Below are 54,817 nucleotides of genomic sequence, written 5' to 3' on the forward strand. Positions count from 1 at the left end.
ACCTTCCCGCGGCTGGAAATCGAAGCTCTCGGCTACCACGTGGAAACGCATGGGCAAAAGGGCTTCAATGGCGTGGCACTTCTATCGAAAAGCAAGCCGGACGAGGTGACGCGCGGTCTTCCCGGCGGTGAGAACCCTGACGGAACGAAGGATGAGCAGTCACGCTATATCGAAGGCGTGTTTTCCGTTCCCGGTGGTGCAATCCGCGTGGCCTCGATCTACCTGCCTAACGGCAACCCATCAGATGATCCGGTGAAGTATCCTTACAAGCTTGCCTGGATGGAGCGGCTTCGCCGCCATGCGGAGGCCTGCCTCTTGCTGGAGGAGCCGTTGATCCTGGCTGGCGACTACAACGTCATCCCCGAGCCTCATGATTGCGTCGATCCAACCGTCTGGACGACGGATGCGCTGTTCCTACCGCAGACGCGGGCCGCATTTCGCAGCCTCGAAAACCTTGGGTTGGTCGATGCCGTGCGCGCCACGACCGATGCGGCCAAGCTCTATACCTTCTGGGACTATCAAGCCGGCGCCTGGCAGAAGAACAACGGTATCCGCATCGATCACCTGATGCTTTCGCCGGAAGCCTCCGACAGGCTCACCTCCGTCAGCATCGAGAAACATGTGCGGGCATGGGAAAAACCATCGGACCACGTCCCCGTGGTCGGGATCTTCAATTTTAGCTGAACCTGAGCTTCAGTCGCCGCCTCTGGCAAACTCGCGGGACAGAGCAATCGCGCCGCGGCGATCTTCTTCGCCAGCCACCGAGAAGGCCTGTTCCTGAAGCTGCTGCATCCAGATGCAATCCTTGGCCGCGCATTTGTCCAGCGCCGCCGTCAGGAAGGCAAGCCCGCGCACTGTCTGCCCTTCATCGAATAGAACATTGCCGAACACGGCCATGGCGCCCGGGTGGCCGCTCTTGCGGGCCTGGTTGAGCCACTTCTTCGCCTGCTGCATATTGGGCGCACCACCCTCGCCCGCCATGATCATCTTGGCCAGTTGGAACTGCGCTTCCGCCACGCCGAAGGTCGATGCGACTTGGAAGTACAACTGGCGAGCCTGAGCGAGGTCCGGCTTAATCGGGCTGTCCGGAATGCCGCGCCGGTAATAGGCGGCAAGCGACAGAAGTGCATTCACGAAGAAGCCAGTGTCTTCCGAGCCGGGCTCCACACCCTGTGACGCGATCTCGTTATAGATCTTGAAGGCTTCGAAATCGTTCTTGGCGACACCGTCGCCGTCGGCATACATATTGGCAAGCGCCCAGCGCGAACCGGTGTGGCCCTTTTCTGCCGCGTAGCGATAGGCCTCGACTGCATCTTCCTTCTGGCCGTTCTTGTAAGCCTTGAAGCCGAACTTGAAGAGGTCAAAGGGGCCGGACTCTTTTGTTACCCCAGATTTGATATCGAAAGCGGATGCCGGGGCCGCTGCGAAGGAGGCCAACGACAATCCAAGAAGCACTACCCGAATGGAGACATTGTCAAACTTCGACATGGCTCAGTTTCTCTCAATCGGCATCGGAGACCTGCGGTTGTCCGCAGTCCGAGCCTTGGAACCGGACAAACTTCCACGCCGATGACCGTAGAGAAAATCCGCCCCGTTCGTGAAACTGTAGAGCCCGTTTTCGGCAAGACTTAGACTTGCCGAAAAGCCTCGCTCATAGATCGACACGGGTCCCCGAACCCGTTCGTCAGCGTGCCCAAAGCCGCGCTTTTCCTTGAATAACCCGCCCATGATACTCCGATATACGCGCCCCGCCCCCGCGGTCCGCGCCCGTTCTTGGCTCTATCGCTGCTCCCCCTTTGTGGCGGGAAATGGACAGAATGCAGCGCCTGATCGCTCGGCTCGACTGTCTCAGACAAGTGTTGCGATTCCGTCACAAAAACAGCGCATGCGGATGCAGGGAATTGGCCATGAAAAAAGCCCGGACAAGCCGGGCTTTTCTTCACGTCCGCACAAATTGCTTAGAACTTGACCTTCAGCGATGTGTTGAGCGCCGTGACGACGTCGCTGCCGTAGCTATAGGACGCTTCATCGCCGACCGGTACGCCGCCAACGCTCATGGCGCTGGAATTGCCGCTGGTCAGGATGCCGACGACACCTGCGAGCCGGATCTCCACGTTCTTGTTGGGAGAATAGGCGACACCGGCGGTCAATGCCCAGGTATCCGACTGGGAACCATATTCCTGAGATGTACCCCGATCCCAGGTCACGCTCATCGCACCGCTCCACTGTTCGTTGAATTTGTGGCCAACACCTGCGGTTACCGTCCAGCCGTCACGATAAGCGAGATCAAGCGCCGTCACCTCAACGCCGCTGGCTGTGTAGAAGGGAATGCGCTGCAACTGGCTCCAATCCGTCCACTTGACCGATCCGAAAGCCAACCAGTCCGGAGCGATGCCTGATTGAAGCTTCAGTTCGAGAGCATCGGGCATGGCGGTCGAGCCGGAGACGGGGATGATGGTGCCGGCGCCCGGAACAAGACCCAGCGCACCAAGAGCTCCGGGAAGGTGTGTCAGGTCCACATTGCCGGTGACGTTGTCGAGTTTGACCTGGCTGTAATAGACCAGGCTTGCCCGCATCGCGTATTCCGGGATTTCATAGGCCAAGCCGGCGCGCCAGCCCCAGCCATCGCCTTCGAGATCAAGGCGGCCTACGCCGCTGCCAGAAAGTCCAAAGCCGCCTAACGCCCGAGGTGCCGCCAAGATTTCCGGCGCCAAGACCAGCCGCTCTTTAAATCCATCCATCTGCAGATAGCTGCCGCCACCGATAACCCGCAACTGGCCCGGACCTGCATCGAACCTGTAGGAGCAAGTCGCCGCATAGTTGTCGCTGTTGATCTTGGTTTCGACGTTCTGGGCAGCGCCCGCCCAACGAGCACCTGGATCGCTATGAGCGCCATAAGGCTGCGAATAATCGATCATGCAGTCGAAATCTTGGTAGCCGAGCTTTGCTCCGATTCGTGGCGACCAATAGTTTTCGGAGTCATCTGCGGTCGACGAATAACCGAGCAGATTGAGGTTGCCGTCCCTGGGATCCGTATCGGTGACGTTCTTCAGCTTGCGCTTTGGCATGACGAAGGTCGCGGTCGATTCCACGGCCGCGGGTGAAGGATCGAAAAGAAGATCGATATTATACCCACCACGTTCGATGCCACCCGCCATCACCGGCGATTGAAGGCTCAAACCTGCTGCGACAGCTAGAATCCCCTTAGCAATATACTTTCTTCTCATTTTGTCCCTCACTCCCGGTATTCACTGGAATCACTCTAGTTAGTTCGGCCCAAATAACAACTTTCCGCTATCGCCAGCCTTGCGCTGCGCAAATATGCAAAATTTACGTAATTTTTTGAGCAGACCGGCCGCCTATGACATCTAAGGGTATAAAATGTCACAAACGCGTGACTTGGAGGACCCAACAGGAAAATTATCCCGCGACCGCTACCGATTGTGGCGACAGTGCAACATCAGGGCTTTCTCGCAGTGTGCACCTGCACAATACGGGAATTCTCAGTACCCAGTCAGACAAAAGCCGCGGACCGTGCCGCGGCTTTTGTCTATTACATAGTCCTTTAGGCTTAACCTGCTTCCGATACCCGCTGAAGAGCCGTCTTCAGACTTGCTAGCTGTACTTCGAGTTCCGCAAAGCGCTCTCTGTCGGCAGCGACGACTTCAGGATCGGCATTGGCGACAAACTTCTCGTTCGAAAGCTTCTTGCCGAGCCGATCCATCTCCTGCTCTGTCTTGAGGATCGCTTTTTCGAGGCGAGCCTTTTCTGCGGCAAGATCGATAAGGTTGCCGAGCGGCAGGCAGGCTGTCGCTTCACCGACGACGATCTGGGCCGCCCCTCTGGGGGCGATATCGGCAGGCTCGATGCTTTCGACGCGCGCAAGCCGACGAATGGCCGCATCGTGGCGGCGCATGCGGAAGGCTGTGACCTCGTTCGCCCCGACGACGACGAGCGGCGCAACTGCTGACGGCGGAACGTTCATCTCCGAACGCGCAGAGCGCAAGCCGGATACGAGATCGACCAGCCAGTTGATTTCGTCGGCAGCCTCCTGATCGGCAAAATCCGCCATCGGCCAATCGGCATGGCAAAGCAGGTCGTCCCGCGAGGACGTGTGGGCCCAAAGCTCCTCCGTCATAAAAGGCATGAACGGGTGCAGAAGCTTGTAGGTCTCATCCAGGACATAAGCCACGCAGGCCTGTGCTTCCGACTTGGCCTGCTCGTCCTCGCCGCCGAAAATGGGCTTGAGAAGCTCCAGATACCAATCGCAAACCTGGTTCCATACGAAGCGGTAGAGAGAACCGGTAGCTTCGTTAAAGCGTTGCGTCTCGATCGCCTCGGTTACATCTCGGACGGTCGAAGAGAGTTCGGTCAGGATCCAGCGGTTGACTGTGAGCTTTGCGGAGCCAGGCGTAAACTCAGGGTCCAGTTTCACGCCGTTCATCTCGGCGAAACGCGTGGCATTCCAGAGCTTGGTGCCGAAATTGCGGTAGCCGGCAATGCGGGCGGGATCGAGCTTCACGTCCCTGCCCTGCGCCGCCATGATGGCGAGCGTGAAGCGCAACGCGTCGGCGCCATATTCATCGATCAGGCTCAATGGGTCGATGACGTTGCCCTTGGACTTCGACATCTTCTGACCGTTCTTGTCGCGCACCAGGGCATGGACGTAGACCGTGTGGAAGGGTTCGACGGCATTGCCGCGCTCATCCTTCATGAAGTGCAGGCCCATCATCATCATGCGGGCGACCCAGAAGAAGATGATGTCAAAACCGGTAACCAGAACACTGGTTGGATAATAGCGGTCGAGTTCCGGCGTCTTGTCCGGCCAGCCCAACGTCGAGAAAGGCCAGAGCGCCGAAGAGAACCAGGTATCGAGCACATCTTCGTCGCGGGTCAGGATCTCGCCCGGCTGGAAGTTCTCCAGCTTCTCCTGAACCCAGGCCTTCCACGGACCTTCATGCGAAAGGTAATGCTGGATTGCAGCTTCCAGCGCTTCTTCTTCGCTTTTCTCGACGAAGACCTGGCCATCCGGTCCGTACCAGGCTGGGATCTGATGACCCCACCACAGCTGACGCGAGATGCACCAGGGCTGGATGTTCTCCATCCACTCGAAATAGGTCTTTTCCCAGTTCTTAGGCGTGAACTTGGTGCGCCCCTCGCGGACCGATGCGATCGCCGGCTGCGCCAGCGTGTGGGCATCGACGAACCATTGATCGGTCAGCATCGGCTCGATGACGACGTTCGACCGGTCGCCGAAAGGCTGCATGATCTTCTTGTTCTCGACATAAGGAACGTCATTGCCTTCGGCGTCCTTGACGGTGACCGCCAGACCGTCAGCATTGATGGCATCGACGATCCGTTTGCGCGCGGCCGACCGGTCCAGACCGCGATACTCGTCCGGGACGAGGTTGATGTCGTCGACTTCCGATTCCGTCGGCAGTTCTCCGCCACGGGCTATGGCCATAGCCTGTTCGGCGCACAGGGCGTATGGCTCGCCGTCACTACGCAGGCAGGCCTGCGTATCCATAAGACGATAGAGCGGAATGTCGTTGCGCTTGGCGACCTGATAGTCGTTGAAATCATGGGCGCCGGTAATCTTGACGGCCCCGGAGCCGAAGGTCGGATCAGGATACTCGTCCGTGATGATCGGAATCAGCCGCCGAAGTGCCTTCGGCCCGACGGGGATTTCGCAGAGCTTGCCGACAATCGGCGCATAACGTTCGTCCTGCGGATGAACGGCCACCGCGCCATCGCCAAGCATGGTTTCCGGCCGGGTGGTCGCGATGGAAATGTAGTTGCGCTCTTCCTGGAAGACGACATTGCCGTCGGAATCCTTCTCGACATAGGTATAGGTCTCGCCACCGGCCAGCGGGTACTTGAAGTGCCACATGTGGCCATCGACTTCGCGGTTCTCGACCTCGATGTCGGAAATCGCAGTCTCGAATTGGGGATCCCAGTTGACCAGCCGCTTGCCGCGATAGATCAGGCTCTGCTTGTAGAGGCTGACGAAGACTTCCAGCACGGCCTTGGACAGGCCCTCGTCCATGGTGAAACGCTCGCGGGACCAGTCGCAAGAGGCACCAAGGCGCTTCAACTGGTTGAAGATGACGCCGCCCGATTCCGCCTTCCATTCCCAGACGCGGTCGATAAAGGCATCGCGGCCCATCTCACGCCTGCCCGGAAGCTGGCGCTCCATCAACTGGCGCTCGACGACCATCTGCGTTGCGATACCGGCATGGTCCATGCCCGGCTGCCACAGCACATCCTTGCCGCGCATGCGCTCGAAGCGGACCATGATGTCCTGCAGCGTATTATTGAGCGCATGGCCCATGTGCAGCGAGCCGGTCACGTTCGGCGGCGGGATCACGATCGTGAAACTCTCGGCGCCCGGCTTGGCATTGGCACCGGCGCGGAAGGCGTCAGCGTCGTCCCAAGCCTTGGCGATTTTCGGTTCTACAGCGGCGGAATCGTATGTCTTTTCGAGCATTTGCTGATCCGGCTTATCTCTTGGAGGATATGGGCGCTGTAAATAGGATGGGGTCTCTTTAGTCAACAAAAAAGCCGCCCTGTCTCCAGAGCGGCTTTAGACCCCTTCAGGTCATTGAATCAGCGGCGCGGGCCACGAGCGACGCGCTCGATCTCCTCACGTACAAGGCGTTCGACCAAGGTCGGAAGATTGTCGTCCAGCCATTCGTGGAGCATGGGGCGCAACATTTCCTGTGCCATTTCCTCAACCGAGCGATGCTCCAGTCCGTTGAAAACAGCTGCCAGTTCGTTGAAGGATTTGGCCACCTGGGCGCCCGCTTCGGCGGAAAGCAGGTTTGCCGCTTCTTCGATCTTTGCAGGCAGGCTCTGTACCTCCTCCGTCGGCGCGCGCTCGAATTCCTGTGCCATCACTGGCTGCTCGACCCGCGAACGCTCTTGCATAGCGGTGAAGCGTGGCTGTTCTTCACGAACAGGTTCCGGCTGAGCAACCGGTTCGATAGCAGGCCGCAGCGAGGTTGCAGCCGAAATCGGCTGAACCTGTTTGGGTGCCGCTGCTTGCGGCTCGGGCTGACGGTCGATGGACGCAGGCTTTGAGGACAAGTTGACTGCGCGGACAGCCACGTTTTCCTGCTGTCGCACAGAAGCGGCACGCACTCGCGCAGCCACGTCAGCCAGCGAAAGAGCACGATCTCCAATTTGAGCAGATTCAGTTGCCGAGTAGTTGGATACGGCAAGGCTAGGAGCGTAAGCGGATGAAGCCTGCGAGGCAAGCGGGCGACCCGGATCGTTGGCGGCAAGTTCCGGTGCAAAGCCCAGATCCTCTGCATCTTCGATCTCTTCCTCGACATATGTCATCGAGGCGGACATGGCGTTGTCGGCAATCGGCTCGTTGCTCTCGATGATCCGTCGGATCGAGGCCAGAATTTCTTCCATTGAGGGTTCACGCGCTACATTTGGCTGAGCCATTTCCATCCCCGCTTGTGCCGGCAGTCACAACCCCAACCAGGGGCCGAATCACTCTCAGTGTAGGTATATGGAGGCTCGAAACAACCGCGAGCAGGACGTCCGTCTGCTCGGTGCACAGCTTTGTTTTCAAAGTGAATCGCAGATGTCACACCAGTGAGAACAAAAAGGAGGCCGGACCGGCCTCCTTTTACAGGTCATTCATGACGACAGTGTTCTAGAATACGAATTCTTTGGCGTGTCGGAAGCCCGGCAATGGCTTCACCGAGGCGTTGAAGTGGGCGCTCTGCGACACCAGACCCTGTTCGCGGACCATGAGGGTCGCCTGCGCGGCATTGCCGTAGCCGATGACCGCAATTAGCCTGCCACCATCGTTGAGTTGGTCCACCAGCGCTGCCGGAACCTGCTCGACGGAGCCGTTGAAGAAGATGACGTTGTATGGAGAGCGTTGGGCAAAGCCCGCCTCCATATCGCCCTTGATGACGGAGACATTGGCATATCCGAGGGTAGCAAGCTTGTCCGTCGCCTGCGCCGCGAGCGCCTCATCCGACTCCACCGAAACGACCGAGCCGGCAAGATTGGCAAGAAGCGCGGCCACATAGCCACTGCCTGCACCGACTTCCAGCACCGTATCGCTCTTTGAGATCGCAGCGAGCTGCAGCAGCTTTGCGAGAGTGGAAGCGTCCATCAGGTAGCGGCCCACCGCAATCTGGATATCGGCATCGACATAGGCGAGCGTCTTCGTCTTCTCCGGCACGAAATACTCGCGAGGAACGGTCAGGAAGGCCTGCAGTACCGAATGCGCCGTAACGTCCCTCGTGCGGATCTGATTCTCCACCATCTTCCTACGAGCTGCTTCGAAATCAATCATATCACGCCTCAAATCGCTGGCTGTCGAGCCGGTCCTGTAGAGCCGTGTTACTGCGCCCGGAGCACGCTTTCAAGACACGCTTAAGCAAGCGCGCAAAGAAAGCCGTTATGACCTTTTGGAATTCAGGCGAAGCTGGCGACGAATGGTTCGACCTTGCGTGCCGATAGATGATCGCGACCGTAGGATTCACGAAGGCTGTTCTGCCGGTCGAAGGCAAGCTGATCTGCCGAAGTCAGCGGGAACGCCCCATCCGCAAAGGTGCCTGTCGCCTCCTGATCCACAGCCGTGTGCCGTAGTGCGGTGATAATCCTGCTGATCATTTCTCTATCCTCCGTTGAGCTCTTAAAGCGGTAAGCTCTGCCATTAGTTCCGCAGGCTAAAGTGGAAGAGGTTAAAATATTAACCATAATGATCCGGTCATGACGGGACAGTCTGCGCGTTGCAGCAGCAGGCGATAGAGAAAAATCGAGGATTGCCGCTCTAGCCGCTTGCACCCATCATAGATTCGTTCTAATGCGCTGCCACCACTCGCTTATACACTATCGGACGGCCTCGTGGCGGAGTGGTTACGCAGAGGACTGCAAATCCTTGCACCCCGGTTCGATTCCGGGCGAGGCCTCCATTTTCACCTCATATTCCCGCGGGATTGGCCAATGCGCAATGCAAGATGCGCTACCGAGCGGGACGTGAGTTTTCGATCCCTTCAATCTCATGAGCCGACCACGAGGGGATTAATTGCGAGGTGGCAAAATCACACCCTGCGAGAGAACGGAAAATTAACGGTCTTCGTGAGGCCTTTGGTAATTCCTCGCTTCTACAACGATAAGCAACGGCGATGTTGTCGTTATCTTCTTATCAGAGGATCGCCATGACGGCGATAAGCAGCATGAAGCTCAATGTTTCCGACGCCATTTTTGCGTTCGCGACGGCCGCGTCGCTCATCAGCATATTCTACGTGGGGCACCTGTTCATGGCCCTGTTCTAACCGCCAGCAGCTCATCGAGAGCCGGCCAGTAGAAATCTGCCTGAAAGTCCTGCGGGATCCGCCTCAAGCTTGCTATCGCTTGTGCCGCGAAGATCACCTGCATGGCGAGATATTTGATTTCCCGCGGCATGGATATTCCTACGACGGCTTCCCGGCGCTCCCACATTTGGTAGTTTATCGCCCTCAAGCGGCGTTCCGCCTCGTGCTCCACGTCTTCCCGGGACGGCTGTTCACATGCCGTATCGGCGGGAGCAGCGATGGCCAGCCCACCCTCTATAACCCTGAAAACCATAAGGCCCTCGTCTTCAATCCCCAAGATCATCTTAGTGATTCGCGAAATAAGCGCCAGCACGGCGCTTGTTGGCGTGCAAAAGCTCGCGGAGCGTGATAAATTCGCATCGTTGTCGGATGGAGGAGCATCGGACGATCAACATGCAGTGGGAGGATACCGGCATGCAATATGTATCACTGATCAGTACAATGGATAGATTCGTGCTTTTGAGCCTCGCTCTGGTTCTCGCTTGCGGAGCCTACGACCATTGGCTGGAACCGAAATAGCGGAAGACAGATGGCTGAACCAAGGCTGACTGTGGTAGCGCTAAGGCGTCCGCGTCTTGCTGCCTAGTCGCGCTGGGTTGTCTGTCGCGGACGATGTCCTAGGGTCGGATTAGCTTGGCCGTTTTCGGCGCGCCCACCACAGGGCAAAACGCCTGCGCCATCGACGCACCGCAGCAACATCATGAGACAGGACGAGGAAGCCGAGCGGCACCATCCAGAAGCCCAGAATCGGCAGAAAACCCAGGATGCCGCCGACAACAAGCGCGGAACCGACCCCTATCCGCCCTAGACGAGAGCGAGGCATCGGAACCTGCCGCCCGGCAATAGCAAGGCGCCCCGTTTCGGGATCCAGACCAAATTTCCGCTTCTTCTGTTTTTCCGCCATGCCAGCGCTTCTCCTTGCCGTTAGCCGCTCAAGGACGCTTGCCCTGAAGTCGGTCCGGCCCCGCTCCCGTCGAGGCGAGATGGGAGTTGGCGGGGGATAAAGCAAGGAAGTTGGATTTTTTTGTAAAAACCGCTTGGCAAACCGGAAAAGCATTTGTATTACCCGCCGCACACACCGCGGGCCACGCGGTTGTTCCCTGGTAGCTCAGCGGTAGAGCATTCGACTGTTAATCGACAGGTCGCCGGTTCGAATCCGGCCCGGGGAGCCATTTCTCAAGTACGTGATGATTTGGAAGACAAGCGCCGTTTGTGGCGGCTTTGTCGTACGCCTGCGCCATCGCGACATGCTCAAGTTCAGCTTGATGAGCAAGGCTTGGAAGATGCGATCATCGCAACCTCTGGCGAACCGTTGCGCATTCAGAATATCAGTTGTCCAACGACAGTGACGATGCCGGACAACAAGGCAATGGTAACGAACAAACGAGCGAGCATGACTTCCTCCTGTTTTTCAAGAATACGGCATTAGCAGCGCTCTCATGAATTGACGGTGATGGCTTTGTTCACCTCACGGTCATCTGGAGGAACCGGAGCGGGGATGAGACGTTAAGAGGTGCAATGCAGCATCTCAATGGCTCCCATAGGAGGATCTTATGGCTCGTGATATTCTTGCCGATCTTGACCGTCTCACCGACCAGCTCTCCGAGCTTCGTTTCTCGCTTGTGAAACAGGCGAGCAACGCCGCTAGCGACGTCTCCACATCGCTTACCCCTCATGCCCGGCATCTTGCGCGCCAGTTCCGCAGCGAAGGCCACAACCTGTCTAAAGCAATGCGCCGAAATCCGAGTGCGGCGACCGGCGCAATCGTCGGCGCGTTAGCGCTGGGTGCCGTCCTGACGCTGTTGCTTGGAAGCAGCCGCAGCGACCGCGACTAACGCGAGCCTCTGTTCGTCATAATCCTTCCATAAGGTGGCAGCGGGCCTTTCGGCAAAACAATGCCGTCGGCTCGCTGTTCTCGTATCAGTCAACTGGAGCCGAGGTTCATGAAAACGATATTGATCACGGCCGCTCTGGCCCTCGTGCTGCCTGCTTGCGGCGCTTTCGCGCAATCCGTCATTGACGTGCCATCGCACAAGATACGGACGAGCGAAGCTCGGGAGGCGGCGCCACATCCTGGTCCCGAACAGTCGGAACGCGCCGAGAGGAAGAACGAGTGGCGCATGGAGCGGTCAGCCGAGTCTTCACAGGCCGGACGAGGCGCTCGCTTTCATATCGAGGATGGACAATCCAAGATCGACCTTCGCTGCCCCGATGGCGAGCCGATGCGGGAATGTGCGGACGTGCTTCTGCTCATCATCGATCGCGTTCAGGCCAAAGGTTCTCCCAACGAGACGGAGCAGCGCGACGATGATCGATATCAGCCAAGATCTCAGTAGTGCCGCGCCGGATTAATCGGCCTGCTATCGTACAGGCCCGATGTCCGACGGCATTCAGCGGTTGGCCGGGAAGCGTCGCTTGCTGGCGGCTTCTTTACGTTTGGCAAAATGCCATCTTGAAATTATCTGCGCATAGGAGGAACCTCTTGTTCCAGCCTTCGTTTGTCAGGGTTGGTATTCTCGGGAGGAGATAGAAATGGCACAGCCACATTGGCAGAAACCGGTCCAGATCGCCTTTGGCCCACTTGGCACGGAGGTCATCAAAAGCCCGTCCGAAGCGCTCATCGTGCTAACAGATCGCTGGCCCGACATGCGGGGTCCTCAGTTCGTAAAAGCGCGCAGCATTTGCCGCGCCGCTATTGACGGGCGCCGCTCTCCCGAAGAAGCCCGGCATCAGTTCGAGCAGGCGGTGAGCGAAGCTCAACTACACCTCAACTAACCCTCTTTCGGGTATTTTTCCTGCGTATCGGCAGCCATAACGGCTGATAGCTTTTGCGCGTGATGTTGCGCCAGTTGGCCCCGCGTTCTGAAGCCTCCATCGGGCCTTGCCAAACATACAGCAAGTAATATGAGGCGCATTTTGCGCACTCTGCACGCGTTCGGAAACAGATTTTCTTGCGGTCTGCGGCTTGTCCGCTCAAAACACGCCGATTACATGTTCCTGGAACAAGAAGGCTTGCGCATGACCTCCCAATCCGTGATCGACTTGATCGGCAACACGCCGCTTATCCGGCTGAAGGGTGCTTCAGAAGCGACGGGATGTGAAATTCTCGGAAAAGCCGAGTTCCTCAATCCCGGACAATCGGTCAAGGACCGCGCGGGACTGTTCATCATTCGCGATGCGGAAAAGCGCGGGCTTTTGCGGCCAGGCGGCGTGATCGTCGAGGGCACGGCCGGAAATACCGGCATCGGGCTGACCCTGGTTGCCAAGGCTCTTGGCTATCGAACGGTGATCGTGATCCCCGAGACTCAGAGCCAGGAAAAGAAGGACGCGCTGAGGCTGCTCGGCGCCGAACTGGTTGAGGTCCCCGCTGTCCCTTACAAAAGCCCGAACAATTACGTGAAAGTCTCCGGTCGTCTGGCGGAGGAGCTTGCAAAGACGGAGCCGGCTGGCGCCATCTGGGCGAACCAGTTCGACAACGTGGCCAACCGCGAAGCGCACATCCAGACGACGGCACCGGAGATCTGGGAGCAGACGGGCGGCAAGATCGATGGCTTCATCTGCTCGGTGGGTTCGGGCGGCACATTGGCTGGCACGGCGGCGGGCTTGAAGGCGAAGAACCCCGACATCAAGGTCGGCATTGCCGATCCGGAAGGTGCATCGCTTTATGAATTTTACGCCCATGGCGAGTTCAAGTCAGAGGGCAGTTCCATTACCGAAGGCATAGGCCAGGGACGGATCACCGCCAATCTCGAAGGCTTCACACCGGATTACGCCTACAGGATCTCGGATGCCGAGGCCCTTCCGCATGTGTTCGAACTCGTCGAACACGAAGGCCTCTGCCTCGGCGGCTCCTCCGGCATCAACATTGCCGGCGCGATCCGGCTCGCCCAGGACCTTGGGCCCGGTCATACGATCGTGACCATCCTCTGCGACTACGGCAATCGCTACCAGTCCAAGCTCTTCAATCCGGATTTCCTGAAGTCCAAGGGCTTGCCGTTGCCGGGCTGGTTGACGCACAAACGGCAGATAACCGTTCCCTTTGAGACTGCGTAAACCAGACACAGCAGAGCAAGCCATGGCCGTTGAAGCCCTCTACCGCGACGATTTCTACCTTTCGACAACCGAGGCGGTGGTGACGGCGATCCATGAGGATGGCGGTATCGAGCTCGACCGAACCTGTTTTTATGCCACATCCGGCGGCCAGCCGGGCGATACGGGTTTTCTTGAAAGAACCGACGGCAGCAAGATCGCGCTCGGGCAGACAAAACATGGCGCGGCAAAGGATATAATCGTCCATGTTCCGCTCGAAGATCAGCCACAGCCGCTCGTCGGAGAAATGCTGACGCTGCATGTCGATTGGCCGCGCCGCTACAAGCTGATGCGCATGCACACCGCCTGCCATCTTCTATCCGTGGTCTGCCAATACCCGATCACCGGTGCGGCGGTCGGCGAGGAGGAGTCACGTGTCGATTTCGACATGAGCGAGACGATCGACAAGGACGAGGTGACCGCAAAGCTGATGGAACTGGTCAACCAGAACCACCCCATCTTCTTACAATGGATTACCGACGAAGAGCTTGCCGCCAATCCTGGCATCGTGAAGTCGAAGAACGTGCGCCCGCCCGTCGGGCTCGGGCGTGTCAGCCTCGTCTGCATCGGCGAAAATTCCAGCGTTGACAGCCAGCCCTGTGGCGGCACACATGTTTCCGAAACCCAGGAGGTCGGGGCGATTCACATCGCCAAGATCGAGAAGAAGGGCAAGGAGAACCGCCGTTTCCGCATACGGTTCGGCGAGCCTGCCGCAGAAGCCTGATGCGCCGGGCTCAAGGAGAATATCATGAGTGAGACAAGCCGTTTCGTCGTATCGTCCGAATGGCTCCACAAGGAGCTCGGCAGTGCCGACCTGAAGATCGTGGACGCGTCTTTCTACCTGCCTGCGCAAGGCCGCAACGCCGATGCGGAATATCTGAGCGGCCACATCCCGGGCGCAGTACGATTCGACCATGACAAGATCGCCGACCATTCCACCGGCCTGCCACACATGGTGCCGTCGCCGGAAGTGTTCGCGGATGCTGTCGGCCGAATGGGGATTTCGGAAACTGACAGGATCGTGATCTATGACGGCCCCGGCATTTTCTCCGCACCCCGTGGCTGGTGGTTGTTCCGGATCATGGGTGCCAAGCAAGTTTTCATTCTCGACGGCGGCCTGGACGGCTGGAAGGCGGAAGGTCGACCGCTTGAGACCGAAGCGACCTCGCCTGCCCCTTGCATCTTCGATGCCGATCTTCAGCTCGACAAGGTGATCGACTTCCAGACGATGCTGTCCATCGTCAGCGATGGGCGTAGCCAGATCGCCGATGCCCGTAGCGCCGGCCGCTTCATGGGCACGGAGCCGGAGCCCCGCGCCGGCATGCGGTCCGGGCATATGCCGGGCGCGCGCAGCCTGCCGTCCGGCACATTCTCAGTCAACGGGAAGCTGCGTCCGCTTCACGAGCTGCGCAAGGCGATCGAGGATTCCGGCATCGACTTCGGTCAGCCCATCGTTACCAGCTGCGGCTCGGGGATCACGGCAGCCATCATCACGCTTGCGCTGGAATCGCTCGGGCATGAAGACAATGCGCTTTATGACGGGTCATGGACCGAATGGGGCAGCCGGCCCGATACGCCAGTCGTGACCGGGCCTGCTGCAAGCGATGCGGCCTGAGTCATGGCAAAAAAGCCCGAAGCTCTCACCACCCGCGTAACCCAGCTCGAAATGACGGGGCCGCCGAAGACGAGCCTTGCCGTGCCGGTGAACCTACAGACGGCGATCATTCGCGCGCCCGAAATCCCGCTTCACTATTACCGCTACCTCTATCGGCAGGTCGGCAAGCGCTGGAGCTGGTTCGAGCGCCTGCGGATGGACGATGAGGAACTTGCCGGCATCATCCATAACCCGAAGGTGTCGGTAACGGTGCTTTACGTGAACGGCGCGCCTGCCGGATTTTTCGAGCTGTCGAAGGTGGACGAGGATACGATCGAGCTTTCCTATTTCGGGCTTTTCGAGCATGCAATGGGCCTCGGAATCGGAAAATGGTTCCTGCTTCAGGCGCTCTATGCCGCCTGGCAAGATACGCCCCAGAGGGTGACGGTCACGACAAACACGCTCGATCACCCTCGCGCATTGCAGCTCTACCAGATGATGGGCTTCTCGCCGGTCTCCACCAGCGAGGCAATTGTCCAACCGATGACAGATGTGGAGCTCTTCAAGTCGCTCGACCGGTGAGCACGACCCTTCCTTATTAACTGCGGCAACGGCGGTGCTCATAAAAGATGTTGCAGGAAACGGGTGGCTTCGGCCTGCCTGGGAGCGCAAACCGGGTTCCATTAACAAGGAGCCTGCCCATGTCCGCCGTCCAATTCAGCGCAATGCCCACCGAAGACGCCGTTCACCTGTGGAATGGTGGCCATGACGCCTACGACCGTGTTCCGGAGACGATGATCTCCGGCGGCAACGGCTATCCGTGCAGACATTGCCTCCAGAACATCGATACCGGGGAGCCGCTGCTGGTGCTGGCCTATCGCCCCTTTCCCGAACTGCAGCCCTATGCGGAGACGGGGCCAATCTTTCTCCACAAGCAGCCCTGCCCGCGCTACCAGGCCGATGAAATCCTGCCGCCGATCCTGTCCAGCCTCGACTATATCGTCAGGGGCTATGGCAGCGACGACCGGATCGTTTACGGAAGCGGCGCGGTGACGCCGAGGGAAAGGATCTCTGCGCGGGCAGAAGAACTGCTTGGCTCCGAAGCCATAGCCTATGTTCATGTCCGCTCGGCGCGAAACAACTGTTACCAGTGCCGGATCGACAAGGTCGAGGCACCGGACGCCGCCATCGGCGCGACCGCTTGACGAAAAAGCGCGCCGGTCATGCGACCGGCGCGCTTCGTTCTTCAAGTCTAGAAGTTTAGTTCTGGACGTTACCAACTGGGCCATGGCCACCGTCGACACGATCAGCAAGATCGAGAAGCTGCCGGACGATGTCACCCGCCTTTTTCTCGTCCTGCTCCAGTGTGCGGGCAATCACTTCCCGCAGGTTCAACATGGCGGCGTCCACACTGCGCGGCAGGCCGGGGCCGGCCTCCCCACCACGCCGATGAGCCTTTTCCTGCTTCTCGCGAATCCGTTCGGCCAGATGCGCCAGGCGTTCGAGAATGGTGGTGGCGAAGCTGCGGTTCTCTTCAAGGTGGGTGCGACCTTCCTCGGTGATGGTATAGCGCTTCTTGTTGCCATCGGCTTCCGAAACGATATAGCCGGCTTCTTCGAGATAGGTGAGCGTCGGATAGATGACGCCCGGGCTTGGTGCATAGAAGCCGTAGGTCATGTCCTCGATATGCTTGATGATCTCGTAGCCGTGACGCGGCTCCTTTTCGATCAGCGCGAGGACCACAAGCCTCAGATCGCCCTGCATGAGAAAGCGGCCGATCCGCCCTTCGCCGTCATCACCGAAGCCGGGACCGCCTGGGCCTCCGGGACCACCGCGGCCGCCGAAGCCGCGACCGAAACCGCCGCCAAAGCCGCGCGCGGCGAACATCTCCTCAAAACCCTTACCGCCGCGTTCGCCGCAGCCATGGCGTCCGTCAAATCGATGCTTAAACATATGAAATCTCCTTTAGACTGTTTTCGATATATCTAAAGCTAGTTCTCAATCTGTGTAAGATCAAGATGCCGATATATCTAAATAATATCTGATTGATTTCGAACGGAAAAAAGCGCCGGCTGTTTCAGCCGACGCCTTTGAAGAAACGGTTCTGGCCCGATATATCGCTTAGGCGACGTTCAGCAGGCTTTCCGGTGCAAAGGCTTCGTAGCCCAGAGCTTCGGCAACCGGCTTGTTGGTAACCCTGCCTTTGTGGACATTGAGGCCGTTGCGGAGATGCCTGTCTTCCGCGATCGCCCGGAGTCCACGGTCGGCCAGCGCCAGACCGTGCTGCAGTGTCGCGTTGTTGAGCGCATGCGCGGAAGTGACTGGAACAGCACCCGGCATGTTGGCGACGCAGTAGTGCACGATGCCGTCGATCTCATAGGTTGGATCGGAATGCGTGGTGGCATGAGAGGTTTCGAAACAGCCTCCCTGGTCGATCGCGACATCCACCATGACTGCGCCCTTTTTCATGCCGGACAGCATTTCGCGGCTGACGAGCTTGGGTGCCGCGGCGCCCGGAATGAGTACGGCCCCGATCACCAGGTCAGCCCCGAAGACTTCCTCCTCCAAGGCGTCGATCGTGGAGTAGCGGGTGTGGACCCTGCCTGCGAGAAGATCATCGAGCTGGCGAAGTCGCGGCAGCGACCGATCCAGAATGGACACATCGGCGCCCAGGCCTACGGCCATTCGTGCAGCATGCAGACCCACTACACCGCCGCCGATGACCGCGACCTTCGCCGGAAGAACGCCGGGAACGCCGCCGAGCAGAATGCCGCGGCCACCGGTTGCTTTCTGGAGCGCCGTTGCGCCGGCCTGGATGGCAAGCCGACCAGCCACTTCGGACATGGGAGCCAGAAGCGGCAAGCCGCCGCGTTCGTCCGTCACGGTCTCGTAGGCCACGGCTGTCACGCCCGAGGCAAGCAGGCCCTTGGTCTGCTCCGGATCCGGTGCGAGATGCAGGTAGGTGTAGAGGATCTGGCCGTCGCGCAGTCGCGCCCATTCACCGGGCTGCGGCTCCTTGACCTTCACCACCATGTCGGACTGCTCGAAAATCTCCATAGCACTGCCGACGATCCTGGCGCCCGCGGCGACATAGGCTCCGTCGTCGGCGCCGATGCCAGCTCCGGCTCCGGTTTCGACCAGCACCTGATGACCGTGCGCCACGTATTCACGCACCGCCCCCGGCGTCAGTCCGACACGATATTCATGGTTCTTGATTTCCTTCGGGCATCCGACACGCATACAGCGTTCCTCTCCTTTTGTGGCTTCACGCCAGTGGTTGTTCCGGGTGAAAACAGACCAGAAAAACCGTCGCATGTCCTTGCGAAGAGGAATTGCCTGCGGCCAAAAATTCGGAGAATATTGCGTACCTGGTATTTTTATCGAAGGTCCTACGAATGAGCAGCCTCGACGCCATAGATCTTGCGATCATGCGAACCCTGCAGGACAATGGGCGCATCTCCAATGCGGAGCTGGCGGAGCGGGTGGGCCTGTCTCCGTCGGCCTGCTCGCGGCGACTCGACATCCTCGAGAAGAAGGGGACGATCAGCGGCTATCATGCACGCCTGTCCAACAAGGCGCTCGACTACAAGATGATGGTGATCGTGCACATCTCGCTTTCGGGCCAGTTCGCCAAGACGCTGACGGAGTTCGAGGCTGCCGTGAAGCTCTGCCCCAATATTCTCGTCTGCTATCTCATGTCTGGCGAATACGATTATATCCTGCGCGTGGCGGCCAAGGACTTGGAAGACTATGAGCGCATCCACCGCGACTGGCTGTCCGCCTTGCCGCATGTGGTGAAGATCAATTCCAGCTTCGCTCTGCGGGAAATCATCGACCGCCCCAATGTGGGGCTTTGAGCGGGATCCTCGGCCTTTTAGGTATTGGCCTGGCCCATGGCGAGCTACCTACGAGAGCTTAAAGAACTGCTGGAGCGGGCCGGTTGCCACTATCATCGCCAGGAAGGGCGATCGTGAAATCTGGTAGAGCCCCCATTACGGCTCCCGTTATTAACTGTGGATCATGGGGTAAGGTCACGCCACACCGCTAATGCGACTCTTAACTATCGCATCCTCAATTCCTCAGGCGTGACCTCGAAGTGATCGAGAATAATCTGAAGGTTACGCCGGTGCGATTTGAAAAATAGGTCGAAGAGGTCGCCAGCCAGGGGAATACTGCCGACGACGGAGTCGGCGGCAATATTCCCCAACATCTGCATCAGTTTCGCCGGAGGCACGCCCATCCGTCTAGCCTCGTTCACGGTATACAGTCCGACCAGAGCACCGCCAGCATCACCGACAACCGGGACGAGACCGAATATAGAGTCCGCTCCGAATCGCAGGCGCGTTCCGGGAATACCGATTGCCGTATCCATTATACGGGCAATGCCGCTCAATCGGCGCAACCGCCTCAGTCGCTCGATCCGATCCTCGGCGCCATCGATAAAACGCTCACTGGCCGCGTCCCAAGTCTTGGTTACCATCTGATCCTCCGCATCTTCATGCTCAAATGAGGGGGACGCCGAACGGTTCCAAGAGGAACCTAGGTCAAAGCCGAAGATTTCTCACGTAAACGTGGTCCAGGCCAAGTTCTACACCGCTGTGAAACCAATCCGATCAGCGCTACGTATGAGATAGAGACGGCATTGGTGCCGATAGGAGACCTTGCGATGCCAGCTTATTGCCCACCCCATATTCCCGCATCGGAAATCACGCCGAAGAACCTCTATCTGTCGCGCCGCAGCTTCGTAGGTGGCGCTGCTGCTGCCGGCTTTGCTTTTGCCGGCACTGGTCAGGCCTTTGCCTCACCGCTGGCGGGCAAGCCGAGCGACTACAAGGTCGATGAAAAGCTGACGCCCAAGGAAGCGGTGACGACCTACAACAATTTCTACGAGTTCGGCGTCAACAAGGAGGACCCGTCGCAGAACGCCGGCTCCTTCAAACCGACGCCCTGGTCGATCAAGGTTGATGGCCTCGTGGGTAAGCCGAAGGAGTTCGGCCTCGATGAGTTGATGAAGATGTCGCTCGAGGACCGCACCTACCGGATGCGTTGCGTCGAGGGCTGGTCGATGGTGATCCCCTGGATTGGTTTCCCGCTCTCGGCCATTCTCGATCAGGTCGAACCGCAGGGCAGCGCCAAATATGTTTCTTTCGAAACAGTGGTGCGGCCGGAAGAAATGCCAGGCCAGAAGGGCTTCTTCCAGCCCCTGCCCTGGCCGTATGTCGAGGGATTGCGGCTGGACGAAGCCCGCAATCCGCTGACCATTCTTGCCGTCGGCCTCTACGGCGAAACCCTGCCCAACCAGAACGGCGCTCCGATCCGGCTGGTCGTACCGTGGAAATACGGCTTCAAGAGCATCAAGTCGATCGTCAAGATTTCACTGGTGGAAAAGCAACCGCAGACGACCTGGAAGAACTCCAATGCTCGCGAATACGGCTTCTATTCCAACGTCAACCCGGCGGTCGATCATCCGCGCTGGAGCCAGGCGACCGAGCAGCGGATCGGCGAAGGCGGCCTCTTCGGCTCCAACCGCCACCCCACCCTGCCCTTCAACGGCTATGCCGACCAGGTGGCGAGCCTCTATGCCGGCATGGACCTCAAGGCCAATTATTGAACCATGGCAACTTTCCCAGCCCTGCCCCGCCGCTACCACTCCGCCAGCATCTGGGGGCTCTATATCGTCGGGCTCTGTCCGGCAGCCTGGTATTTCTACCAGGCTTCAACCGGGGGGCTGGGCTTCAACCCGGTCAAGGAATTCGAGCACGTCATCGGCATATGGGCACTGCGCTTCATCATCGCGACCTTGGCGATTACGCCACTGCGGGATCTGGCCACGATCAACTGGGTGCGATATCGCCGAGCGCTCGGCCTGATCGCCTTCTACTATGTGCTGATCCATTTCGCCGTCTATCTGCTGCTTGACCTACAGCTGAACTTCGGCGCTGTCGGCAGCGACATTGTCCGGCGGCCCTATATCACCATCGGATTTGGCTGCCTTTTGATGCTTATCCCGCTTGCCGTGACATCCAACAACTGGTCGATCCGCAAGCTTGGACACGGGTGGATCAAGCTTCACAAACTGATCTATCTGATCGCGGCCGGCGGCGCCCTGCATTATGTGCTCGCCGTCAAATCCGTGACGCTGGTGCCGTTCATCCACGTGGCCCTAATCGCGCTTCTGCTGGCATACAGGTCCGTGCGCAAGCCGATCATGGATCGAAAGCGGGCGCGTAAGAACCTTGGTCAGCCTGCAAGAGCGGCACGCTGAACGCCCCAGCAATGTTCAAATTCTCGGCCGAACTTGCCTGAAGTGATACTGCCGGGTTTAGAACTTGCTTGCCGCCAAGGTATCTCACAAAGGCGTCACAACGCAGAAAGCCGGGCGTTTCCACCCGGCTTTTACTTGTCCGCAATGCGGAATGATCAAGCGGCTTCGGCAGCTTCCGCTTCAGCGGCAACGCGAGCCTTGTCGGCTGCGCCCTTGGCGTTGACATCGCGCTCAACGAACTCAATGACAGCCATCGGAGCGTTGTCCCCCTGGCGGAAGCCGGCCTTCATGATACGCAGGTAGCCGCCATTGCGGGTTGCGTAACGCGAAGCGATCGCGTCGAAAAGCTTGCGGACGGCGTCCTGATCTTGGATCTGCGAGATCGCCTGACGACGAGCGTGCAGGTCGCCCCGCTTGCCGAGGGTGACGAGCTTTTCAACGATCGGACGGATTTCCTTTGCCTTCGGCAGGGTCGTCACGATCTGCTCATGGGTGATCAGCGAAGCTGCCATGTTGGCAAACATGGCCTTGCGGTGGCTTGCAGTTCTATTCAGCTTGCGGCCGGCTACTCCGTGGCGCATGGCTACTCTCCTTTAATGCAGGTTCCCATTCTTGTTCGGGCCTGCCGTTTCCTGGCACATACGGGCACTTCCCTGTTCGGAAAGGCCCGCTGTTTGACGGGGAAAGGCAGTCAAAACCTGCCTTTGCTGTTCTTAGTATTGGTCTTCGTAACGCTTGGCGAGATCTTCGATGTTCTCAGGCGGCCAGGCGGGAACTTCCATACCGAGATGGAGGCCCATGGATGCCAGAACTTCCTTGATTTCGTTCAGCGACTTGCGACCGAAGTTCGGAGTGCGGAGCATTTCTGCTTCCGTCTTCTGGATGAGGTCGCCAATGTAAACGATGTTGTCGTTCTTCAGGCAGTTGGCCGAACGGACCGAAAGCTCCAGTTCGTCGACCTTCTTGAGGAGAGCCGGGTTGAAGGCCAGTTCGGTGACGGCCTCTTCCTCGACATCCTTCTGAGGCTCGTCGAAGTTGACGAACACGGCAAGCTGATCCTGGAGGATACGTGCCGCAAAAGCAACGGCATCTTCACCGGTGACGGAACCATCGGTTTCGATGGTCATGGTCAGCTTGTCGTAGTCGAGAACCTGACCTTCGCGGGTGTTTTCGACCTTGTAGGATACCTTCTTGACCGGGGAATAGAGACTATCGACCGGGATAAGTCCGATCGGAGCATCTTCGGCACGGTTGCGATCGGCCGGAACATAGCCCTTGCCGTTGTTGACCGTGAATTCCATGCGAATCTCGGCACCTTCGTCCAACGTGCAGATCACGTGTTCGGGGTTCAGGATCTCGATGTCACCCACTGTCTGGATGTCGCCGGCCGTGACCGAACCCGGCCCCTGCTTGCGGACAACCATGCGCTTGGCATCGTCGCCATCCATCTTGATGGCGATTTCCTTGATGTTGAGCACGATATCGGTCACGTCCTCGCGAACGCCCGGGATCGAGGAGAATTCATGCAACACGCCGTCGATCTGCACTGCAGTCACGGCAGCGCCGCGAAGCGACGATAGAAGCACGCGACGCAGCGCGTTGCCGAGCGTCAGGCCAAAGCCGCGCTCAAGAGGTTCGGCAACAAGCGTTACCTTGGTACGACCGGACGAGGTGAACTCCACCTTGTTCGGCTTGATCAGTTCCTGCCAGTTCTTCTGGATCATCACTAAAACCTTCCGTTCGTTGCCACCATCCAATCGTGGCAACCGAGCATGGAACACCGAAAATGGGCTTCGGCTATACGGTGAAAGCCGCTTGACCTGCGAGGAGGTGAAGCGGCTATTCCCGAGTTCAATAAAGGACCGCCTTAAGGGCGAACCTAAAGAGGACCATCAGACGCGGCGCTTCTTGCGCGGGCGGCAGCCGTTGTGCGGGATCGGGGTCACGTCGCGGATCGAGGTGATCATGAAGCCGGCAGCCTGCAGAGCGCGCAGAGCCGATTCACGACCTGAGCCCGGGCCACAGACCTCGACTTCCAGCGACTTCATGCCGTGTTCCTGAGCCTTCTTGGCGCAGTCTTCGGCAGCGATCTGAGCGGCAAACGGGGTCGACTTGCGCGAACCCTTGAAGCCCTTCGCACCAGCGGAAGACCAGGCAATAGCATTGCCCTGGGCGTCGGTGATGGTGATCATCGTGTTGTTGAAGGTAGAATTGACGTGGGCAACGCCCGACGTGATATTTTTACGCTCGCGTCTACGGACGCGGGTGGCTTCCTTGGCCATTTTATCCCTTTCGTTGATCTCTGCACCGCCGTAATTCCAGCGGCTCCACCTTGGAGTGAACGGTCATCAGGCCGGCAAGCGCGTAGAGCTGCTCACCGGCGACCATTCGCCCAAAATTACTTCTTCTTACCGGCGATTGCCTTGGCCGGACCCTTGCGGGTGCGGGCATTGGTATGCGTACGCTGGCCACGGACCGGAAGGCCACGGCGATGACGCAGACCGCGATAGCAGCCGAGGTCCATGAGGCGCTTGATGTTCATCGAGTTTTCACGACGAAGATCGCCTTCGACCTGATAGTCACGGTCGATGGTTTCGCGGATCTGAAGAACTTCAGAATCCGTCAATTGATGGACGCGCTTGTCGGCAGGAATGCCAACTTTTTCCATGATTTCTTGCGCAAACTTCGGGCCGATCCCGTGAATATAGGTCAGCGCGATAACAACGCGCTTCGCAGTCGGGATGTTGACGCCAGCGATACGTGCCACGCCTATTCTCCTTCATTCCAGTTGCCATCCGGCAAGTGGTATTTCTTCGATGAGAGCAGCCTTGTCAGGCCGCCAGTTCAAACGTCATACGGGACAGCTAAAAAAGATCAGCCCCGGATGTCCTTGTCGGAAATCCGCGCCGATCGCTTAAACTGGTCGCGAGTTGGCGCGGTGTTTAACGGAATCAGCGCATAAATGCAACCGCACCCGCCTAAGATTCTTTAACGGCAAGCTTTAGCGCTAGAGTGCAGCCAGGATTGCTTCGATGTCGGAGGTAACATTATCCATCTCCGCCATGCCGTCGACGACCTTCAACCGGCCCTTGGCATAGTAGTAGCCGATCAGCGGCGAGGTTTCTTTGTAGTAAACTTCAAGCCGCTTGGTCATGGTCTCGGCATTATCGTCCGGACGGCGCTTGAAATGCGTGGAACCGCACTTGTCGCAGACGCCCTCCTCAGAGGGCTTCTTGTCCGTATCGTGATAGACCGTTCCGCACTGCGCGCAGGAATAGCGGCCAGACACGCGCCGAACCAATTCCTTGTCATCGACCCGCAGCTCGATGACGACCGAAAGATCCATGTCCTTGGACTTTAGCATCGATTCGGTCGCATCCGCCTGCACGAGCGTGCGTGGAAACCCATCGAGGATAAAGCCGGCGGCGCAGTCGGGCTGATCCAAGCGCTCCGATACGATAGCGTTGACGATTTCGTCAGAGACGAGATTGCCCGCATCCATGACGGCCTTGGCAAGCTTGCCAACATCGGTCTCGGCAGCAACTGCAGCCCGCAGCATGTCACCCGTGGAAAGCTGCGGAATGCCGTGCTTCTCCACGATCCGCTGGGCCTGGGTCCCCTTACCCGCGCCCGGCGGCCCTAAAAGTATCAATCTCATCGTCCCCTCTTTCCTCCACGCAGTTTCGACTTTCTGATCAGACCCTCATACTGCTGAGCGATGAGGTGTCCCTGGATCTGCGCCACTGTGTCAAGCGTAACACTGACCACGATCAAAAGCGAAGTGCCGCCAAGGGCCAATGGGACCCCGGTGCGAGCGACGAGGAATTCCGGAAGGATACAGACCACGACCAGATAGATCGCACCGATTACCGTGATTCGGGTCAGCACGTAATCGATATATTCCGCGGTCCGCTCGCCTGGGCGGATGCCAGGGATGAAGCCACCGTGCTTCTTCAGGTTATCGGCCGTGTCCTTCGGATTGAAGACGATGGCCGTATAGAAGAAGGCGAAGAAGGCGATCAGCAGCGCGTAGAACAGCATGAACAACGGCTGCCCGTGACCAAGCGAAGCAATGATGGCGGTGGCCCAGCCAGGCAGTTCCGTCGTGCCCGCAAAGCCCGCAGCCGTTGCCGGCAGGAGCAGGAGCGAAGATGCGAAAATGGCCGGAATAACCCCGGATGTGTTCAGCTTCAGCGGCAGGTGCGACGTATCGCCCTGAAACATGCGGTTTCCGACCTGGCGCTTCGGATATTGGATCAGCAGACGGCGCTGCGCGCGTTCCACGAAGACGATCAGTGCGATGACCGCGATTGCGACGACCAGAACGACCAGAATCAGGCCTGTAGGAAGAGCACCCGTACGGCCAAGCTCAAGCGTGTTCGCCAGAGCCGTCGGAAGACCTGCGGCAATGCCCGAAAAGATGATCAGCGAAATACCGTTACCGATGCCGCGTGCGGTGATCTGCTCGCCCAGCCACATCAGGAACATGGTGCCGCCCAGCAGCGTCACGACGGTGGACAGCTTGAACAGCACGCCCGGGTCGGCCACGATCCCCTGCCCGCTTTCAAGCCCGGCCGCGATGCCGTAAGCCTGCAGCGCGCCCAGAATGACCGTTCCGTAGCGGGTGTACTGGTTGATGATCTTGCGGCCCGCCTCGCCTTCCTTCTTGAGGTTTTCAAGCGAGGGAACGACCGACGTCATCAACTGAACGATGATGGAGGCGGAAATATAAGGCATGATGCCGAGCGCGAAGATCGCCATGCGCTCGACGGCGCCGCCCGAAAACATGTTGAAAAGGCCAAGAATGCCGCCCGCCTGGCCGCGAAACGCTTGTGCATAGGCGTCCGGATTAAGACCCGGAAGCGGAATGTGCGTGCCGAGACGATAAACGAGAAGAGCAGCCAGCGTGAACCACAGCCGCTTCTTGAGATCCTCCGCCTTGGCGAAGGTGGAAAAATTCAAATTGGAGGCTAGTTGTTCTGCTGCAGAAGCCAATGCAATTCTCCGCCCGACCCAGATCCGGGGGCTCGAACGCGCGCTCCGGACGTCAACTCAATTCTGTTCAGAAAGCGGGGCGTGGGAAGACTGCAGTTGCAATCGGATGCCTCACCCTTTTTTCCGTGTGATCCAAGGGGCAAAGGCCACCTCAAGATCGTGAGGCTCACATATGGATGTAAAATCGCCCGGTGTGAAGCTCACACCGGGCGATTTTCAAACGATTTACTCAGCGACCGGCTCGGCAGCTGCAAGCAGCTTGATCGAACCGCCAGCCTTCTCGATCTTCTCGACGGCAGCCTTGGAGGCGCCGGCAACTTCAATCGTGAGCTTGGCCTGCAGCTCGCCGTCCGACAAGACGCGAACGCCGTCCTTCAAGCGACGAATGACGCCAGCAGCCTTGAGGGCGGCGGCATCTACCGTTGCGGATGCGTCGAGCTTTCCGGCATCGATTGCGGTCTGGATACGGCCGATCGACACGGTTGCGTATTCGGATGCGAAGATGTTCTTGAAGCCGCGCTTCGGCAGACGGCGGTAGATTGGCATCTGGCCGCCTTCGAAGCCCTTGATGGCAACGCCGGAGCGAGCCTTCTGACCCTTGACGCCACGGCCGCCGGTCTTGCCCTTGCCGGAACCGATGCCGCGACCTACGCGGATACGGTCCTTCGAGGAGCCTTCGTTGTCCTTGATCTCATTCAGTTTCATGGTCAATTCCTCCGTCTCACTTCTCGTCGACGACGCGAACGAGATGCTGGACTGCACGGATCATGCCACGAACGGAAGGAGTGTCTTCCAGGGTGCTGATCCGGTGCATCTTGTTGAGGCCGAGCCCGATGAGCGTGCTGCGCTGAGATGCCGGCCGGCGGATGGGCGATCCGATCTGTTCGATCGTGACCGTCTTGGATTCATTGGTGGTGGTAGCCTTCGCCATGGTCAGACTCCCTTATTCTTCCGCAGTCACGCCGGAAGAAGCACGGCGAGCCTGGAGCGTTGCATACTTCATGCCACGCTGTGCTGCCACGTCCTTCGGGTGAACCTGGTGCTTGAGAGCGTCGAACGTGGCGCGAACCATGTTGTAGGGGTTCGACGAACCGGTCGACTTGGCAACAACATCGTGCATGCCGAGCGTTTCGAAAACGGCGCGCATCGGGCCACCGGCGATGATGCCGGTACCAGCCTTGGCGGAACGCAGCAGAACCTTGCCGGCGCCGTGACGGCCGTTGACGTCGTGATGGAGCGTACGACCGTCGCGCAGCGGCACGAAGATCAGTTCGCGCTTGGCAGCTTCGGTGGCCTTGCGGATGGCTTCCGGCACTTCACGTGCCTTGCCGTGGCCGAAACCTACGCGGCCCTTCTGGTCGCCGACGACGACGAGAGCAGCGAAGCCGAAACGACGACCGCCCTTGACGACTTTTGCGACGCGGTTGATTGCGACCAGCTTGTCAACAAATTCGCTGTCGCGTTCTTCGCGAGCCTGGCGATCATCACGCCGGCCCCCTCTTTCCTGTGCCATTGTCCTTTTCCTTTTTCTTTTCCGGGTGCAATCGGCAGATTACAGATAGAGATTGGTCAGCCGCCAAAGCGACAAACCGCATTTCGCCCGGGACCTTGTCAGGTACCGGGCGAAAATTCTTAGAAGCTCAGTCCACCCTCGCGGGCGGCATCTGCGAGCGCCTTGATGCGGCCGTGATAGATAAAGGCGCCGCGATCGAACACGACTTCCTTCACACCGGCCTTCGAGGCGCGTTCTGCAACCAGCTTGCCGACAGCGGCAGCTGCTGCAACGTCTGCACCGGTCTTCAATTCGCCACGCAGACCTCCATCGAGCGTGGAGGCGGCAGCAAGTGTGCGGCCGGCCACGTCATCGATGACCTGGGCGTAGATGTTCTTCGACGAGCGATGAACCGACAGGCGCGGACGGCCGTTGGCAACCGCCTTGAGCTGGCGGCGCACGCGGCTCGCGCGCTTTGCAAGTGCTTGTTTCCTGCTAGCCATATCGCGTAATCCTTACTTCTTCTTGCCTTCCTTGCGGACGATCCGTTCACCAGCGTACTTGACGCCTTTGCCCTTGTAGGGCTCCGGACCGCGGTATTCGCGGATTTCCGCTGCAACCTGACCGACCTGCTGCTTATTGATGCCGGTCACGACGATTTCCGTCGGCTTCGGAACGGCAATGGTGATGCCCTGCGGCGGCTCATAAACCACGTCGTGGCTGAAACCGAGCTGCAGCTGCAGGTTTTTCCCCTGCAACGCCGCGCGGTAACCGACGCCGTTGATTTCAAGCTTGCGCTCGTAGCCGTCCTTCACGCCCTTGAAGATGTTTTCGATCATCGTGCGGGACATGCCCCACTTCGAACGAGCATCCTTGCTGTCGCTGACGGGCGTCACCGACACGGCGTTGTCCTTGAATTCGAGCTTGACTTCGTCATTTGCGACGAAGAACAGCTCACCCTTCGGGCCCTTTGCAGTCACTTTCTGGCCATCAACCGAGGCCGTGATCCCTGCAGGAACCTGAACGGGCTTTTTACCGATACGAGACATGTTTCAATCCTGTCTGTTCGCTATGGAGTTCCCCTATTCGGCTTAGAATACCGAGCAGAGAACCTCACCACCAACGTTCTGTTCGCGAGCCTGGTGATCGGCCATCACACCCTTCGGAGTCGAAAGGATGGTGATGCCGAGGCCGTTCGCGACCTGCGGAATGGACTTTACCGAGACATAAACTCGGCGGCCCGGCTTGGAAACGCGGCCGATCTCACGGATCACGGACGCGCCTTCATAGTACTTCAGTTCGATTTCGATTTCGGCCTTGCCGTTGCCGAAATCGGTTTCGGTGTAACCGCGGATGTAGCCTTCAGCCTGCAGAACGTCGAGAACGCGCGCGCGCAGCTTGGAAGCAGGCGTGGACACGGACGACTTGCGGCGGGCTGCGCCGTTGCGGATGCGGGTGAGCATATCGCCCAAGGGATCAGTCATGGTCATCTAACGATCTCCTTACCAGCTCGACTTGACGATGCCCGGCACCTTGCCGGAATTGCCCAACTCACGAAGCGCAATACGCGACATCCCAAGTTTGCGGTAGAATGCGCGAGGACGGCCCGTAACTTCGCAACGGTTGCGAACCCGGGTCTTGGATCCATCGCGCGGCAACGATGCGAGCTTCAGTGTAGCCTTGAACCGCTCTTCGATGGGCAGTTCCTGGTTCATGATGGTCGCCTTCAGGACCGCGCGCTTGGCGGCCTGAGTTGCGACCGACTTGCGGCGGCGCTTGTTCTTTTCAACTGCGCTAGTCTTCGCCATATCGGAGTTCCTTCTTAACGCTCGTCGTTACGGTTACTGACGGAACGGGAAGTTGAACTCTGTCAGAAGAGCCCGAGCTTCGTCGTCGTTGTTCGCCGTCGTGCAAACGATGATGTCCATGCCCCACATCTGATCAACCTTGTCGTAGTTGATTTCAGGGAACACAATATGTTCCTTGATGCCCATGGCGAAGTTGCCACGGCCGTCAAAGCTCTTCGGATTCAGGCCGCGAAAGTCGCGAACGCGCGGCAGCGCGATGTTGACGAGACGGTCGAGGAATTCATACATGCGGGCACCGCGAAGGGTGACCTTGGCGCCGATCGGCATGAACTCGCGAACCTTGAAGCCGGCGATCGAGTTACGTGCCTTGGTGATGACCGGCTTCTGGCCAGCAATCGCGGCGAGATCGGCAGCAGCCACGGATGGCTTCTTGGAGTCGGCAGTCGCCTCGCCCACGCCCATGTTGATCACGATCTTGTCCAGCTTCGGGATCATCATTTCGTTTGCGTAGGAGAACTTCTCCTTCATGACGTCACGGATGCGGGAAACGTATTCCTGCTTGAGCCGCGGCTCATATTTTGCCTCAGCCATCGATCACATCTCCCGTACGCTTGGCCACACGCACCTTCTTACCGTCGACGACCTGAATGCCGACGCGGGTCGGCTTGCCGTCCTTGGCGACGATCGCGATGTTGGACAGGTGAATGGATGCTTCCTTGTTGATGATGCCGGCTTCCTGCGTCTGCGTCTGACGCTGGTGGCGCTTCACCAGATTGATACCGCGAACGACCGCACGGTCTTCCTTCGGCATGACCTGCAGAACTTCGCCGGTACGGCCCTTGTCCTTGCCGGTGAGTACGACGACGTTGTCGCCCTTCTTGATATTTTGCATCTGTCCCGCTCCTCTTACAGTACTTCGGGAGCCAGCGAGATGATCTTCATGTGGTTCTTGGCGCGAAGTTCGCGCGGAACCGGTCCGAAGATACGGGTGCCGATCGGCTCTTTCTTGTTGTCGATAAGGACCGCTGCGTTGTTATCGAAGCGGATGACGCTGCCGTCCGGACGACGGATGTCCTTGGCGGTACGCACAACCACCGCCTTCATCACATCACCCTTCTTGACGCGGCCGCGCGGGATGGCTTCCTTGATCGAAACGACGATCACGTCGCCGATCGAAGCGTACTTGCGCTTGGAGCCGCCCAGCACCTTGATGCACATGACACGACGTGCGCCGGAATTGTCCGCCACGTCGAGGTTTGTTTGCATCTGAATCATATCAGGTCGCCTTTTTCTAATGACCGGCGCGCCCGCGCGCAAAAGCACGCGGTGCCGGCAATGAACAGAATATCGATGTGCGCGGGACGGATCTTGCCAAGGCGGTTTCCCTAGAAGGGACCTTCCCTGCGCTCAAAGCAAAAGAACGCTCGTTGCCGAGCGTCCTGCGCCGATGGCGTGCTTCTTACAGGATTCTGTGCCGGACGCAAGGGCCCGGCCCAAAATCAGAAGCTTTTTAAGCCTGGGCGGAAATTACCGTCCAAGTCTTGTCTTTGGAGATAGGAGCACATTCCTGGATGGAAACGACGTCACCAACTTTAACCTGGTTGGTTTCATCATGTGCCTTGTACTTCTTCGAACGGCGGACCGTCTTCTGAAGCAGAGGGTGAGCGAAGCGGCGCTCGACGCGGACAACAACGGTCTTCTCGTTCTTGTCGGAAACGACTACGCCCTGCAGAATGCGTTTCGGCATATTGTTTTGGTCCTTAGGCCTTGGCTTCTGCCGCCTTCTGGCGGGCAATGGTTTTCACGCGGGCGATGTCCTTGCGGACTTCGTCGATGCGCGAGGACTTTTCAAGCTGACCGGTGGCCTTCTGGAAGCGCAGGTTGAACTGCTCCTTCTTGAGCTCCGCAAGCTTGTCCTTGAGCTGGTCGGCCGTGAGGCCGCGTACATCTTCGGCTTTCATGGTGCCTTCTCCTTACTCTGCGATGCGCTGTATGAAGCGCGTCTTGACCGAGAGCTTGGCTGCACCGAGACGAAGCGCCTCACGGGCGAGCTCCTCTGGAACACCGTCGATCTCGAACATGATACGGCCGGGCTTGACCTTGCAGGCCCAGTATTCGACTGAGCCCTTGCCCTTACCCATACGCACTTCGGTCGGCTTGGCGGTGACCGGAACGTCCGGGAACACGCGGATCCAAACGCGGCCGGCGCGCTTCATGTGACGGGTGATCGCGCGGCGGGCCGCCTCGATCTCGCGAGCGTTTACGCGGTTCGGTTCCTGCGACTTGAGGCCGAATTCGCCGAAGGCCAGGTCGAAGCCGCCCTTGGCTACGCCCTTGATGCGGCCCTTGAACTGCTTGCGGTACTTGGTACGCTTTGGCTGCAACATTTTATTACTTCTCCGAGCTTATCTTTCGCCAGCGTTTATCAAGCGTTTTCGCGTTCGCGGCGACGGTCGCCACCACGATCGTTGCGCTCACGGCTTGCCGGGCCCTGTGCGTCGCCTTCCAGCGCGCGGCGTTCGGAAGCCATCGGATCGTGCTCAAGGATTTCGCCCTTGAAGATCCAAACCTTGATGCCGCAGATACCGAACGCGGTTTCGGCTTCTGCCGTCCCGTAGTCGATGTCTGCACGCAGGGTGTGGAGCGGCACGCGGCCTTCGCGGTACCATTCGGTACGCGCGATTTCCGCACCGCCGAGACGACCGGCGCAGGTGATCTTGATGCCTTCGGCGCCAAGACGCATAGCCGACTGGACGGCACGCTTCATGGCGCGACGGAATGCGACGCGGCGCTCGAGCTGCTGAGCGATGGACTGAGCGACCAGCGTTGCGTCGATTTCGGGCTTGCGCACTTCAACGATGTTGAGATGCGTTTCCGAATTCGTCATCGTGGAAAGCTTCTTGCGAAGCTTCTCGATGTCTGCGCCCTTTTTGCCGATGATCAGGCCCGGGCGAGCCGAGTGGATCGTGACGCGGCACTTCTTGTGCGGACGCTCGATGACCACCTTGGCGATGCCGGCCTGCTTCAGCTCGGACATCAGATACGCACGGATCTTCAGGTCCTCATGAAGGAGCTGACCGTATTCGGCGTTATCGGCGAACCAACGGCTATCCCAAGTGCGGTTAATGCCGAGGCGGAAACCGATTGGATTGATTTTCTGGCCCATTATGCGGCCTCCCCTTTTTCCTCGACTTCGCGAACAACGATCGTCAGGTGCGCGAACGGCTTTTCGATGCGCGATGCGCGGCCGCGGCCACGAGCGTGGAAACGCTTCATCACGATCGACTTGCCGACGTAAGCTTCCGATACGATCAGGCTGTCGACGTCGAGGTCATGGTTGTTCTCGGCATTGGCGATTGCAGACTCGAGAGTCTTCTTCACCGTGCCTGCGATGCGCTTGCGGGAGAATTCGAGCTCCGCAAGAGCGCGTTCGACCTTCTTGCCGCGGATCATGGCGGCAACCAGGTTCAGCTTCTGCGGGCTGACGCGCAGAGTGCGGGCTACAGCCTGCGCCTCATTGTCCTTCAGCCGGCGTTCGGTCTTTGCCTTCGCCATGATTACTTCCTCTTCGCCTTCTTGTCCGCGCCGTGACCGTAATAGGTCCGGGTGGGAGCGAATTCACCAAACTTGTGACCGACCATGTCTTCGTTGACGTTGACCGGAATATGCTTGTTGCCGTTGTAGACGCCGAACGTCAGACCAACGAACTGGGGCAAGATGGTAGAGCGACGGCTCCACATCTTGATAACTTCACTGCGTCCGCCTTCGCGTACCTTCTCAGCCTTCTTGAGAAGATAGCCGTCAACAAACGGACCTTTCCATACTGAACGAGCCATTGAACGACTTCCCTTCCCTTACTTCTTGACGTGGCGCGAGCGCATGATGAACTTGTCCGTGGACTTGTTCGAACGCGTGCGCTTGCCCTTGGTGGGCTTGCCCCACGGGGTCACCGGATGGCGACCACCGGAGGTGCGGCCTTCACCACCGCCGTGCGGGTGGTCGACCGGGTTCATGACGACGCCGCGAACATGCGGGCGCTTGCCGCGCCATACGGAGCGACCGGCCTTGCCGTCGTTGGTGTTGCCGTGGTCCGGGTTCGACACGGCGCCGATCGAAGCAAGGCAGGAGCCGTGAACCAGGCGTTGCTCACCTGAGGTCAGGCGCAGGATTGCCATGCCCTGATCGCGGCCGACGAGCTGCACGTAGGTGCCGGCGGAGCGAGCGATCTGACCACCCTTGGCAGGCTTCATTTCCACATTGTGGACGATGGAGCCGACCGGGATGTACTGCAGCGGCATGGTGTTACCAGGCTTCACGTCAACGGCCTTTTCAGACGCAATGACCTTGTCGCCGGCAGCAAGACGCTGCGGAGCCAGGATGTAGGCCTGATCACCGTCCGTGTAGGTCACGAGGGCGATGAAGGCCGAGCGGTTCGGGTCGTATTCCAGGCGCTCGACGGTGCCTTCGACGTCGAACTTGCGACGCTTGAAGTCAACCAGACGATAGGTACGCTTGTGACCGCCGCCCTGGTAGCGGGCAGTGATACGGCCGAGGTTGTTACGGCCGCCCTTGGAGTGAAGACCCTCGGTGAGCGTCTTGACAGGCTTGCCCTTCCAGAGGCCCGACCGGTCGACGATGACCAGCTGACGCTGGCTCGGGGTCGTGGGGTTGTAGCTTTTCAGTGCCATTGTTCTTTACCTCAAAGACCGGTGGAGACGTCGATCGTCTGACCTTCGGCCAGGGTGACCACGGCCTTCTTGACGTCTTTCTGCTTGCCGATGAAACCGCGGAAACGCTTGGTCTTGCCGAGGCGGCGCAGAGTGTTGACGGCAGTTACCTTGACCCCGAAGAGAGCTTCGACAGCGGCCTTGATCTGCGGCTTGCTGGCGGTCAGCGCAACGTTGAAGACGACCTGATTCTGCTCGGACAGCAGCGTCGACTTTTCTGTGATCGAAGGAGATACGATCACGTCATAGTGGCGAATGTCGGTCACTTGAAACGCTCCTCTAGAGCTTCCACTGCAGCCTTGGAAAGCACCAGCTTGCCGCGACGCAGGATGTCGTAAACATTGATGCCCTGAACCGGCAGAACATCGACGTTCGGGATGTTCTGGGCTGCGAGCTTGAAGTTGCCGTCGAGTTCGGCACCACCGATCACGAGGGCGTTGGTGAGGCCGAGCGTCGCAAAAGTACCGACGAGCGCCTTGGTCTTGGCTTCAGCCGCAACCAGGTTGTCGACGATGATCAGGTCTTCAGCCTTGAACTTGGCCGAGAGGGCATGACGCAAAGCAAGTGCGCGAACCTTCTTCGGCAGGTCATGCTCGTGGCTGCGAACAACCGGGCCATGTGCCTTACCACCGCCGCGGAACTGCGGAGCACGTGCGGAGTGGTGACGAGCGCGGCCCGTACCCTTCTGCTTATACATCTTCGAACCGGTGCGCGCGATTTCAGCGCGACCCTTGGTCTTGTGGGTTCCCTGCTGCTTCTTGGCAAGCTGCCAGCGCACCATGCGGGCGAGGATATCCTCGCGTGGATCGAGGCCGAAAATCTCGTCCGACAGGGCTACCGTGCCGGCGTCTTTTCCCTCGAGGGTCTTGACGTTGAATTCCATGTGCTTGGCTCCCTTACTTCGCGGCCGACTTGACGGCATCGCGAACGACGATCCACGCGCCCTTGGAACCGGGTACGGCTCCCTTGACGAGGATCAGGCCGCGGTTTTCGTCGGTGGAGACGATTTCCAGGTTCTGGGTGGTGATGCGTGTCTGGCCCATATGACCAGCCATGCGCTTACCCTTCCAGACCTTGCCTGGATCCTGGTTGTTACCTGTCGAACCATGCGAACGGTGCGATACGGATACGCCGTGCGTGGCGCGAAGACCGCCGAAGTTATGGCGCTTCATGGCACCGGCAAAGCCCTTACCGATCGACGTGCCCGTGACGTCGACCAGCTGTCCGGCTTCGAAATGACCAGCCTTCAGCTCAGTGCCGACTTCGATCAGATTGTCTTCGGAAACGCGAAACTCGACGAGCTTCGCCTTCGGCTCGACATTGGCGATGGCGAAGTTGCCGCGCATGGCCTTCGACGTATTCTTTACCTTGGCGGCACCCGCACCCAGCTGAACGGCAGTGTAGCCATTCTTCTCTACGGTGCGATGAGCCACGACCTGGCAGTTTTCCATTCTCAAAACTGTGACGGGGATATGCTCGCCGGCGTCATTATAGACGCGGGTCATTCCCACTTTCTGTGCAATTACACCCGAACGCATCGGTTCAATCCTTCCCAGAGTTGCTTGTCGGAGCGTACAGCTCCTTCATGCCTCTTGCTTCACTCGCTCGAAACCGAAGTTTCAGAGCTTGATCTCAACATCAACACCGGCAGCGAGATCGAGCTTCATCAGCGCGTCTACCGTCTGCGGGGTTGGGTCAACGATGTCGAGAAGGCGCTTATGAGTGCGCATCTCGAACTGCTCGCGGCTCTTTTTGTCGATGTGGGGGGACCGGTTAACCGTAAACTTCTCGATACGAGTCGGAAGCGGAACGGGGCCCCGGACGCTTGCGCCGGTGCGCTTCGCCGTCGACACGATCTCGCGCGTGGAAGCATCGAGAATCCGGTGATCGAACGCCTTCAGGCGAATGCGGATATTTTGGCCGTTCATTCGACATTATCCTTGTTATCTGTTTGCCGCGTGCCGGCAAAACAGGCACGGGTTTAACTCTTCCTAAGGCGGGACCACCGGTGTCAAAGATCGAAAAGGACGCCGAGCATCCGGCATCCCATTCCATTCTTCGGGCCTAGGGCCCACCTTCATGTTCTAAGCAATTATCTGCAGCGAATATGCGAAGCAGACGCAAAATCGCGCTCGCGCGCCATTTGCTACATTTTTGTGTCATAAGCAAGCCACCCCAGGCGGCTTGCTTAAAAGATTTCTCGCCAGGCCGGCCCAAAAGGAACCGCCCACCCCCGTCGATTACTCGACGATGGAAGCGACGATGCCGGCGCCGACGGTACGGCCGCCTTCGCGGATCGCGAAGCGCAGCTTTTCTTCCATCGCGATCGGAACGATCAGCTCGACGTCAACGGTCACGTTGTCGCCAGGCATGACCATTTCCGTACCTTCCGGAAGCGTCACGATGCCCGTCACGTCCGTCGTGCGGAAGTAGAACTGCGGACGGTAGTTGGTGAAGAACGGCGTATGACGGCCGCCTTCTTCCTTCGTCAGGATGTAGGCTTCGGCCTTGAACTTCTTGTGCGGCTTGACAGAGCCAGGCTTGCACAGGATCTGGCCGCGCTCGACGCCGTCACGCTGTACGCCACGGATCAGCGCGCCGATGTTGTCGCCGGCCTGGCCCTGGTCGAGCAGCTTGCGGAACATTTCAACGCCGGTCACCGTCGTCTTGGTGGTGGCGCGGATGCCGACGATCTCGACTTCTTCGCCAACCTTGACGATGCCACGCTCGACGCGGCCGGTCACGACCGTACCACGGCCCGAGATCGAGAACACGTCTTCGATCGGCAGCAGGAACGGCATGTTGATCGGACGCTCAGGCGTCGGGATGTAGGCGTCGACGGCAGCCATCAGCTCGCGGATTGCGTCTTCGCCGATCTTCTTGTCCGAGTCTTCCAGGGCAGCAAGAGCCGAGCCCTTGACGATCGGAATGTCGTCGCCGGGGAAGTCGTAGGACGACAGAAGTTCGCGAACTTCCAGTTCGACCAGTTCCAGCAGTTCTGCGTCGTCGACCTGGTCAACCTTGTTGAGGAACACCACGATCGCCGGAACGCCAACCTGACGGGCGAGCAGGATGTGCTCGCGGGTCTGCGGCATCGGGCCGTCGGCAGCCGAGCAAACCAGGATCGCGCCGTCCATCTGGGCAGCACCGGTGATCATGTTCTTCACATAGTCGGCGTGGCCGGGGCAGTCCACATGCGCATAGTGACGGGCAGGCGTTTCGTATTCGACGTGCGCCGTCGAAATGGTGATCCCGCGCGCCTTCTCTTCCGGAGCGGCGTCGATCTGGTCATAGGCCTTGAACTCGCCGAAATACTTCGTGATCGCTGCCGTCAACGACGTCTTGCCGTGGTCAACGTGACCAATCGTGCCAATGTTGACGTGAGGCTTATTGCGCTCAAACTTGCTCTTTGCCATTTCCGGCTCTCCTATTGTCCTGCCGTGCAGGAAATCTTTATCGGTTTAGGTGGAGACTCCGGTCACTTCTGACCGGAGTACTTTGCCTGGATTTCGGTTGCGACGTTGGACGGCACCGGCGCGTAATGGTCGAACACCATCGAGTACTGGGCGCGGCCCTGGCTCATCGAGCGCAGGTTGTCCACGTACTTGAACATGTTGGCCAGCGGCACATGGGCGTTGATCACGACGGCGATGCCGCGCGATTCCTGGCCCTGGATCTGGCCGCGACGGGAGTTCAAGTCGCCGATAACGTCGCCGACATAGTCTTCCGGCGTTACGACTTCGACCTTCATCATCGGCTCGAGGAGCTGCGCTCCTGCCTTCTTGGCGGCATCACGGAAGCAGGCGCGCGATGCGATTTCGAAGGCCAGAACCGAGGAGTCGACATCGTGGTAAGCGCCGTCGATTAGGGTTGCCTTGACGCCGAGCATCGGGAAGCCAGCGAGAGGACCGGAAGACAGAACGCTTTCGATGCCCTTCTGTACGCCGGGGATGTATTCCTTCGGAACGGAACCGCCGACAACCTTGGATTCGAACACGAAATCTTCGCCATCCGGGTTCGGTTCGAAGACGATCTTAACACGCGCGAACTGCCCAGTACCACCGGTCTGCTTCTTGTGCGTGTAGTCTTCTTCCGTCTTGCGGGTGATGGTTTCGCGGTAGGCAACCTGCGGAGCACCGACGTTGGCTTCAACCTTGAACTCGCGACGCATGCGGTCGACGATGATGTCCAGGTGAAGTTCGCCCATGCCGGCAATGATGGTCTGGCCGGATTCCTGGTCGGTCTTGACGCGGAACGAAGGATCTTCTGCAGCCAGACGGTTGAGCGCGAGGCCCATCTTTTCCTGGTCGCCCTTGGACTTCGGTTCGATCGCGATCTGGATGACCGGCTCGGGGAACTCCATGCGCTCCAGGATAACCTGGTGCAGCGGATCGCAGAGCGTATCGCCAGTCGTGGTTTCCTTGAGGCCCGCCAGAGCAACGATGTCACCTGCGAAGGCTTCTTCGATGTCTTCACGCGAGTTGGAGTGCATCTGCAGCATGCGGCCGACGCGCTCGCGCTTGTCCTTGACCGTGTTCAGAACCGACGAGCCCTTTTCGAGCTTGCCCGAGTAGATGCGGCAGAAGGTGAGCGAACCGACGAAGGGGTCGTTCATGATCTTGAAAGCGAGCATGGAAAGCGGCTCGGAATCAACTGCATGACGCTCGATATCGGCTTCCGTCTTGACGTCGATGCCCTTGATCGCCGGAATGTCGGCAGGCGACGGCAGGAATTCGACGACGGCGTCGAGCAGCGGCTGAACGCCCTTGTTCTTGAAGGCAGAGCCGCAGAACATCGGGAAGAACTTGACGTCGATGGTGCCGCGACGGATCAGGGCGCGGATCTTGTCGTTGTCCGGCATGATGCCGTTCAGATAGTTTTCCGTAGCTTCTTCATCGATATCGACGATCGCTTCGATCATCTTCTCGCGCCATTCGACGGCACGGTCTTTCAGGTCATCCGGGATCTCGACAACGTCCCAGGCAGCGCCGAGGGACTCGTCGCGCCATACGAGAGCGTTCATCTCGATCAGATCGACCACGCCCTTGAATTCCGTCTCAGCGCCGATCGGCAGCTGGCAGACGACGGCGGTGGCGCCGAGGCGTGTCTTGATCATCTCGACCGAGCGGTAGAAGTCCGCGCCGGTCTTGTCCATCTTGTTGCAGAAGATCATCCGCGGAACGTTGTACTTGTCGGCCTGACGCCAGACGGTTTCCGTCTGCGGCTCTACGCCGGCGTTGGCGTCGAGAAGAGCGACGGCGCCGTCGAGAACACGCAGCGAACGCTCGACTTCGATCGTGAAGTCCACGTGGCCGGGCGTGTCGATGATGTTGAAGCGGCGCATCTTGCCGTCGCGACCCTTCCAGTAGGTCGTGGTGGCAGCGGAGGTGATCGTGATGCCACGCTCCTGCTCCTGCTCCATCCAGTCCATCGTGGCCGCGCCATCATGGACTTCGCCGATCTTGTGCGACTTACCGGTGTAATAAAGGATGCGCTCGGTGGTCGTGGTCTTGCCGGCGTCGATATGCGCCATGATACCGAAATTTCGGTAGTCTTCGATGTTATACTCGCGAGCCATAGGACTGCCTTTCGAAATTCGATCGGATGGAGATTACCAACGGTAGTGCGAGAAGGCGCGGTTGGCGTCGGCCATCTTATGCGTGTCTTCACGCTTCTTGACGGCGCTGCCGCGGTTGTTTGCAGCATCCATGAGTTCGCCGGACAGGCGATCGACCATCGTCGTTTCGTTGCGCTTGCGGGCAGCAGCGATCACCCAGCGGATCGCAAGAGCCTGGCGGCGCTCAGGACGCACGTCAACCGGAACCTGGTAGGTCGCACCACCAACGCGGCGCGAACGGACTTCAACATGCGGCGCGACATTGTCGAGCGCCGAATGGAAGATACCCAGCGGGTCCTGCTTGGACTTGCCCTGAACGGCGTCGAAAGCGCCATAAACGATGTTTTCTGCCACGGACTTCTTGCCGTGGAGCATGATGGCATTCATGAACTTGGTAACAACAAGATCGCCGAACTTCGGGTCCGGATTGATCTCGCGCTTTTCTGCACTATGGCGTCGGGACATGCTTCTCGTCTCTCAAACGTTTAGGACGCTTTATCACGCGGAGAACCTCGCGCAGCGCCGGGAAAATGAAAACCCGAAGGATTACTTCGGACGCTTGGCACCGTACTTGGAACGGCGCTGCTTGCGGTTCTTGACGCCCTGGGTGTCGAGAACGCCGCGGATGATGTGGTAGCGAACGCCCGGCAAGTCCTTGACGCGGCCGCCGCGGATCATGACCACGGAGTGTTCCTGAAGGTTGTGGCCTTCACCCGGAATGTAGCCGATGACTTCGAAGCCATTGGTCAGGCGGATCTTGGCGACCTTACGCAAAGCCGAGTTCGGCTTCTTCGGGGTCGTCGTGTAAACGCGGGTGCAAACGCCGCGCTTCTGCGGGTTTTCCTGCAAGGCAGGAACCTTGTTGCGCTTTACGTTCGCCTGGCGAGGCTTGCGGATCAGCTGGTTTACGGTAGGCATTCAACCATCCCTTAGTTTTTCTCAGCACCCTTTCGGGCTAATCTCTTGCCGTTTCCGGCGGCGGCGCACACTTTTTCTCATGCGCAAAACGTGGCCCGATCCGCTTTGGGATGGACCACGGAAGGCAGAGGACGCATTCCTCATGCGTCATGCGTGCAGCATTCGTGTCTTCAACGTGCGTTTGGAACCATGTCTGAGGCAAACTCCGGAACGAGTCGTTCCGAACGGACTAGCCTCACATCGCTTCCGATGCGGGGCGTTTACTGTCTCCACCCCTGCACGTCAAGAGCTGGGGCCAAAATAATGGCTTTTGCGGGCTTTTCGGGCCTTTGAGGGCCTGAAAAGGACCCCCATCCGTTAATTTACTCGGGTCGGGCAAGATTGGCTTTGGGAATCGGTTTCGTTACTATTATGACACGACGACCTTTTCATGCTGCTGGTCTTCCAGAGAGACCGGGGCTCGCTTCCGGAGACCTTGATGATGGCTGAACCAGACAATGACAACAATCTCGAAGGCCCGATGATCTTCATCATCATCGGCAAAGCTTATGAAAAAAAGGGCGGGGAAGGAATCGACCTTCACGTCATGCTGCGTGCGCCGGACGATGATTCCGCTGTGCGGGCGGCGCTCAACGCTCTGACGGAGGAAGGCTTCCTGGAGGCGGATCTCGACCAGATCGGCGTCCTGACGGACATACCCAATGAAGAGCCCCATGCTTCCGCCTACCAAGGCGCGCTTGAGGGCGAAGTCGCGATCATCCGTTTCCAGTAAGGCCTGCCAGCCCTCGCCTATCCGCTGTGGACCGCAGTATCATTCATACAGAAAACGCCCGGATCGCTCCGGGCGTTTCTTTTTTGTATCCATGCGAGCCGCCGACCAGCAGCGCCTCGCCTTTGGTCCTTACTCGGCAGCAGGCGCCTTCTCGGCCATGTCCTGCAGCATAGGCGTTGCAGAACCGGCGCCCGAACCCTTCTTGCGCTCTTCGAGGATGAGCTCGTCGCGCGAGGTGGCGATGCGGCGGATCTGCGTCATCGTACCACCGGTACCGGCCGGGATAAGGCGGCCGACGATGACGTTCTCCTTGAGGCCCTGCAGCGTATCCGTCTTGCCGGCGATTGCAGCTTCCGTGAGAACCTTGGTGGTTTCCTGGAAGGATGCAGCCGAGATGAAGGACGGCGTCTGCAGCGATGCCTTGGTGATGCCGAGCAGAACCGGCTCGCCATAGGCAGGCTTCTTGCCTTCTTCAGCCAGGCGGTCGTTAGCGTCTTCCAGCTCGATCCGGTCGACATTGTCACCGACGATGTACTGGCTGTCGCCGGCATCGGTGATCTCGACCTTCTGAAGCATCTGACGAACGATGACCTCGATGTGCTTGTCGTTGATCACAACGCCCTGCAGTCGGTAGACTTCCTGGATTTCGTTGACCAGGTAGGAAGCCAAAGCTTCCACGCCCTTGATCGCCAGGATGTCATGCGGCGCCGGGTTGCCGTCGAGGATGTAGTCGCCCTTTTCGATGTAGTCGCCATCCTGAAGATGGAAGGGCTTGCCCTTCGGGATCAGGTACTCGACCGGTTCGACACCATCTTCGGCCGGCTCGATCATGACGCGACGCTTGTTCTTGTAGTCGCGGCCGAGGCGGATCGTACCATCGATCTCAGCGATGATGGCGTGATCCTTCGGACGACGTGCTTCGAACAATTCTGCGACGCGCGGCAGACCACCGGTGATGTCCTTGGTCTTGGCGCTTTCCATCGGGACACGTGCAAGCACGTCGCCCTGGGAAACCTTCTGGCCCGGCTCGACCGACAGGATTGCGTCCACCGACAGCTGGAAGCGAGCATCGCCACCACGTGTCAGCTTGGAAATCGTGCCTGTCTCGTCCTTGATGACGATTGCCGGCTTCAGATCGATGCCGCGAGGCGTCGACCGCCAGTCGATGACCTGACGCTTGGTGATGCCGGTGGATTCGTCGGTGGTTTCCGTTACCGAGATGCCGTCTACGACATCTTCGAACTGAACCGTACCGGCGATTTCCGTCATCATCGGGCGTGTATAAGGATCCCACTCCGCAAGACGCTGGCCACGACGAACCTTGTCGCCATCGTCGACATGCAGCTTGGAGCCGTATGCGACACGCTGCGACGACCGTTCCACACCACGCTCATCGAGAATGGTGACAGCCATGTTGCGGCCCATGGCGACGAGAACGCCGTCCGAGTTGCGCAGCATGTTGCGGTTCTTGATCTGGATCGTGCCTTCGTAGGATGCTTCCAGGAACGAGGAGTCGACCACGTTCGCCGTACCGCCCAAGTGGAAGGTACGCATGGTGAGCTGGGTGCCCGGTTCGCCGATCGACTGCGCAGCAATGACGCCGACCGCTTCGCCCATGTTGACCGGCGTACCACGGGCCAGATCTCGGCCGTAGCAGATCGAGCAGACGCCCGTCTGGACTTCGCAGGTCAGTGCCGAACGAATTCGGATCGACTGGATGCCAGCCTTCTCGATTTCGATGACATCCGGCTCGAGAATCATAATGCCGGCATCAACGATACGTTCACCAGTGACGGGATGATCGATGTTGTCCAGAGCCGTACGGCCCAGGATACGAGCGCCAAGCGAAGCCACAACCTGACCGGCATCGACGATTGCCGTCATGGTGAGGCCGTTTTCGGTGCCGCAATCGACCATGTTGACGATGCAGTCCTGTGCCACGTCAACGAGACGACGGGTCAGGTAACCGGAGTTCGCCGTCTTCAAGGCGGTGTCTGCCAGACCCTTACGGGCACCGTGAGTCGAGTTGAAGTACTCGTTCACGGTCAGGCCTTCCTTGAAGTTCGAGATGATCGGCGTTTCGATGATCTCGCCCGAAGGCTTGGCCATCAGTCCGCGCATGCCGCCCAGCTGACGCATCTGGTTCGGTGAACCACGAGCACCAGAGTGAGACATCATGTAGATCGCGTTCATCGGCTTCTGGCGACCCGTTTCCGGATCGAACTCGACAGCCTTAATACGGGCCATCATGTCTTCGGCAACCTTTTCGGTGGCCTTGCCCCAGGCGTCCACGACCTTGTTGTACTTCTCGCCCTGAGTGATCAGGCCATCGTTGTACTGCTGCTCGTATTCCTTGACCAAAGTCTCGGTGTCACCGACGATCTTCTCCTTGGTCTCCGGAATGATCATGTCGTCCTTGCCGAACGAAATGCCGGCCTTGCAGGCGTGGGTGAAGCCCAGCTGCATGATCCGGTCGCAGAAGATCACCGTGTCCTTCTGGCCGCAGTGACGGTAGACCGTGTCGATCATCTTGGAGATGTTCTTCTTGGTCATTTCCTGGTTGCAGATATCGAAGGGCACCTTGCCGTTCTTGGGCAGGAGCTCGCCGATGATCATACGGCCAGGCGTCGTTTCGAAGATCTTCGTGTAGGGCTTGCCCTCTTCGTCGATCGACTTGAAGCGTCCGCGAATCTTGGAGTGCAGGGTCACGACCTTGTTTTCCAGGGCATGGTGCAGTTCGCCCATGTCCGAGAAGACCATGCCTTCGCCCGGCTCGTTCTGATTGACGATCGACAGGTAATAGAGACCGAGAACCATGTCCTGCGAAGGAACGATGATCGGTGCGCCGTTTGCCGGATGCAGGATGTTGTTCGTGGACATCATCAGCACGCGCGCTTCAAGCTGGGCCTCAAGCGAAAGCGGCACGTGAACGGCCATCTGGTCGCCGTCGAAGTCGGCGTTGAAGGCCGTGCAGACGAGCGGGTGCAACTGGATAGCCTTGCCTTCGACTAGGATCGGTTCAAAGGCCTGGATGCCCAGGCGGTGCAGCGTCGGCGCACGGTTCAAGAGAACCGGATGCTCGCGGATGACCTCATCGAGGATATCCCAGACTTCCGGCTTTTCCTTTTCGACCAGCTTCTTGGCCTGCTTGACGGTCGAGGAGTAACCCTTGGCATCGAGACGGGCATAGATGAACGGCTTGAACAGTTCGAGCGCCATCTTCTTGGGAAGACCGCACTGGTGCAGCTTCAGTTCCGGACCCGTCACGATTACCGAACGGCCGGAATAGTCGACGCGCTTGCCGAGCAGGTTCTGGCGGAAGCGGCCCTGCTTGCCCTTGAGCATGTCGGACAGCGACTTCAGCGGACGCTTGTTCGCACCGGTGATGACGCGGCCACGGCGGCCGTTGTCGAACAGCGCATCTACAGATTCCTGCAGCATGCGCTTTTCGTTGCGGATGATGATGCCCGGAGCGCGCAGTTCGATCAAGCGCTTCAAACGGTTGTTACGGTTGATGACGCGGCGATAGAGGTCGTTCAGGTCGGAGGTCGCGAAGCGGCCACCGTCCAGTGGCACCAGTGGACGCAGGTCCGGCGGAATCACGGGAACGACCTTCATGATCATCCATTCCGGGCGGTTGCCGGATTCGATGAAGTTCTCGACGATCTTGAGGCGCTTCATCAGCTTCTTCTGCTTGAGATCCGACGTCGTGTCGGCAAGCTCCGCGCGCAGGTCGCCAGCGATCTTCTCGAGATTCATCGAGGCGAGCATCTCATAGATGGCCTCGGCGCCGATCATCGCGGTGAACTGGTCTTCGCCATACTCTTCGATGGCGAGCATGTATTCTTCTTCGGAAAGAAGCTGGTTTTCCTTCAGCGCCGTCAGGCCAGGCTCGGTGACGATATAGTTCTCGAAGTAGAGAACGCGCTCGACATCCTTCAGCGTCATGTCGAGCAGCGTCGAGATGCGCGAAGGCAGGGACTTCAGGAACCAGATATGGGCGACCGGAGCGGCAAGCTCGATATGGCCCATGCGCTCACGGCGAACGCGCGACAGCGTCACTTCGACGCCGCACTTTTCGCAGATGATGCCCTTGTACTTCATGCGCTTGTACTTGCCGCACAGGCACTCATAGTCCTTGATCGGCCCGAAAATACGCGCGCAGAAAAGGCCGTCGCGTTCCGGCTTGAACGTACGGTAGTTGATGGTTTCCGGCTTTTTGATTTCGCCGTAGGACCACGACAGGATCTTTTCCGGGCTCGCAATCGAGATCCGGATCGAATCGAAGTGCTGTGCTGGCACTGTCGGGTTGAAAAGGTTCATGACCTCTTGGTTCATGCCTGTCTCCTTGATGGGGCGCGAAGGCCCTCAATTGGATTACGGTCTCGACAAATTCCCGGGCTGTCGAACCGAACCCTTAAATGACAATAGGCGCCAAATGCGGCGAAACTTCCCTCCCCCAGGAACAAGTCCAACGGGAGGGAACGGCGTGCGCGATCTCTCACGCACGCCCTTTGTCAAAGTGTCACTCTGCAGCGTCAGGCAACTGCGTCTGATCGGCCGTTTCGAGCTTGGAATTCTCCAGCTCCACCGACAGACCAAGCGACCGCATTTCCTTGACGAGAACGTTGAAGCTCTCCGGAATGCCCGCCTCGAACGTGTCGTCACCGCGGACGATCGCCTCATAGACCTTGGTACGGCCAGCCACGTCGTCCGACTTCACCGTCAGCATTTCCTGCAGCGTATAGGCGGCACCATAGGCTTCCAGAGCCCAGACCTCCATTTCGCCGAAGCGCTGACCGCCGAACTGCGCCTTGCCACCGAGCGGCTGCTGGGTAACGAGCGAGTAAGGACCGATCGAACGGGCGTGGATCTTGTCGTCCACCAAGTGGTTCAGCTTGATCATGTACATGTAGCCGACGGTGACCTTGCGGTCGAACTGCTCGCCGGTACGTCCATCGTACAGAACCGACTGACCCGACGGGTTCAAGCCAGCCTTTGTCAGCATTGCCGCAACGTCGGGCTCATGCGCACCGTCGAAGACCGGCGTTGCGATGGAGAGACCGCGCTTCGACTGCTCGGCAAGACGAACGAGCGAGTCGTCGTCAAACATCGACACTTCGTTGTTTGCCTGGCTTTCGTAGGCTTCCGTCAGTTCTTTCTTCAGGTCCGTGATGTCGTTCGACTTGCGGTATTCCTCAAGCATAGCCCCGATGCGCTTGCCCATACCGGCGCAAGCCCATGCAAGATGCGTCTCGAGGATCTGACCGACGTTCATGCGCGAAGGCACGCCCAGCGGGTTCAGAACGACGTCCACATGTGTGCCATCTTCGAGGAAAGGCATGTCCTCGATCGGAACGATGCGCGATACGACACCCTTGTTACCGTGACGGCCGGCCATCTTGTCGCCCGGCTGGATCTTGCGCTTCACAGCCACGAAGACCTTGACCATCTTCATGACGCCCGGAGGCATTTCGTCGCCGCGTTGGACCTTCTCGACCTTGTCCATGAAGCGCTGTTCGAGGCGCGACTTGGATTCGTCGTACTGACCACGAAGAGCTTCGATCTCGCCCTGGACCTTTTCGTCTTCGACGGCGAACATCCACCATTGCGAGCGCGGATATTCCGAGATCACGGTGTTGCCGAGCTCGGTGCCCTTCTTGAAGCCCTTGGGACCGGCAACAGCCACCTGACCGCGCAGCATGTCCGTCAGACGGCCATACACGTTGCGGTCGAGAATAGCCTGCTCGTCATCACGGTCCTTAGCGAGGCGTTCGATTTCCTCGCGTTCGATCGCCATGGCGCGCTCGTCCTTTTCCACCCCATGGCGGTTGAAGACGCGGACTTCGACAACGGTGCCGAAAGTGCCCGGAGGCATACGCATGGAGGTGTCGCGAACATCGGATGCCTTCTCACCGAAGATGGCGCGCAGAAGCTTTTCTTCCGGCGTCATCGGGCTTTCGCCCTTCGGTGTGATCTTGCCGACCAGGATGTCGCCCGGCTGAACTTCGGCGCCGATGTAGACGATGCCGGCTTCGTCCAGGTTCTTCAGCGCTTCTTCCGAGACGTTCGGGATGTCGCGCGTGATTTCTTCCGGACCGAGCTTCGTGTCACGCGCCATCACTTCGAATTCTTCGATGTGAATGGAGGTGAACACGTCGTCGGCAACGATACGCTCGGAGAGTAGGATCGAGTCTTCGTAGTTGTAGCCGTTCCAGGGCATGAACGCGACGAGCGCGTTGCGGCCGAGCGCCAAGTCACCAAGGTCCGTCGAAGGACCGTCGGCGATGATGTCGCCCTTGTTCAGGATGTCGCCGACGGCGACCAGCGGACGCTGGTTGACGCAGGTGTTCTGGTTGGAACGCTGGAACTTCTGCAGACGATAGATATCGACGCCCGACTTCGACGGATCGAGGTCTTCGGTTGCGCGAATAACGATACGGGTCGCATCCACCTGGTCCACCACGCCGCCACGGCGGGCTGCAATAGCAGCGCCGGAGTCACGCGCAACGACCGGTTCCATGCCGGTGCCGACAAACGGCGCCTCGGCGCGCACCAGAGGCACGGCCTGACGCTGCATGTTCGAGCCCATGAGAGCGCGGTTGGCGTCGTCGTTTTCCAGGAACGGGATCAGGGCCGCAGCGACCGAAACCAGCTGCTTCGGCGAGACGTCCATCAGGTTGATGGTGTCGCGCGGCGACAGCATGACTTCGCCGGCATGACGGCAGACGACGAATTCCTCGACGAAGTTGCCTTCCGGCGTCAGCTCGGAGTTGGCCTGCGCCACGTAGTACTTGGCTTCTTCCATTGCGGAAAGATACAGCACTTCCTTGGTGACGACCCCGTCGACGATCTTGCGGTACGGGCTTTCGATGAAGCCATACTTGTTGACGCGTGCGAAGGTAGCGAGCGAGTTGATCAGACCGATGTTAGGGCCTTCCGGCGTTTCGATCGGGCAAATACGGCCGTAATGGGTCGGGTGAACGTCGCGGACTTCGAAGCCTGCACGCTCGCGGGTCAAACCACCCGGACCAAGAGCCGAAAGACGGCGCTTGTGGGTGATTTCCGAGAGCGGGTTCACCTGGTCCATGAACTGCGACAGCTGCGAGGAGCCGAAGAATTCACGCACCGCGGCGGCTGCCGGCTTGGCGTTGATGAGGTCCTGCGGCATGACCGTGTCGATCTCGATCGACGACATGCGCTCCTTGATGGCGCGCTCCATGCGCAGCAGACCCAGACGGTACTGGTTCTCCATCAACTCACCGACCGAGCGGACGCGGCGGTTGCCGAGGTTGTCGATGTCGTCGATCTCGCCCTTGCCGTCGCGCAGTTCCACGAGCATCTTGACCACGGCCAGGATGTCGTCCTTGCGCAGCGTGCGGACGGTATCCGGCACGTCGAGATCCAGGCGCATGTTCATCTTCACGCGACCAACGGCGGAGAGGTCATACCGCTCCGAATCGAAGAACAGCGAGTTGAACATGGCTTCGGCCGATTCCATGGTCGGCGGCTCACCCGGACGCATGACGCGGTAGATGTCGAACAGAGCTTCCTGGCGGTTCTCGTTCTTGTCGGCCGACAGCGTGTTGCGGATGTAGGCGCCGACATTGATATGGTCGATGCCGAGAACCGGAATCTCGTCGAATCCTGCATTCAGGATGATCGGCAGGGTCTTCTCGTCGATCTCGTCGCCTGCTTCCAGGTAGATTTCGCCGGTCTCGACGTTGACAATGTCTTCGGCGAGAAAGTTGCCGTAAACTTCGTCATTGGTTGCCTTCAGAGCTTTCAGGCCCTTGTCGGACAGCTGGCGCAGCAGACGCGGGGTCAGCTTCTTGCCCGATTCCACGACCACTTCGCCGGTGTCGGCGTCGATCATGTCGGACAGAACCTTGGCGCCCTTGAGGGTTTCCGGCTGGAACGGAATCCGCCAGCCTTCGCCTTCGCGCTCATAGGTGGACTTGGTGTAGAAGGTCGAGAGGATTTCCTCGCCGTCCATGCCAAGCGCCATCAGCAGCGAGGTCGCAGGGATCTTGCGGCGACGGTCGATACGCGCATAGACGATGTCCTTGGCGTCGAATTCGATGTCGAGCCAGGAACCGCGATAGGGAATGACGCGGGCAGCGAATAGCAGCTTGCCGGATGAATGGCTCTTGCCCTTGTCGTGGTCGAAGAAGACGCCCGGGGAGCGGTGCATCTGAGACACGATGACGCGTTCGGTGCCGTTCACGATGAACGTGCCGTTATCGGTCATGAGGGGCATGTCGCCCATGTAGACGGACTGTTCCTTGATGTCCTTGATGGACTTGGCGCCCGTATCCTCATCGATATCGAATACGATGAGGCGCAGCGTCACCTTGAGCGGCGCCGCATAGGTGAGGTCGCGCTGGCGGCATTCTTCAACGTCGAACTTCGGCAGTTCGAATTCGTAGGACACGAATTCCAGCATCGACGCACCGGAAAAGTCGGTGATCGGGAAGACGGACTTGAAGACGGCGTTGAGGCCTTCATCAGGCCGACCGCCCTTCGGCTCGTCAACCATCAGGAACTGGTCATAGGAAGCCTTCTGAACCTCAATCAGGTTCGGCATTTCCGTGACTTCAGGGATTTTACCAAAAAACTTGCGTACGCGCCTGCGACCATTAAACGAAAGGGTCTGAGCCATCGTCGCTCCTTCAAAATTGCATCCGGGCCTGCAACGGACGGGGTTCGCTGGCCAAACGATCTCCCGTCGATCATGGTATTCTCAATCTCGTCCCGGTTTTCCAACACGCCAGGCCGGATTGCCTTTTCGGTTGGTTCGGGACCATCCTCTTGAGAACCCATTACCCAGGAACCGTTTCGACGGTTCCTGGGTAATCCGTTCAGAGGAAATCGGTGGAAGAGGAGAGACCCCTCTCCCACCGCCATTCCAGTATTACTTGACGTCGACCTTAGCGCCGGTGTCTTCAAGCTTCTTCTTGAGATCGGCAGCTTCAGCCTTGTTAACGCCTTCCTTGACAGCCTTCGGAGCGGCTTCAACGAGATCCTTGGCTTCCTTGAGGCCCAGGCCGGTGATGGCGCGGACTTCCTTGATGACGTTGATCTTGTTGGCGCCGACGTCGACGAGGATGACGTCGAACTCGGTCTTTTCTTCTTCGACGACTGCAGCAGCAGCGCCACCGCCAGCAGCAGCAGCAGCTACGGGAGCAGCTGCAGAAACGCCCCACTTTTCTTCGAGCATCTTGGAAAGCTCAGCAGCTTCCAGGACGGTCAGGGCGGAGAGGTCTTCTACGATCTTTGCGAGATCAGCCATTTTACTAGTTCCTTATAATCGGTTCGAACTGGTTTTGATATGAACAGCGAAAAACCGCCTTATGCGGCTTCTTCGTCCTTCTTGGCGTAGGCCGCGAACACGCGGGCAAGCTGGCTTGCCGGTGCGGCGACAACCGTAGCGACGCGGGTAGCCGGGGCATTCAAGAGGCCCAGCAGCTTGCCGCGAAGCTCGTCCAGCGAAGGCAGGGTCGCAAGCGACTTAACTGCATCCGCAGAGAGCGTGGTTGCACCCATGGAACCACCCAGAACAATGATCTTGTCATTGGTCTTGGCGAAATCCATGACGACCTTGGGAGCCGTTACCGGGTCTTCGCTGAATGCGATCAGCGTCTGACCCTTGAAGAGATCTGCGATCCCTTCCGACTCCGTACCCTGAAGAGCGATCTTGGCCAGACGGTTCTTCGCGACTTTGACGGTGCCACCAGCAGCACGCATTTTCGAACGAAAATCGTTCATCTGCGCAACTGTGACACCAGCATAGTGGGCCACGACAACCGAACCGGAAGCCTTGAAGACCTCGGTCAGTTCCGTGACGAATTCGCGCTTTTCCGCTCTTTCCACTGTCTGTCTCCAGTTGACGGGACCGCAATCCTGCAGGCCCCATCGGTTTGCCTTTGCCTCAAGGGATCCATGTGAAGGACCCCAAGCGACGCTTGAGGATCCTGTCCCCTCGCTCTGTCGCCGTCAGGCTACAGGCACAAGGCACACTAGGCTCGAACCGAACTCGAAAGCGCCTTGGCGCTCCTAAAACTCGGGTTCTTACCCGTCTCATGCAGGCTTTAAGTGATTAAGGACCAAACCCTAGGATCGGGTCCACCTGCAATCTCGGACAGGAATTCCGGATTTCTCCGGAAACCCCCAGTCCCTAAGGACCGGGAATTCATAGATCCGGAACCGTAAGGTCCCGGATAAATCTTAGATAGTGACCGATGACGGGTCGATCTTGACGCCAGGGCCCATGGTGGAGGAAAGAGCTACGCGCTTAACGTAGTTGCCCTTTGCACCAGCCGGCTTGGCCTTGATGACCGCATCGGCGAAAGCCTTGATGTTCTCTTCGAGAGCCTTGGCATCGAACGAAGCCTTGCCGATACCGGCATGGACGATACCAGCCTTCTCGACGCGGAATTCGACGGCGCCGCCCTTGGATGCCTTGACGGCACCAGCAACGTCCATGGTCACCGTCCCGACCTTCGGGTTCGGCATCATGCCGCGGGGCCCAAGAACCTTACCGAGACGACCGACGAGCGGCATCATGTCCGGGGTCGCGATGCAACGATCGAAGTCGATCTTGCCGCCCTGAACGATTTCCACCAGATCTTCGGCGCCGACAATGTCCGCACCGGCAGCCTTGGCTTCATCAGCCTTGGCGCCACGTGCGAAGACGGCGACGCGAACGTCACGGCCGGTGCCATTCGGCAGGTTCACGACGCCACGGACCATCTGGTCGGCGTGGCGCGGGTCAACGCCGAGGTTCATCGCAATTTCGACGGTTTCATCAAACTTGGCAATCGCCCGTTCCTTGACCATCGAAATAGCGTCGGTGAGCGCGACCAGCTTGGTGGGATCGACGCCTTCACGAATCTTCTGAATACGCTTTGCAAGCTTTGCCATGTTACGCCACCACTTCCAGACCCATGGCGCGGGCAGAGCCCTCGATCATGGCCATTGCGCCTTCGAGATCAGCAGCGTTCAGGTCCTTCATCTTGGCCTGAGCGATAGCCTGGATCTGAGCCTTGGTAAGAGTGCCAGCCTTGGCTCCCTTGCCCGGGGTCTTCGAACCGGACGTGATCTTCGCTTCCTTCTTCAGCCAATAGCTGACCGGAGGCTGCTTCATCGCGAAGGTGAAGGACTTGTCCTGGAAATAGGTGATGACGACCGGAATCGGCATGCCCTTTTCCATTTCCTGCGTAGCGGCGTTGAACGCCTTGCAGAATTCCATGATATTGATGCCGCGCTGACCAAGTGCCGGGCCGATAGGCGGGGACGGGTTTGCCGATCCTGCCTTGACCTGCAGCTTGAGCTGGCCTGCTACTTTCTTAGCCATTTCTCTCTGCCTTTCGTTACGAACCGATTTCCCGGTCTATGCCGGACAAGCCGGCGGCTGCGGTTGCGTGGTTCGGATACTTGAAGTCCGGCTAAGACCCCTCACCTTCCACGCGGCTGCGGCAAATGCCGCACAAGGCCCGCCGAAGCGAGCCCCATTCTTGAATGTCAGACCTTCTCGACCTGAGCGTATTCCAGCTCGACCGGCGTCGCGCGGCCGAAGATCGAAACTTCGACCTTGAGGCGCGAACGCTCCTCATCGACATCCTGCACGGTGCCGTTGAAGGACGCGAAGGGGCCATCCGAAACTCGGACCTGCTCGCCGATCTCGAACGTTACCGAAGACTTCGGACGCTCGACACCTTCCTGGACCTGACCGAGAATACGGTCGGCCTCGAAATCCGGAATCGGAACCGGCTTATTGTCGGAGCCAAGGAACCCGGTCACCTTCGGAGTGTTCTTGATGAGGTGATAGGCCTCATCCGTCAGGTTGGCCCGCACCATGACGTAACCGGGGAAGAACTTGCGCTCCGAATCGACCTTGCGGCCACGGCGCACTTCAACCACCTTTTCGGTCGGAACAAGGATCTTCTCGAACAAATGCTCAAGCCCCTTTTGGCGAGCCTTGTTCTCGATGTCCTCCGCGACCTTTTTTTCAAAGTTCGAATATGCGTGGACGATGTACCAGCGCGCCGCCATCTTAAATCTCCAGAATCAAACGCTGACGTTCAGAATCAAACGTAACAACCAGCCCATGAGCTGATCGGCAGCGAAGAAAAACAGGGCGGCTAAAACAACCATCACAAGCACCATCGCCGTGGAGATCGTCGTTTCGCGACGAGATGGCCATGTAATTTTCGCGGCCTCGGAACGGACCTGACGAAAAAATGCCATCGGGGTGGTTTTGGATGCCATCGATTGCCCACGCAATTACGGCACGTAAAGCCGAACTTAATCAGCCCCACGCACCGCGTGTCTGTTTTGACCTACATAAACACCGCATCCCCTCTGCACAAGAGGAAAAACAATGTTCGATGAATTTTCGACCAAACGGCCGACACCACTCCTGCGGCCTCGCCCAAATGGCTGGACCAAGTTTCAGGAGATGGCAGGGGCAGCCGGGCTTGAACCGACGACCTGCGGTTTTGGAGACCGCCGCTCTACCAACTGAGCTATACCCCTTCGCCTGACACGGCAGTTGACCTTCGCCTTGCTGCCGTTGGGCTCGGCGCTCCCTTTAAGACGGCCAAGGCCGCTTGGCAAGAGCGTTTTTGATTATCAAGGCTTATCTGAACTTTCCGGCCAAAGGGTCGCCCATATCGACGGCGCGAGCTACGGAGAAAGCACTGTCCGGCTGACCGCCGAAAATCTCCTTGCCCGGCAGATCGAGGCCGCCCGGTAGAAGACTAGCCGAAGACTTACGCTCTTCCTTCATGGGAATACGCTTCCATGCCAGGCGCGGCGGCCGTTCGACATAAGCGTCCGGCTCGTTCACATTGCCGCCAACCACGCGCGCAACGATCGTTTCCTTAGCTAGCTGGCGACCCTCTGCATGATAAAAGTTGCCCTTCACCTGGATGGCCCCTGCAAGTGCGCGAATGAAAGCGGCCAGAAGCTGCCGATCGATTCGGTCGGGAGTGCGCCAAAAAGTATCGATTCCGCCTTGATGCGTAAGACCCGGAATATCGTATATTGCCGCTCCCAGGGCGATCGTTGGCAGACTGGCTCTCAAGCTCTGTATGCCGGTTGTCGAGTTGACGACGATGACACCACAGGAATGGCGCAGAATGCCACCTAGCTCCCCTTCTTCGATGAAGAACAGGCGGTCGCTGACGCGATAA

The 54,817-nt window shown here is 58.8% G+C and carries 64 protein-coding genes and 3 tRNA genes (2 of these 67 running past the window's edge); 15 read left to right on the forward strand and 52 right to left on the reverse strand.

What is annotated here, in order from left to right; genetic code table 11:
* Positions 1-684, forward strand: the 3' portion of a protein-coding gene (gene xth / locus EPK99_RS18530) for an exodeoxyribonuclease III (protein WP_128444573.1). 120 nt of this gene lie to the left of the window's left edge; only the last 684 of its 804 coding nucleotides appear in the window; its start codon lies off the left edge, out of view; its stop codon occupies positions 682-684.
* Between the two features lie 9 nt (positions 685-693).
* On the opposite strand, the gene exoR is transcribed toward xth, so the two are convergent.
* From exoR to EPK99_RS18560, 6 genes are all read right to left on the reverse strand, one after another.
* Complete coding sequence (gene exoR, locus EPK99_RS18535; protein WP_128444574.1) at positions 694-1,488, reverse strand: exopolysaccharide production regulator ExoR; 795 nt, start codon at positions 1,486-1,488, stop codon at positions 694-696.
* Between the two features lie 470 nt (positions 1,489-1,958).
* Entirely contained in the window at positions 1,959-3,227 is a 1,269-nt protein-coding gene (locus EPK99_RS18540) for an outer membrane protein transport protein (RefSeq protein WP_128444575.1), read from the reverse strand.
* Between the two features lie 344 nt (positions 3,228-3,571).
* Positions 3,572-6,487: a valine--tRNA ligase gene (locus EPK99_RS18545; RefSeq protein ID WP_128444576.1), complete on the reverse strand. Its 2,916-nt coding sequence runs from the start codon at positions 6,485-6,487 to the stop codon at positions 3,572-3,574.
* 119 nt (positions 6,488-6,606) lie between these two features.
* Positions 6,607-7,452, reverse strand: a complete 846-nt coding sequence (locus EPK99_RS18550) for a PopZ family protein (protein ID WP_128444577.1) — start codon at positions 7,450-7,452, stop codon at positions 6,607-6,609.
* A 214-nt stretch (positions 7,453-7,666) separates the two neighbouring features.
* Positions 7,667-8,320, reverse strand: coding sequence for a protein-L-isoaspartate O-methyltransferase family protein (locus EPK99_RS18555; protein WP_128444578.1), 654 nt, complete (start codon positions 8,318-8,320; stop codon positions 7,667-7,669).
* 122 nt (positions 8,321-8,442) lie between these two features.
* Complete coding sequence (locus tag EPK99_RS18560; RefSeq protein WP_128444579.1) at positions 8,443-8,640, reverse strand: hypothetical protein; 198 nt, start codon at positions 8,638-8,640, stop codon at positions 8,443-8,445.
* A gap of 228 nt (positions 8,641-8,868) precedes the next feature.
* Here EPK99_RS18560 and EPK99_RS18565 point away from each other — a divergent pair.
* Positions 8,869-8,942 (forward strand) — tRNA-Cys (locus EPK99_RS18565).
* Positions 8,943-9,288: 346 nt separating this feature from the next.
* Here EPK99_RS18565 and EPK99_RS18570 read toward each other — a convergent pair.
* A complete protein-coding gene (locus EPK99_RS18570; RefSeq protein WP_128444580.1) occupies positions 9,289-9,597 on the reverse strand; it encodes a hypothetical protein in 309 nt (102 codons plus the stop codon).
* A 375-nt stretch (positions 9,598-9,972) separates the two neighbouring features.
* Positions 9,973-10,248, reverse strand: coding sequence for a hypothetical protein (locus tag EPK99_RS18575; RefSeq protein ID WP_128444581.1), 276 nt, complete (start codon positions 10,246-10,248; stop codon positions 9,973-9,975).
* Between the two features lie 193 nt (positions 10,249-10,441).
* On the opposite strand from EPK99_RS18575, the gene EPK99_RS18580 reads away from it, so the two are divergent.
* The 9 genes from EPK99_RS18580 (at position 10,442) to EPK99_RS18620 (ending at position 16,232) form a co-directional block, all read left to right on the forward strand.
* Positions 10,442-10,516: transfer RNA gene (locus tag EPK99_RS18580), tRNA-Asn, on the forward strand.
* Between the two features lie 381 nt (positions 10,517-10,897).
* Positions 10,898-11,179, forward strand: a complete 282-nt coding sequence (locus tag EPK99_RS18585) for a hypothetical protein (RefSeq protein WP_128444582.1) — start codon at positions 10,898-10,900, stop codon at positions 11,177-11,179.
* A 108-nt stretch (positions 11,180-11,287) separates the two neighbouring features.
* Positions 11,288-11,680: a hypothetical protein gene (locus EPK99_RS18590; RefSeq protein ID WP_128444583.1), complete on the forward strand. Its 393-nt coding sequence runs from the start codon at positions 11,288-11,290 to the stop codon at positions 11,678-11,680.
* Positions 11,681-11,876: 196 nt separating this feature from the next.
* Entirely contained in the window at positions 11,877-12,119 is a 243-nt protein-coding gene (locus tag EPK99_RS18595; RefSeq protein WP_128444584.1) for a DUF982 domain-containing protein, read from the forward strand.
* Between the two features lie 243 nt (positions 12,120-12,362).
* Positions 12,363-13,397 carry a cysteine synthase A gene (locus EPK99_RS18600; protein ID WP_128444585.1) on the forward strand — a complete coding sequence of 345 codons (1,035 nt, stop codon included), beginning with the start codon at positions 12,363-12,365 and terminating at the stop codon, positions 13,395-13,397.
* 22 nt (positions 13,398-13,419) lie between these two features.
* Entirely contained in the window at positions 13,420-14,157 is a 738-nt protein-coding gene (locus tag EPK99_RS18605) for an alanyl-tRNA editing protein (RefSeq protein WP_128444586.1), read from the forward strand.
* Positions 14,158-14,181: 24 nt separating this feature from the next.
* Positions 14,182-15,048 carry a 3-mercaptopyruvate sulfurtransferase gene (gene sseA, locus EPK99_RS18610; protein ID WP_128444587.1) on the forward strand — a complete coding sequence of 289 codons (867 nt, stop codon included), beginning with the start codon at positions 14,182-14,184 and terminating at the stop codon, positions 15,046-15,048.
* Between the two features lie 3 nt (positions 15,049-15,051).
* Positions 15,052-15,609: a GNAT family N-acetyltransferase gene (locus EPK99_RS18615; RefSeq protein ID WP_128444588.1), complete on the forward strand. Its 558-nt coding sequence runs from the start codon at positions 15,052-15,054 to the stop codon at positions 15,607-15,609.
* Positions 15,610-15,728: 119 nt separating this feature from the next.
* Positions 15,729-16,232, forward strand: a complete 504-nt coding sequence (locus tag EPK99_RS18620) for a DUF1203 domain-containing protein (protein ID WP_128444589.1) — start codon at positions 15,729-15,731, stop codon at positions 16,230-16,232.
* A 55-nt stretch (positions 16,233-16,287) separates the two neighbouring features.
* Here EPK99_RS18620 and EPK99_RS18625 read toward each other — a convergent pair whose 3' ends face one another.
* Both EPK99_RS18625 and ald read right to left on the reverse strand, forming a co-directional pair.
* Positions 16,288-16,980 (reverse strand): PadR family transcriptional regulator, encoded by a 693-nt coding sequence (locus tag EPK99_RS18625; RefSeq protein ID WP_128444590.1) that lies wholly within the window; start codon positions 16,978-16,980, stop codon positions 16,288-16,290.
* Positions 16,981-17,148: 168 nt separating this feature from the next.
* A complete protein-coding gene (gene ald, locus EPK99_RS18630; RefSeq protein WP_128444591.1) occupies positions 17,149-18,267 on the reverse strand; it encodes an alanine dehydrogenase in 1,119 nt (372 codons plus the stop codon).
* Between the two features lie 155 nt (positions 18,268-18,422).
* Here ald and EPK99_RS18635 point away from each other — a divergent pair, with 155 nt between their 5' ends.
* The gene (locus EPK99_RS18635) at positions 18,423-18,884 is read left to right on the forward strand and encodes an Lrp/AsnC family transcriptional regulator (protein WP_128444592.1); all 462 of its coding nucleotides are present in this window, start codon (positions 18,423-18,425) and stop codon (positions 18,882-18,884) included.
* A 203-nt stretch (positions 18,885-19,087) separates the two neighbouring features.
* Here the strand turns inward: EPK99_RS18635 and EPK99_RS18645 are convergent, their stop codons facing one another.
* Positions 19,088-19,507 (reverse strand): DUF4112 domain-containing protein, encoded by a 420-nt coding sequence (locus EPK99_RS18645; RefSeq protein ID WP_128444593.1) that lies wholly within the window; start codon positions 19,505-19,507, stop codon positions 19,088-19,090.
* Between the two features lie 186 nt (positions 19,508-19,693).
* Here EPK99_RS18645 and msrP point away from each other — a divergent pair, with 186 nt between their 5' ends.
* Both msrP and msrQ read left to right on the forward strand, forming a co-directional pair.
* A complete protein-coding gene (gene msrP / locus EPK99_RS18650) occupies positions 19,694-20,638 on the forward strand; it encodes a protein-methionine-sulfoxide reductase catalytic subunit MsrP (protein ID WP_128444594.1) in 945 nt (314 codons plus the stop codon).
* A 3-nt stretch (positions 20,639-20,641) separates the two neighbouring features.
* On the forward strand, positions 20,642-21,292 hold the full coding sequence (gene msrQ, locus EPK99_RS18655) for a protein-methionine-sulfoxide reductase heme-binding subunit MsrQ (protein ID WP_128444595.1): 651 nt from the start codon (positions 20,642-20,644) through the stop codon (positions 21,290-21,292).
* A gap of 155 nt (positions 21,293-21,447) precedes the next feature.
* On the opposite strand, the gene rplQ is transcribed toward msrQ, so the two are convergent.
* From rplQ to rpsL, 31 genes are all read right to left on the reverse strand, one after another.
* Positions 21,448-21,873 carry a 50S ribosomal protein L17 gene (rplQ, locus tag EPK99_RS18660; protein WP_128444596.1) on the reverse strand — a complete coding sequence of 142 codons (426 nt, stop codon included), beginning with the start codon at positions 21,871-21,873 and terminating at the stop codon, positions 21,448-21,450.
* Positions 21,874-22,005: 132 nt separating this feature from the next.
* Positions 22,006-23,016 (reverse strand): DNA-directed RNA polymerase subunit alpha, encoded by a 1,011-nt coding sequence (locus EPK99_RS18665; protein ID WP_128444597.1) that lies wholly within the window; start codon positions 23,014-23,016, stop codon positions 22,006-22,008.
* A gap of 168 nt (positions 23,017-23,184) precedes the next feature.
* Positions 23,185-23,574 carry a 30S ribosomal protein S11 gene (rpsK, locus tag EPK99_RS18670; protein ID WP_007766864.1) on the reverse strand — a complete coding sequence of 130 codons (390 nt, stop codon included), beginning with the start codon at positions 23,572-23,574 and terminating at the stop codon, positions 23,185-23,187.
* Positions 23,575-23,690: 116 nt separating this feature from the next.
* On the reverse strand, positions 23,691-24,059 hold the full coding sequence (gene rpsM, locus EPK99_RS18675) for a 30S ribosomal protein S13 (protein WP_128444598.1): 369 nt from the start codon (positions 24,057-24,059) through the stop codon (positions 23,691-23,693).
* A gap of 240 nt (positions 24,060-24,299) precedes the next feature.
* Complete coding sequence (locus EPK99_RS18680; RefSeq protein ID WP_128444599.1) at positions 24,300-24,950, reverse strand: adenylate kinase; 651 nt, start codon at positions 24,948-24,950, stop codon at positions 24,300-24,302.
* The gene (secY, locus tag EPK99_RS18685; RefSeq protein ID WP_128444600.1) at positions 24,947-26,287 is read right to left on the reverse strand and encodes a preprotein translocase subunit SecY; all 1,341 of its coding nucleotides are present in this window, start codon (positions 26,285-26,287) and stop codon (positions 24,947-24,949) included. Before secY ends, EPK99_RS18680 begins: the two co-directional genes overlap by 4 nt.
* 225 nt (positions 26,288-26,512) lie before the next feature.
* Positions 26,513-26,992, reverse strand: a complete 480-nt coding sequence (rplO, locus tag EPK99_RS18690; RefSeq protein ID WP_128444601.1) for a 50S ribosomal protein L15 — start codon at positions 26,990-26,992, stop codon at positions 26,513-26,515.
* A gap of 16 nt (positions 26,993-27,008) precedes the next feature.
* Complete coding sequence (gene rpmD / locus EPK99_RS18695; protein ID WP_128444602.1) at positions 27,009-27,218, reverse strand: 50S ribosomal protein L30; 210 nt, start codon at positions 27,216-27,218, stop codon at positions 27,009-27,011.
* Positions 27,219-27,230: 12 nt separating this feature from the next.
* On the reverse strand, positions 27,231-27,800 hold the full coding sequence (gene rpsE / locus EPK99_RS18700) for a 30S ribosomal protein S5 (RefSeq protein ID WP_128444603.1): 570 nt from the start codon (positions 27,798-27,800) through the stop codon (positions 27,231-27,233).
* A gap of 119 nt (positions 27,801-27,919) precedes the next feature.
* Positions 27,920-28,282, reverse strand: a complete 363-nt coding sequence (rplR, locus tag EPK99_RS18705) for a 50S ribosomal protein L18 (RefSeq protein ID WP_128444604.1) — start codon at positions 28,280-28,282, stop codon at positions 27,920-27,922.
* 12 nt (positions 28,283-28,294) lie between these two features.
* The gene (gene rplF / locus EPK99_RS18710; protein WP_128444605.1) at positions 28,295-28,828 is read right to left on the reverse strand and encodes a 50S ribosomal protein L6; all 534 of its coding nucleotides are present in this window, start codon (positions 28,826-28,828) and stop codon (positions 28,295-28,297) included.
* 42 nt (positions 28,829-28,870) lie between these two features.
* The gene (gene rpsH, locus EPK99_RS18715; RefSeq protein ID WP_128444606.1) at positions 28,871-29,269 is read right to left on the reverse strand and encodes a 30S ribosomal protein S8; all 399 of its coding nucleotides are present in this window, start codon (positions 29,267-29,269) and stop codon (positions 28,871-28,873) included.
* A gap of 12 nt (positions 29,270-29,281) precedes the next feature.
* On the reverse strand, positions 29,282-29,587 hold the full coding sequence (rpsN, locus tag EPK99_RS18720) for a 30S ribosomal protein S14 (protein WP_128444607.1): 306 nt from the start codon (positions 29,585-29,587) through the stop codon (positions 29,282-29,284).
* Between the two features lie 33 nt (positions 29,588-29,620).
* Complete coding sequence (rplE, locus tag EPK99_RS18725) at positions 29,621-30,178, reverse strand: 50S ribosomal protein L5 (protein WP_128444608.1); 558 nt, start codon at positions 30,176-30,178, stop codon at positions 29,621-29,623.
* A complete protein-coding gene (gene rplX / locus EPK99_RS18730; RefSeq protein WP_128444609.1) occupies positions 30,171-30,479 on the reverse strand; it encodes a 50S ribosomal protein L24 in 309 nt (102 codons plus the stop codon). The genes rplE and rplX overlap by 8 nt, the downstream gene beginning before the upstream one ends.
* A gap of 14 nt (positions 30,480-30,493) precedes the next feature.
* Positions 30,494-30,862: a 50S ribosomal protein L14 gene (gene rplN, locus EPK99_RS18735; protein ID WP_105374405.1), complete on the reverse strand. Its 369-nt coding sequence runs from the start codon at positions 30,860-30,862 to the stop codon at positions 30,494-30,496.
* A gap of 235 nt (positions 30,863-31,097) precedes the next feature.
* Positions 31,098-31,334, reverse strand: a complete 237-nt coding sequence (rpsQ, locus tag EPK99_RS18740) for a 30S ribosomal protein S17 (protein ID WP_128444610.1) — start codon at positions 31,332-31,334, stop codon at positions 31,098-31,100.
* Between the two features lie 13 nt (positions 31,335-31,347).
* Positions 31,348-31,548 (reverse strand): 50S ribosomal protein L29, encoded by a 201-nt coding sequence (rpmC, locus tag EPK99_RS18745; protein ID WP_128444611.1) that lies wholly within the window; start codon positions 31,546-31,548, stop codon positions 31,348-31,350.
* 12 nt (positions 31,549-31,560) lie between these two features.
* Positions 31,561-31,974, reverse strand: a complete 414-nt coding sequence (gene rplP, locus EPK99_RS18750; RefSeq protein WP_128444612.1) for a 50S ribosomal protein L16 — start codon at positions 31,972-31,974, stop codon at positions 31,561-31,563.
* A 38-nt stretch (positions 31,975-32,012) separates the two neighbouring features.
* Complete coding sequence (rpsC, locus tag EPK99_RS18755; RefSeq protein ID WP_128444613.1) at positions 32,013-32,753, reverse strand: 30S ribosomal protein S3; 741 nt, start codon at positions 32,751-32,753, stop codon at positions 32,013-32,015.
* Complete coding sequence (gene rplV, locus EPK99_RS18760) at positions 32,753-33,142, reverse strand: 50S ribosomal protein L22 (protein WP_093000487.1); 390 nt, start codon at positions 33,140-33,142, stop codon at positions 32,753-32,755. The genes rpsC and rplV overlap by 1 nt, the downstream gene beginning before the upstream one ends.
* Before the next feature lie 2 nt (positions 33,143-33,144).
* Positions 33,145-33,423, reverse strand: coding sequence for a 30S ribosomal protein S19 (gene rpsS, locus EPK99_RS18765; RefSeq protein ID WP_128444614.1), 279 nt, complete (start codon positions 33,421-33,423; stop codon positions 33,145-33,147).
* A gap of 18 nt (positions 33,424-33,441) precedes the next feature.
* Positions 33,442-34,275 (reverse strand): 50S ribosomal protein L2, encoded by an 834-nt coding sequence (gene rplB / locus EPK99_RS18770; protein ID WP_128444615.1) that lies wholly within the window; start codon positions 34,273-34,275, stop codon positions 33,442-33,444.
* 11 nt (positions 34,276-34,286) lie between these two features.
* The gene (locus tag EPK99_RS18775) at positions 34,287-34,580 is read right to left on the reverse strand and encodes a 50S ribosomal protein L23 (protein WP_128444616.1); all 294 of its coding nucleotides are present in this window, start codon (positions 34,578-34,580) and stop codon (positions 34,287-34,289) included.
* On the reverse strand, positions 34,577-35,197 hold the full coding sequence (rplD, locus tag EPK99_RS18780; protein ID WP_128444617.1) for a 50S ribosomal protein L4: 621 nt from the start codon (positions 35,195-35,197) through the stop codon (positions 34,577-34,579). Before rplD ends, EPK99_RS18775 begins: the two co-directional genes overlap by 4 nt.
* Positions 35,198-35,210: 13 nt before the next feature.
* Complete coding sequence (rplC, locus tag EPK99_RS18785; RefSeq protein ID WP_128444618.1) at positions 35,211-35,852, reverse strand: 50S ribosomal protein L3; 642 nt, start codon at positions 35,850-35,852, stop codon at positions 35,211-35,213.
* Between the two features lie 81 nt (positions 35,853-35,933).
* Complete coding sequence (gene rpsJ, locus EPK99_RS18790) at positions 35,934-36,242, reverse strand: 30S ribosomal protein S10 (protein WP_003547547.1); 309 nt, start codon at positions 36,240-36,242, stop codon at positions 35,934-35,936.
* A 312-nt stretch (positions 36,243-36,554) separates the two neighbouring features.
* Positions 36,555-37,730, reverse strand: a complete 1,176-nt coding sequence (tuf, locus tag EPK99_RS18795) for an elongation factor Tu (protein ID WP_128444619.1) — start codon at positions 37,728-37,730, stop codon at positions 36,555-36,557.
* Positions 37,731-37,792: 62 nt separating this feature from the next.
* The gene (gene fusA, locus EPK99_RS18800; protein WP_128444620.1) at positions 37,793-39,892 is read right to left on the reverse strand and encodes an elongation factor G; all 2,100 of its coding nucleotides are present in this window, start codon (positions 39,890-39,892) and stop codon (positions 37,793-37,795) included.
* A gap of 33 nt (positions 39,893-39,925) precedes the next feature.
* Positions 39,926-40,396, reverse strand: a complete 471-nt coding sequence (gene rpsG, locus EPK99_RS18805; RefSeq protein ID WP_128444621.1) for a 30S ribosomal protein S7 — start codon at positions 40,394-40,396, stop codon at positions 39,926-39,928.
* 81 nt (positions 40,397-40,477) lie between these two features.
* Complete coding sequence (gene rpsL, locus EPK99_RS18810; protein WP_003547537.1) at positions 40,478-40,849, reverse strand: 30S ribosomal protein S12; 372 nt, start codon at positions 40,847-40,849, stop codon at positions 40,478-40,480.
* Between the two features lie 478 nt (positions 40,850-41,327).
* On the opposite strand from rpsL, the gene EPK99_RS18815 reads away from it, so the two are divergent.
* A complete protein-coding gene (locus EPK99_RS18815) occupies positions 41,328-41,621 on the forward strand; it encodes a transcriptional regulator (protein WP_128444622.1) in 294 nt (97 codons plus the stop codon).
* A 129-nt stretch (positions 41,622-41,750) separates the two neighbouring features.
* Here EPK99_RS18815 and rpoC read toward each other — a convergent pair whose 3' ends face one another.
* The 10 genes from rpoC to EPK99_RS18865 all read right to left on the reverse strand — a co-directional run.
* The gene (gene rpoC / locus EPK99_RS18820) at positions 41,751-45,959 is read right to left on the reverse strand and encodes a DNA-directed RNA polymerase subunit beta' (protein WP_128444623.1); all 4,209 of its coding nucleotides are present in this window, start codon (positions 45,957-45,959) and stop codon (positions 41,751-41,753) included.
* A 187-nt stretch (positions 45,960-46,146) separates the two neighbouring features.
* Positions 46,147-50,283, reverse strand: coding sequence for a DNA-directed RNA polymerase subunit beta (gene rpoB / locus EPK99_RS18825; RefSeq protein WP_128444624.1), 4,137 nt, complete (start codon positions 50,281-50,283; stop codon positions 46,147-46,149).
* A gap of 252 nt (positions 50,284-50,535) precedes the next feature.
* Positions 50,536-50,913 carry a 50S ribosomal protein L7/L12 gene (gene rplL, locus EPK99_RS18830; protein ID WP_128444625.1) on the reverse strand — a complete coding sequence of 126 codons (378 nt, stop codon included), beginning with the start codon at positions 50,911-50,913 and terminating at the stop codon, positions 50,536-50,538.
* Between the two features lie 59 nt (positions 50,914-50,972).
* The gene (rplJ, locus tag EPK99_RS18835; protein ID WP_128444626.1) at positions 50,973-51,494 is read right to left on the reverse strand and encodes a 50S ribosomal protein L10; all 522 of its coding nucleotides are present in this window, start codon (positions 51,492-51,494) and stop codon (positions 50,973-50,975) included.
* A 354-nt stretch (positions 51,495-51,848) separates the two neighbouring features.
* The gene (gene rplA, locus EPK99_RS18840) at positions 51,849-52,544 is read right to left on the reverse strand and encodes a 50S ribosomal protein L1 (protein ID WP_128444627.1); all 696 of its coding nucleotides are present in this window, start codon (positions 52,542-52,544) and stop codon (positions 51,849-51,851) included.
* A 1-nt stretch (position 52,545) separates the two neighbouring features.
* Positions 52,546-52,977 carry a 50S ribosomal protein L11 gene (gene rplK, locus EPK99_RS18845; RefSeq protein ID WP_128444628.1) on the reverse strand — a complete coding sequence of 144 codons (432 nt, stop codon included), beginning with the start codon at positions 52,975-52,977 and terminating at the stop codon, positions 52,546-52,548.
* A gap of 167 nt (positions 52,978-53,144) precedes the next feature.
* Entirely contained in the window at positions 53,145-53,675 is a 531-nt protein-coding gene (gene nusG / locus EPK99_RS18850; protein WP_128444629.1) for a transcription termination/antitermination protein NusG, read from the reverse strand.
* A 15-nt stretch (positions 53,676-53,690) separates the two neighbouring features.
* A complete protein-coding gene (secE, locus tag EPK99_RS18855) occupies positions 53,691-53,891 on the reverse strand; it encodes a preprotein translocase subunit SecE (protein WP_128444630.1) in 201 nt (66 codons plus the stop codon).
* A gap of 191 nt (positions 53,892-54,082) precedes the next feature.
* A tRNA-Trp gene (locus tag EPK99_RS18860) sits at positions 54,083-54,158 on the reverse strand.
* A gap of 103 nt (positions 54,159-54,261) precedes the next feature.
* Positions 54,262-54,817, reverse strand: the 3' end of a protein-coding gene (locus EPK99_RS18865) for a capsule biosynthesis protein (protein WP_128444631.1). It continues 836 nt past the right edge of the window; only the last 556 of its 1,392 coding nucleotides appear in the window; its start codon lies beyond the right edge, outside the window; it ends in the stop codon at positions 54,262-54,264.

Origin of the sequence: Neorhizobium lilium (genome assembly GCF_004053875.1) — a bacterium.
GTDB classification, from domain to species: Bacteria; Pseudomonadota; Alphaproteobacteria; order Rhizobiales; family Rhizobiaceae; genus Neorhizobium; species Neorhizobium lilii.

Bases quoted from the DNA above. Each gene is read 5' to 3' on its own strand.
- rplC (WP_128444618.1), bottom strand. From the start codon at position 35,852: ATGCGTTCGGGTGTAATTGCACAGAAAGTGGGAATGACCCGCGTCTAT.
- rplO (WP_128444601.1), bottom strand. From the start codon at position 26,992: ATGAAACTGAATGAGATCAAGGACAACGAAGGCTCCTCGAAGGACCGT.
- rpsE (WP_128444603.1), bottom strand. From the start codon at position 27,800: ATGGCACAGGAAAGAGGGGGCCGGCGTGATGATCGCCAGGCTCGCGAA.
- EPK99_RS18585 (WP_128444582.1), top strand. From the start codon at position 10,898: ATGGCTCGTGATATTCTTGCCGATCTTGACCGTCTCACCGACCAGCTC.
- EPK99_RS18555 (WP_128444578.1), bottom strand. From the start codon at position 8,320: ATGATTGATTTCGAAGCAGCTCGTAGGAAGATGGTGGAGAATCAGATC.
- rpsG (WP_128444621.1), bottom strand. From the start codon at position 40,396: ATGTCCCGACGCCATAGTGCAGAAAAGCGCGAGATCAATCCGGACCCG.
- rplV (WP_093000487.1), bottom strand. From the start codon at position 33,142: ATGGCGAAGGCAAAGACCGAACGCCGGCTGAAGGACAATGAGGCGCAG.
- rpsS (WP_128444614.1), bottom strand. From the start codon at position 33,423: ATGGCTCGTTCAGTATGGAAAGGTCCGTTTGTTGACGGCTATCTTCTC.
- EPK99_RS18570 (WP_128444580.1), bottom strand. From the start codon at position 9,597: ATGGTTTTCAGGGTTATAGAGGGTGGGCTGGCCATCGCTGCTCCCGCC.
- rpsQ (WP_128444610.1), bottom strand. From the start codon at position 31,334: ATGCCGAAACGCATTCTGCAGGGCGTAGTCGTTTCCGACAAGAACGAG.
- rpsL (WP_003547537.1), bottom strand. From the start codon at position 40,849: ATGCCTACCGTAAACCAGCTGATCCGCAAGCCTCGCCAGGCGAACGTA.
- rplQ (WP_128444596.1), bottom strand. From the start codon at position 21,873: ATGCGCCACGGAGTAGCCGGCCGCAAGCTGAATAGAACTGCAAGCCAC.
- EPK99_RS18620 (WP_128444589.1), top strand. From the start codon at position 15,729: ATGTCCGCCGTCCAATTCAGCGCAATGCCCACCGAAGACGCCGTTCAC.
- EPK99_RS18625 (WP_128444590.1), bottom strand. From the start codon at position 16,980: ATGTTTAAGCATCGATTTGACGGACGCCATGGCTGCGGCGAACGCGGC.
- rplL (WP_128444625.1), bottom strand. From the start codon at position 50,913: ATGGCTGATCTCGCAAAGATCGTAGAAGACCTCTCCGCCCTGACCGTC.
- EPK99_RS18635 (WP_128444592.1), top strand. From the start codon at position 18,423: ATGAGCAGCCTCGACGCCATAGATCTTGCGATCATGCGAACCCTGCAG.
- rplF (WP_128444605.1), bottom strand. From the start codon at position 28,828: ATGTCTCGTATCGGTAAAAAGCCCGTTCAGGTTCCTGCAGGGATCACG.
- tuf (WP_128444619.1), bottom strand. From the start codon at position 37,730: ATGGCAAAGAGCAAGTTTGAGCGCAATAAGCCTCACGTCAACATTGGC.
- exoR (WP_128444574.1), bottom strand. From the start codon at position 1,488: ATGTCGAAGTTTGACAATGTCTCCATTCGGGTAGTGCTTCTTGGATTG.
- rpsJ (WP_003547547.1), bottom strand. From the start codon at position 36,242: ATGAACGGCCAAAATATCCGCATTCGCCTGAAGGCGTTCGATCACCGG.
- rplP (WP_128444612.1), bottom strand. From the start codon at position 31,974: ATGTTGCAGCCAAAGCGTACCAAGTACCGCAAGCAGTTCAAGGGCCGC.
- rplE (WP_128444608.1), bottom strand. From the start codon at position 30,178: ATGGCTGAGGCAAAATATGAGCCGCGGCTCAAGCAGGAATACGTTTCC.
- EPK99_RS18605 (WP_128444586.1), top strand. From the start codon at position 13,420: ATGGCCGTTGAAGCCCTCTACCGCGACGATTTCTACCTTTCGACAACC.
- rplK (WP_128444628.1), bottom strand. From the start codon at position 52,977: ATGGCTAAGAAAGTAGCAGGCCAGCTCAAGCTGCAGGTCAAGGCAGGA.
- EPK99_RS18550 (WP_128444577.1), bottom strand. From the start codon at position 7,452: ATGGCTCAGCCAAATGTAGCGCGTGAACCCTCAATGGAAGAAATTCTG.
- EPK99_RS18590 (WP_128444583.1), top strand. From the start codon at position 11,288: ATGAAAACGATATTGATCACGGCCGCTCTGGCCCTCGTGCTGCCTGCT.
- msrP (WP_128444594.1), top strand. From the start codon at position 19,694: ATGCCAGCTTATTGCCCACCCCATATTCCCGCATCGGAAATCACGCCG.
- nusG (WP_128444629.1), bottom strand. From the start codon at position 53,675: ATGGCGGCGCGCTGGTACATCGTCCACGCATATTCGAACTTTGAAAAA.
- rpmD (WP_128444602.1), bottom strand. From the start codon at position 27,218: ATGGCGAAGGCTACCACCACCAATGAATCCAAGACGGTCACGATCGAA.
- rplN (WP_105374405.1), bottom strand. From the start codon at position 30,862: ATGATTCAGATGCAAACAAACCTCGACGTGGCGGACAATTCCGGCGCA.
- EPK99_RS18615 (WP_128444588.1), top strand. From the start codon at position 15,052: ATGGCAAAAAAGCCCGAAGCTCTCACCACCCGCGTAACCCAGCTCGAA.
- rplB (WP_128444615.1), bottom strand. From the start codon at position 34,275: ATGGCACTGAAAAGCTACAACCCCACGACCCCGAGCCAGCGTCAGCTG.
- rplA (WP_128444627.1), bottom strand. From the start codon at position 52,544: ATGGCAAAGCTTGCAAAGCGTATTCAGAAGATTCGTGAAGGCGTCGAT.
- EPK99_RS18680 (WP_128444599.1), bottom strand. From the start codon at position 24,950: ATGAGATTGATACTTTTAGGGCCGCCGGGCGCGGGTAAGGGGACCCAG.
- msrQ (WP_128444595.1), top strand. From the start codon at position 20,642: ATGGCAACTTTCCCAGCCCTGCCCCGCCGCTACCACTCCGCCAGCATC.
- EPK99_RS18595 (WP_128444584.1), top strand. From the start codon at position 11,877: ATGGCACAGCCACATTGGCAGAAACCGGTCCAGATCGCCTTTGGCCCA.
- EPK99_RS18645 (WP_128444593.1), bottom strand. From the start codon at position 19,507: ATGGTAACCAAGACTTGGGACGCGGCCAGTGAGCGTTTTATCGATGGC.
- rplX (WP_128444609.1), bottom strand. From the start codon at position 30,479: ATGCAAAATATCAAGAAGGGCGACAACGTCGTCGTACTCACCGGCAAG.
- secE (WP_128444630.1), bottom strand. From the start codon at position 53,891: ATGGCATCCAAAACCACCCCGATGGCATTTTTTCGTCAGGTCCGTTCC.
- sseA (WP_128444587.1), top strand. From the start codon at position 14,182: ATGAGTGAGACAAGCCGTTTCGTCGTATCGTCCGAATGGCTCCACAAG.
- rpmC (WP_128444611.1), bottom strand. From the start codon at position 31,548: ATGAAAGCCGAAGATGTACGCGGCCTCACGGCCGACCAGCTCAAGGAC.
- rpoC (WP_128444623.1), bottom strand. From the start codon at position 45,959: ATGAACCAAGAGGTCATGAACCTTTTCAACCCGACAGTGCCAGCACAG.
- rpsC (WP_128444613.1), bottom strand. From the start codon at position 32,753: ATGGGCCAGAAAATCAATCCAATCGGTTTCCGCCTCGGCATTAACCGC.
- ald (WP_128444591.1), bottom strand. From the start codon at position 18,267: ATGCGTGTCGGATGCCCGAAGGAAATCAAGAACCATGAATATCGTGTC.
- EPK99_RS18545 (WP_128444576.1), bottom strand. From the start codon at position 6,487: ATGCTCGAAAAGACATACGATTCCGCCGCTGTAGAACCGAAAATCGCC.
- rplR (WP_128444604.1), bottom strand. From the start codon at position 28,282: ATGGCTAGCAGGAAACAAGCACTTGCAAAGCGCGCGAGCCGCGTGCGC.
- rpsK (WP_007766864.1), bottom strand. From the start codon at position 23,574: ATGGCCAAGGAAGCCACCCGCGTCCGTAGACGCGAGCGTAAAAATATC.
- rpsH (WP_128444606.1), bottom strand. From the start codon at position 29,269: ATGACCATGACTGATCCCTTGGGCGATATGCTCACCCGCATCCGCAAC.
- rpoB (WP_128444624.1), bottom strand. From the start codon at position 50,283: ATGGCTCAGACCCTTTCGTTTAATGGTCGCAGGCGCGTACGCAAGTTT.
- EPK99_RS18560 (WP_128444579.1), bottom strand. From the start codon at position 8,640: ATGATCAGCAGGATTATCACCGCACTACGGCACACGGCTGTGGATCAG.
- EPK99_RS18600 (WP_128444585.1), top strand. From the start codon at position 12,363: ATGACCTCCCAATCCGTGATCGACTTGATCGGCAACACGCCGCTTATC.
- rpsN (WP_128444607.1), bottom strand. From the start codon at position 29,587: ATGGCGAAGACTAGCGCAGTTGAAAAGAACAAGCGCCGCCGCAAGTCG.
- rplD (WP_128444617.1), bottom strand. From the start codon at position 35,197: ATGGAATTCAACGTCAAGACCCTCGAGGGAAAAGACGCCGGCACGGTA.
- EPK99_RS18815 (WP_128444622.1), top strand. From the start codon at position 41,328: ATGATGGCTGAACCAGACAATGACAACAATCTCGAAGGCCCGATGATC.
- EPK99_RS18665 (WP_128444597.1), bottom strand. From the start codon at position 23,016: ATGATCCAGAAGAACTGGCAGGAACTGATCAAGCCGAACAAGGTGGAG.
- fusA (WP_128444620.1), bottom strand. From the start codon at position 39,892: ATGGCTCGCGAGTATAACATCGAAGACTACCGAAATTTCGGTATCATG.
- EPK99_RS18575 (WP_128444581.1), bottom strand. From the start codon at position 10,248: ATGGCGGAAAAACAGAAGAAGCGGAAATTTGGTCTGGATCCCGAAACG.
- EPK99_RS18540 (WP_128444575.1), bottom strand. From the start codon at position 3,227: ATGAGAAGAAAGTATATTGCTAAGGGGATTCTAGCTGTCGCAGCAGGT.